Genomic DNA, 56,730 nt, shown 5'->3' with positions numbered 1-56,730 from the left:
TAAGGGGCGGGTGCTCTTAGCATCGCTCCATTATGAACAAAGCCTCCCGCGTTGGGGAGGCTTTGTCAGCAATCTGAAACTGCGCCACATGGGCGCAGTTTTCTTGCTACTAGCTTTGGCTTCGCAGCGGCCAGCGGTGCCGCCTGGCTTGGCCTTACTTGGCAGCCGTGGCGGGCATGACCTTCTCTAAGGCGTCGCGCATCGGCTTCATGGCCGTTTCGTAGGCTGCCACCCAGCTCGGCGCGCTCGCGCCGGCAGCCGGGAACGCGCCACCGGCGCTCGACATCAGGTTCTGGCCGAACGACGCCATGGCTTCCTGGGTCTGCGCGGCGTAGGTGCTCATCTGGCGCTGGGCTTCCTGCGCGAACTCTGCGCCGGTGCTGGCGAAGATCTCGTTCATGTGGCCGGCATAGGCGTTCATCTTCTGGGCAAACCCATTCGCCAGTTCCGGCTTGAGGCCGGACATGCCGGCGCCAACCGGCTGCTGGCTGGATTCGCGGACGTAGTTCGTGGTATCCGCCAGGCTGCTCTTGACGGCCTGCATGTTCAGCTCGTTGATTTTCTCCGCGCCACGGGCCAGGGGACCGACCAAGGCCAGGAACAGGTCCAGGTTAGCTTGCTGGACGCCGAAGAATTGAGCTTGGGTGGGATGTGCCATGAAATAGTCTCCTGGGGATGATCCAACGCTGTCGAAGAAGGTTCCGTGAGCGGCATCATCGTTTTGCTGCAATGCAGCAATTGGACACATCATAAGCTTATTACCCGAGGAGTCAAGCGATTCCCGGAAAGACTTCTCCGGGCATCGCCAGATGCATCCCATGCATCCCATTCCGCCTTGTTCCGCCTTATTCCGCCGCCGCCGGGATGCATACCAGCAGCCTGTGCCTGCCATTGTCCAGCGGCACGCGCACGGCACCGTCGCCGCATGCCACCGCCAGCCCATCGAGGACGGCATGCGCGCCGCCCGCGCCTGGCGCCAGCGTCTGCACCCGGATGTCGTAGTGGCACGCCCCCAGGCACACCGTCGCCTCAAACCCAGGCCAGGCCGCCGGAATGCTCGGCGCCACGATCAGCCAGCCCGCTTCGCGGCGAATCCCCAGGATGCCTTCCACCCCGGCGCGATACATCCAGCCGGCCGCGCCGGTGTACCAGGTCCAACCGCCGCGCCCGATGTGAGGCGCCACCGAATACACATCGGCCGCGATCACGTACGGCTCGACCTTGTAACGCTGCACGCCTGCGGGCGTGCTGGCGTGGTGGATGGGGTTGAGCATCGAGAACAGGTCCACGGCCTTTGCGCCCGCGCCGAGACGGGCAAAGGCAAGCACCGACCACATCGCGGCGTGGCTGTATTGCCCGCCGTTCTCGCGCACGCCCGGGGGATAGCCTTCGATGTAGCCAGGATCGGGCGAGGCGCCATTGAAGGGCGGCGCGAACAGCAGCGCCAGGCCGTCGTTGCGCCGCACCAGGTGCTCGGCCATGGCCGCCATGGCGGTGGCAGCGCGCACGGGATCCCCGGCGCCCGACAGCACGGCCCACGACTGGGCAATGGCGTCGATCCGGCAGGCCGGGCTGGTCTTTGAACCCAGCCAGCTGCCGTCATCGAAAGTGGCACGGCGATACCATTCGCCGTCCCAGCCGTCGCGCTCCAATGCCGCGCCCAGCATTGCCCCGTGGGCACGCCAGTGCGCTGCGCGCCCGGCATCGCGCACCTCGGCAAGCGGCGCGAAGAGTGCGATCGTGCGCATCAGCAGCCAGCCAAGCCACACGCTCTCGCCCTTGCCGCCGGCCCCGACCCGGTTCATGCCGTCGTTCCAGTCACCGCCGCCGATCAGCGGCAGGCCATGCTCGCCGGTCAAGGCAAGGCATCGCTCGATGCCGCGCGCGCAATGCTCGAACAGCGAGGCCGACGCCTCCCCGGTCATCGGCTGGAAGAAGACGTCATGCGCATCCGCGCCGAGCACCGGCCCGTCGAGGAAGGACACCGCCTCATCCAGCACCGCCGCATCGCCAGAGCCGGCAATGTAGGTCGCCGTGGCGAAGGCCAGCCAGACGCAATCGTCGGAGATGCGCGTGCGCACGCCCTGCCCGGTGTGCGGCAGCCACCAATGCTGGACGTCGCCTTCGGCAAATTGCCTGGCCGCGGCACGCAGCAGGTGCTGGCGCGTGGCCGCCGGCTTGGCGAAGGTAAGCGCCATGGTGTCTTGCAACTGATCGCGAAAGCCATAGGCACCGCTCGCCTGGTAGAAGGCCGAGCGGGCCCAGATGCGGCAGGCCAGGGTCTGGTACAGCAGCCAGCCGTTGAGCATGATGTCCATTGCCCGGTCCGGCGTGCTGACCTGCACGGCGCCAAGCACGCTATCCCAGTGCCCGGTCACGGCATCGAGCACGGCGTCGAGATCGGCAGCGCGATAGCGGGCGATCAGCGCCCTCGCCGCCCCGGCCGAGCCGCACTCGCCGAGAAACGCGACGATATCGAGCGTCTCGCCCGCGGCAAGCTCCACGACACACTGCACCGCGGCGCACGGATCCAGCCCCGCGCCCACCGCGCCGGACAACGGCGTGGTGCCAAGCAGGGCCGCCGGCGCCTCGGCGCCGCCGTTGTAGCCGAGGAATTCCGTGCGGTCGGCGGTCCAGGCCGTTTGCCTGCCGCCGAGATCGGCAAAGGCGACCCGGCCCGGGAAGGCGGAGCTCCAGGGATTGCGCGCCAGCATCGCGCCGGTGGCCTCGTCGCGCTCGGTCACGATGAACGGTGCCGATGCGCCGCGCGACGTGCCGAGTACCCACTCCACGTAGGCGGTGACAGACAGCCGGCGGCGCCCGGCGGTCAGGTTGCTCAGTGTCAGCCGTGAAATCTTGACCGGGTCTTCCAGCGGGACGAACTGCAGCAGCTCAGCCGCGATGCCGTTCGCGTGGTGCGCAAAGCGGCTGTAGCCATGGCCGTGGCGGGCCGTGTAGGTGCCTGCGTCGCGGATGGGCTGCGCGGTCGGGCTCCAGACTTCAAGGCTGTCTTCGTCGCGGATGTAGAACGCTTCGCCGGCCGGATCCAGCACCGGGTCGTTGGACCAGGGCGTGAGCTGGTTCTCGCGGCTGCTCTCGGCCCAGGTATAGCCGCTGCCCTGTGCCGAGGCATGGAAACCAAAGCTGGGGTTGGCGATCACGTTGATCCAAGGCGCGGGTGTGGTGGCGGCGCCGTCAAGCACGATCACATACTCCCGCCCGTCCTTGTCGAAGCCGCCGAGGCCGTTGAAGAACTCGAGCGCCGACGTGGCTGGCGCTGGCGCTGGCATTGGCGCCGGCCGTGGTGGCGTGCGGCGGCGTATGGGCGCGGCGCGCTGCGGCGCCTGGGGCACCCGGCCAAGTTGTTCGGCAATGGCCCCCCTGCGCGCGGACAGCGCGACGCGGGCCACCGACAAGAGCAGCGCGCGGGCATCGCAGTGCATCAGGTCGGCGCGCAGCGTGTAGACCGAGCCCTGGGCGAGCTCATCGCCAAAGCGTGGCCGCGACCGGCTGCTGCGCACCGCGGTCTCGATGGCGTTCTGCAGGTCCTGCGTATAAGACGACGCGCGCTCGTTGACGATGACCAGGTCCACGCCAAGCCGCTTCATGCGCCAGTACTCGTGCGCGCGCAGCAACTGGCGCACCTGCGCCATATCCTCGATCTCGTCGATGCGCAGCAGCACGATCGGCAGGTCGCCGGAGATGGCGTGCGGCCAAAGCCCGGACTGCGGGCCCGCGCCGCGGGCTATGGCCTCGGAGGAACCCCGAAAGCGGGGATCGGCGTAGAGGATCGGCGCGGCCAGGCGCTGGAAATCGGCCGCTTCGTCTGCCTTGACGTCGAGATGGCGCAACTGGACCTGGGCCTGCGTCCAGGCCAGGGTCTTGGCGCGCTCGAAGGCACTGCGGTCATGGTGCTTGTCGATCAGATCCAGCAGCGCGGCGCGCGAGGGCGCCACCAGCGTCCAGAATGCGATGCGCGCCACGCCGCCTGGCGCGACCCGCACGCGCTGCCTGAGCGAGAAGATGGCGTCGAGCACCGTGCCCGTGGTGTTGGACAGCGCACGGCCATGCCGCACGCCGTGCGCTATCCTGCCCGTTTGCCCCGCTTCCAGGAAGCGCGCCCGGTCGGTCTCGTACTGCGGATCCGCTACCACCTCGCCTTCGACGATGGCGAAATGGGCGGCCCATATCGTCGGCTCCGTCGGCGAGCGCGGGCGGCGCGTGGCAACCAGCGCGCCGAACTCGGGCAGGTATTCGGTTTCCACAAACAGCTTGGAGAAGGCCGGATGCGCGGCGTCGGCCGCCGGCACGGTCAGCACCAGTTCCGCATACGAGGTCAGCTCGATCTCGCGCGCGCGCCGCCCGCTGTTGGCCAGCGAAACCCGCCGCACTTCCCCATCATCCTCGCCGGAGACCAGGATGGAGAGCGTGGTGACCAGGCTGCCATCGCGGCGGATGAACTCCGCGTGGTCTTCGGCGAAGACCACTTCGCTGCCCTGCTCGCCATCGTCCGTATCGCCGCCGGCAAATTGCGCGCCGGCCGGCCAGACGGCACGGCTTTGCGTATCGCGCAGGAAGATAAAGCTGCCAGCGTCGTCGCGGGTGGCATCCTCGCGCCAGCGCGTCACCGCCAGGTCGCGCCAGCGGCTGTAGCCCGCGCCGGCCGCGGTCAGCATCACCGCGTAGCGCCCGTTCGACAGCAGATGCGTGACGGGCGCACCGGGCGCATAGCCCGCAAGCCTGCGCACCGTGGAATCCTCGCTGCCGGACTCCATCGTGGACGCTTTCACCTCTTCGGCGCGCGGATGCGCAATGGCGACGTTGCGCGGCATGCGCTCCTGCAGCAGCAGCTCGGTGGCCTGGATCATCGGCTCGCGGTGAAAGCGCTCCCGCATCTGGCCGCCGTGCAGCGTGTTGGCGATCGCCACGATGGTCATGCCCTGATGGTGGGCCATGTAGCTGCGCACGATGGCGAACGCCTCATCCTCGGGCAGCCGGGAGCGGGTGAAATCGATGGCCTCGTAGAAGCCGAAGCGCCCCTTTGCCCCCATCCGCGCCAGACGCGCGAAGTTCTGCTGCGCGCCTTGCGGATCCACCATGGTGGCCAGCCCGCTCGCATAAGGTGCGATCACCACATTGTCGGAAAGCCCGCGTTTCAGGCCCAGGCCAGGCACGCCGAAGTTGGAGTACTGGTAGGTGAACTCCATGTCGCGCGCGTTGTAGGCGGATTCGGACACGCCCCATGGCACGCCCAGCGCGCGGCCGTAGCCTTGCTGGCGCTCCACCACCAGCCGGTTGGTCTGCTCGAGCAGGCTGCCCGCCGGCGCGCGCATGATCAGCGACGGCATCAGGTACTCGAACATCGACCCGGACCACGAGATCAGCGCCGACCCATTGCCCAGCGGCGTGGCCGTGCGCCCAAGCCGGAACCAGTGGCGTGTCGACACATCGCCCTTGGCGATGGCAAACAGGCTGGCAAGACGGGCCTCCGACGCAAGCAGGTCATAGCAGCTGACATCGAGCCGGTTGTCGTCCTGCGAGTAGCCGATCGAAAGCAGCTTGCGCTCTTCGTCAAACAGGAACGCAAAATCCATCGACAGCGCCATGTCGCGCGCAACGACGGCCAGCGCTTGCAGGCGCGCGCCGAGCAGCTCCGGCGCTTCGATCCGCTCTACCCGGTCTTGCTCGTGCTCGGCCACAGCCTTGCGCAGCGCCTGCACCCAGAAGGCCAGGTCGCCAAGGCTGTCGTCGCCGGTGGCGGGCAGGATGTCGCTGGCGATCGCGGCGGCTTTTTCCGTCAGCCGCTTGAGCGCGGGCATCAGCATGGCCATGGCCTGCGTGCCCTGCGTGCCGTTAAGCTGGGTTTCGACCTGTTCCAGGAGTTCGCCGAGCTTGCCGGCGCGCTCGCCGCCCGCCAGCGCCAGCCCGGCAATGGCCTCGCGCGCCAACGTGACGGTATCCATCATGCCGAGCCGGAAATCCGGCGTCACCTCGGCATGGGTCCATTCCTCACAGGCATTGGCCAGCGCAATCAGGTGGCCAGCCAGGTTGCCGCTGTCGACCGATGAAACATAGGCAGGCGTCAGGGCACGCAGATCCTGCGTGCCATACCAGTTATAGAAGTGGCCATGGCAGCGCTGCAGCTTTTGCATGGCGGCGAAGGCTGCTTCCAGCCGCGCGGCCGTGGCCGCCGTACCGCTCCAGCCGAAGTCGCGCGCGGCGATGGCCGATAGCAGGTACAGGCCGATGTTGGTAGGCGAGGTCCGGTGCGCCAGGACCGGCTTCGGGCGCTCCTGGAAATTGTCGGGCGGCAGCATGTTGTCCGCTGGCGTGACCATGGTCTCGAAAAAGCGCCAGGTGCGGCGCGCGGTCAGGCGCAGCTCGCGCGTGTCAGCATCCGACACTACCAGCCGCCGTGCCACCTTCGGTGCCCGGCTTGCCCACAGCGCCAGCATTGGCGCGGCCAGCCAGAGCCATCCAAGCGGCAGCGCGAGCGGCCAGGACGCGGGCGCGAAGGCCAGCGTGCCCGCCAGCAGCGCCAGCGTCAGCAAGACGCCGCCGGCCATCTGGCGGTAGGAGCCGGCCAGGTCAAGCCGGGGGCTGGTCATGGACTGGGCGGCCGTGGTCCACTCCAGCAGGTGGCGGCGGGTCAAGCGCAGCCGCACCAGCGTGCGCGCGATGGCGTCGCTCATGCGCCAGGCCACGTCGGGCAGGAACGCCAGCGTCAGCAGCACCTGCGCCACGGCGGCGCGCAGGTCGTCCCACAGTATCCTCACGTGGGTGCGCAGCTGGATGCCGGCACGATGGGGAATGACGGAAAACACACCCGGCAACAGGGCGGGAATCGCCATGGCCGCCAGCAACAGCAGCGTGCCGCGCAAAGCCGCGCCCGGCGGCAGCAGCCAGCACGCGCCAAAGCACAGCAGCAGCGACGGTGCTAGCACCGAGCGCCGCAGGTTGTCCAGCATCTTCCAGCGGCCGAGCATCGGCACCGCCTGGCTGCCCTTGCGGCCGCGCACGATCCAGCCAAGGAGTTGCCAGTCGCCACGCGTCCAGCGATGCTGGCGTTTGGCCGCCACGTCATAGCGCGCGGGAAAATCCTCGACGACCTCGATATCCGAGGCCAGCCCGGCACGGGCGAACATGCCCTCGAACAGGTCGTGGCTGAGCACCGCGTTCGCCGGCACGCGGCCGCGCAGCGCGGCCTCGAAGGCATCCACGTCATAGATGCCCTTGCCGGTATAGGAACCCTCACCGAAGATGTCCTGGTACACGTCCGACGCGGCCGCCGCATAGGGATCGATGCCGCCTGGCGCGGAGAATATGCGCTGATAGAACGAGCCCTCGCTCCCCACCGGCAGGGATGGCGTGACGCGTGGCTGCAGGATGGCGTAGCCGCCAATGACACGTTGCAGCGTCTCGTCGAACCTTGGCCGGTTCAGCGGGTGGGCCATCTTGCCGATCAGCCGGAGCGCCGCGTCGCGCGGCAAGCGCGTGTCGGCATCGAGCGTGATCACGTAACGCACGTCGGGCGGAACCTGGGGCGGCGCGCCATCGACAGCAACAAAGCTGGTGTCCGTGGCGCCGCGCAGCAGGCGGTTGAGTTCATGGAGCTTGCCGCGCTTGCGCTCCCAGCCCATCCACTTGCCTTCTCCGGCGTTGAACATGCGGTGCCGGTGCAGCAGCAGGAAGCGGTTGCCGGCGGGGCCCGGCCCGTAGCGGCGATTCAGCGCGCCGATGGCTTCGGCCGCCACCGCCAGCAAGGCCGCGTCGCCGGGCATGACGGCCTGGTCGGCGTCGGTGCCGTCGGTGAGCAGCGCAAAGGTCAGGTCACCACCGGCGCCGGCGAGATGGTGCACCTCCAGGCGCTCGATCTGCTCGCGCAGGCTGGCTTCGCCCGATAGCAGCGTAGGCACCGCCACCAGCGTGCGCAGCGCTGGCGGCACGCCCGCCGTGAGCTCAAGCCCCGGCAGGATGGATGCGCCAAAGAGCCAGGCGATGCCGCGGTTGACCACCGCCGTTGCCACCTCGCTGGCCGGGACAAAGCCCAGGCAGCCGATCAGCGCAAGCCAGCCGCCGGAGAGCGCCGGCATGGCCGCCGCCGCAAGCAACCAGAGCGATCCACCGAGCAGCGCAAGGGTGACCAGCAGGATGGCGCCCACATAGCCACCAATGCCCAGCGCGATATTGAGGCGGGAAAACCGCAGCCGCGCCGGGGGACGAAAGCCGATTGCGCGCTCGAAGGCACGCCGGCCCTCCGCGATCAGGTGATATCCCGGGTCCCCGATGCGCTGCGCCTGCGCCGCATCGGCGGTGCCTGCCGCCGCGGCGCGGGCCGTGGCCAGCGCTAGATCGGCAATCTCCAGCTCCGAGGCAGGCGAGCCGCGCGCGAGCTGCTCGATGGCGCTGCGGTAAAGATTGCGCGTGGGGAAGTCCATGTCGGCGTAGCCGCTGCCATCGCGCAAACGCGCGTCGACCAGGCTCACGCTCTCGAACAGTTCGGCCCAGTCGATATCCGATATCAGCCGCATGCTGGTAATGACATTGCGCACGGTCACGTTGGATGCGCCCTGGCGCTGCTGGGCGTGGCGCACCACGTCCTCGATGGATGCGCCCTGCCGGCCGAGCCGCTCTTCCAGCCAGCCCAGGGTTGGCGTGGTCCGTGGGTCCTGGTCCCGCAGGCGCTTGGCCAGTTGCGCGGCGAACAGCTCCGACAACGGCGCGGCGGCGCGCGAGGCGATATCCGTGTCGAGCGCCGAGCGGGCGCAGCCCGACTTGAGCAGTTGCCTGGACAGATCGTCCGCGTCGGCGCGGGCGATGCGCCCGGCGGTCATCTGCTCGGCCAGGCGGCGCAGGTTCTCGATCAGCACGATGCGCAGCGTGATGGCCACGGCCCACAGCTCGCCGATGGTCAGCGGCTGCACGCGCTGGTAGGCGGCAATGAAGCGCCGCAGGGTGTCCGGGTCGATATGGCTGTCGGTATGCGCGACAAAGGCCCAGGCAAGGCCAAATACGCGGGGATAGCCGGCGAAGGGACCCTCGCTGAGCTTGGGCAGCTGGCGATAGTAGCCAGGCGGCAGGTCATCGCGGATCTCGCGGATCTGCGCTTCCACCAGGTGGTAGTTGTCCAGCAGCCACTCGGCCGCGGGCACCACGGCCCTGCCGCTCTCCAGCTCCGCCGCGCTGGCCCGGTAGGCCGCGAGCAGTACTTCGGCATTGTCGTTGAGGCGGCTGCGCAGCGTGCGCACGCGCGGGGGCTTGGCGGTAACGGGCTGGGCGGCGGCAAGGCTTTGCGCATGCTGCTCCAGCCGCTCGATGCCGAACAGCTCCTCCCGGACTGGCGCCTTGCTGTCCCACGGCGAAGGGATGGATGCGTACTCGAACGTACGGCCTAGCACTGAATACATGGGCGCCTTGGTTGCCAACGGGGATCGGGAGACGGGTTCGCCTCCTTAAAAACGGCTGGCCGGCAAGCCTGAAGCTTGCCGGCCATCACGCGATCGCTTCGCGGACTGTTGCGCCAAGGCGAGCTTTCTCGCCTCTTTCTCGCCTATAGGCGGCCCATCAGCACCAGCACAAGCACCACGATCAGCAGCAGGCCCAGCACGCCGCTGGGCATGTAGCCCCAGGAACGGCTATGCGGCCAGGTCGGCATGGCACCGAGCAAGACAAGCACCAGCACGACCAGTAATACGGTTCCTAGCATGGAACGCTCCTTTCCCGACTCCGCGTAATGGGCCAGGCCGCCGCCGATACCTCGCCAGGGGACCGGAATCTTCGAGCCCGATGCGAATGTAGCCGCGCCGTTTGGCATGGACCTGACCGCTACGGGCACGTTGCCATGGATGGCGTGCGGTGTCGGTACGATGACGGACAATTGGCGCCCGCTACCGGGGCTGAGGCTTGGGGGGTTGGGCCTTGGCGGTTGGACGGCGCAGGAGTGAGAGCGAGCGGAAAACACGACGGGCATGACCGCCGTGTGGTGGCCTTGAGGCCAGCGTGAAGGCAGCATGCTTCGGGAAAGAACTGAACCAGGGGCAAGGCCGCAGGCGGAAAGTCGTGGGTGCGACTGGGGTCAGGTCCAGACAGCCGGCCGCGCGTATTCGCAGCGCCGCTGTGCGCGCATCTTCGCATACTCCAGCCCGGAACCCTTCTTATATTTCCGGCGGCGGCGTTTCTGCGCCCCGCGAGCACGCCAGGCCGCGCTTGCTCGCTCGCCATGTGTCATAAGAGACACATGGACACCCTGACCGCCTATCCCGACGCTGGATTTTCTGCACGCCACCAAACCGTGCGCCGCGCCCCATTCCTGCTCGCCAATCCCGAAACCCTGCTGCCGGTGCCCATTTTTTGCGCATGGCACCATTCCCCCGGCAAGCCGCCGAAGCCGCCCGGCAGCCCGCCATCCACGCCAAGGCAAGCCCGCAATCCCTTGAAAATCAACGCCTTGCATCTCGCACTGCAACATATGCGGCTGCAAATTGAACACGTGGCCTGAACTTTGCGTAATCGGTATAAGTGCCAACTGTCGACAGCTGACCATCGACCTACAGTGACCTAATCGCCAATCCAAGGAAACACAAACATGGGCAACAACGTCTCTTCCCGCCTGGTTCCCGCCATCTCCGAGGCCGAGCAACAGGTGCGTGAGGATCTCGCCGCCGCATACCGCCTGGTCGCCCTGTACGGCATGGACGACAGCATCTACACCCATATCTCGGCCCGGGTGCCGGGCACCGAGGACCGCTTCCTGATCAACCCGTTCGGGATGCTGTTCCGGGATATCACCGCGTCTTCGCTGGTGTGCATCGACCTGGATGGGAACATCATCAGCGGCCCGCCGGGGCAAGACGTGAACCCGGCGGGCTTCACCATCCACAGCGCCGTGCATGCCGCCCGGCATGACGCGGTCTGCGTGCTGCATACGCATACCGTGGCGGGAGTGGCCGTATCGTCACTGGCGTGTGGCCTGCAGCCCTCCAACCAGTGGGCGCTGCAATTCCATGACCGCGTGTCGTACCACGACTTCGAAGGCATTGCGCTGGACCACGAGGAGCGCGTGCGCCTGGTGGCCGATCTCGGCCCGGACAAGCGCGCCCTGATCCTGCGCAATCACGGCCTGGTGACGCTGGGCCGCAGCGTGGCGGAGGCCTTCATCCTGATGCACAACCTGGAGCGCGCCTGCCGCGTGCAGGTGGCGATCCAGTCCAGCGGCCAGCGCGTCAATCCGGTGCCGCCAGCCATTTGCGAGAAGACCGCGCGCCAGTACGAGAGCGGCGACACCAACCGCCTGCCCGGCGCGGCCGATCCGTACGCGCGGGAATGGCGCGCCTTGCGGGAGCGGCTGGAGCCGGCCGCTGCCACGTCGTTCCGCGAGTGACGCCCTGCCTGCCCTGCCCGCCCCGCGCGCTTTCGCCATTTTGTGTTGCCAGTTCCGTCTTGCCAGTTACCCATCCCTAGCCCCCAGGAGAGTTCCGCAATGAATCGTCGCCAACTGATCAAAATGGGTGTTGCCACCACCGGGCTGTCGCTCGCCGGTGTGCCTTTCCACGTCCTCGCGGCCGGCAAGAAAGGCGGCGTGATCAACGCGCTCGTCCAGCCTGAGCCTTCCGGCCTGATGATCGGCATTACCCAGAATGGCCCCACCCAGCTGATCTCCGGCAACATCTATGAGGGCTTGCTGCGCTACGACGAAAAGCTGGAGCCGCAGCCAGCGCTGGCGACCTCCTGGACGGTAAACCCGGCCGGCACCGTGTACACATTCAAGCTCAAGCCCAAGGTCACCTGGCATGACGGCAAGCCGTTTACCGCGGCCGACGTGGTGTTCTCCGCCGACGTGTTCCTGCGCAAGACCCACGCCCGGCTGCGCGCCAACCTGGCTGCGGTGGAGAGCATCCGCGCGGTGGACCCGCTCACGGTGGAGTTCAAGCTGAAGTACCCGTTCAGCCCGTTCCTCGGCATCTTCGAAGTGGGCACCATGCCCATGGTGCCCAAGCATATCTACGAGGGCACGGATTTCCTGACCAACCCGGCCAACGCCAAGCCCATCGGCACTGGCCCGCTGAAGTTCAAGGAATGGGTGCGCGGCTCGTACATCCAGCTGGTGCGCAACGACGCGTATCACCAACCCGACGTGCCGCTGGTCGACAGCGTGTACTTCCACGTGATCCCCGATGCCTCGGCGCGCGCCGCGGCGTTCGAGTCCGGCAAGGTCGACCTGGTGCCCGGCGGCGCGGTGGAGTACTTCGACGTGGCGCGCCTGAGCAAGCTGCCCGGCGTGCAGGTCACCACCAAGGGCTGGGAGTTCTTCGCGCCGCACTCGTGGCTGTGGGTCAACAACCGCAAGGCGCCGATGGACAACATCAAGTTCCGCCAGGCGCTGGCCTTTGCCATCGACCGCGACGCGATCGCCAAGGTGGCATGGCAAGGCTATGCCAAGAGCGCCACCGGCCCCTTCAACAGCCATATCAAGTACGCCAGCACCGACGTGGCCAAGTATCCGCGCGACCTGGCTCGCGCCAAGCAGCTGCTGACCGAATCCGGCTACAAGGGCGAAACCCTGCGTCTGCTGCCCCTGCCCTACGGCGAAACCTGGACCCGCTCCGCCGAGATCGTTCGGCAGAACCTGCAGCAGGCCGGCGTGAAGATCGAGATGACCCCCACCGACGTGGCGGGCTGGGGCGAGCGGCTGAACAAATGGGACTACGACCTGGCCTTCACCTATGTCTACCAGTACGGTGACCCGGCGCTGGGCGTGGCGCGCAACTACACCTCGGACAACATCGCGCAAGGCTCGCCCTTCAACAATGTGGAGGGCTACCGCAACGCCAAGGTCGACGAGTTGTTCCAGGCTGGCGCGCGCGAGATCGACCCCGTCAAGCGCGCAGCGATCTACCACGAAGTGCAGAAGATCCTGGTGGACGAGATGCCGGTGGTGTGGCTGCACGAGCTCAACTTCCCCACGCTGTACCGCAGCCGCATCAACAATCCCATCAGTTCCGGCATCGGCCTGAACGACGGCATCGGCCGCGCCTGGCTGGCGTGATGGCAGTCATCTTTATCTCTGGGGCAAAGCCATGAGTCGTACGCAGCGCATGCTAGGCCGGGTGGTACAGGGCGTGATCGCGATCCTGGTCATCGCGACCGTCAACTTCCTGCTGATCCGGGCCGCGCCGGGAGACCCTGTCTCGGTGATGGCTGGCGAGGCCGGGGCCTCCGACCCGCAGTTCGTGGCGCAGTTGCGCACGCAGTTCGGGCTGGACAAGCCGGTGCCGGAGCAGCTTGCCACTTACCTTGGCCACGTGGTGCACCTGGACCTGGGCTACTCCTACCGCCAGCAGCAGCCGGTGCTGGACCTGATCCTGCAGCGCCTGCCCGCCACGCTGATCCTGACCGGCAGCGCCTTCTTGCTCTCCGTGCTGTTCGGCGTGGTGCTGGGGGCGTGGGCTAGCCGGCGCGCGGGGAGCTGGGTGGACAACGCCATCACCCTGTTCGCCCTGGTGTTCTATGCAACGCCCTTGTACTGGCTGGCGATGATGGCGGTGCTGCTGTTCTCGGTCAAGCTCGACTGGCTGCCCGGCTTTGGCTACTTCACCGTGGGGGCGGACCTGCATGGCCTGGCGCTGGTGTTCGACATTGCCACGCACCTGGTGCTGCCCGCGCTCACGCTGGCGCTGTTCTACATGGCGGTGTATGCGCGCATGACGCGGGCCTCGATGTTGGAGGTGGCGCAGATGGATTTCGTCAAGACCGCGCGCGCCAAGGGTGTGCGGCCCGGGCGCATCCAGCGCGCCCACATCCTGCGCAACGCCCTGCTGCCGGTGGTGACGCTGGCCGGCATCCAGGCCGGCGGCATGATCGGCGGCGCGGTGCTGACCGAGACGGTGTTCGCCTGGCCGGGCATTGGCCGCCTGATGTTCGACGCCCTGCTGCAGCGTGACTACAACCTGCTGCTGGGCTGCTTCCTGGTCACCGCGGCCATGGCCGTGTTGTTCAACCTGTTGACCGACTTTGTCTACACGCTGGTCGACCCGCGGATCGAGATGCAATGAAAAACACTTTCTGGCGGCGGTTCTGCCGCAACAAGGCAGCCGTGCTCGGCATGGTGGTACTGGTGGGCTTTGCCGTGCTCGCGCTGTTCGGGCCGTGGATGGCCGGGCATGATCCCTGGGACATGGTGCAGCAGCCGTTCCTGCAACCGATGCAGGAACCCGGCTTTGCCATGGGCACCGACACCATGGGGCGCGACATCCTGGCGGGCGTGATCCACGGCGCGCGCATCTCGCTGCTGATCGGCGTGGTGTCCACGGTGGTCTCGCTCTTGATCGGCGTGACGCTGGGCGCCATTTCCGGCTACTTCGGCGGGTGGATCGATGCGGCGCTGATGCGCTTCACCGAGCTGTTCCAGGCGGTGCCGAGCTTTGCGCTGGCGCTGGTGCTGGTGGCGATCTTCGAGCCGTCCATCGGCTCCATCGTGGCAGCGATCGCCATCGTGTCCTGGCCGCCGGTGGCGCGCCTGGTGCGCAGCGAGTTCCTCACGCTGCGCCAGCGCGACTTTGTGCAAGCCGCGAAGCTGGCCGGGCAATCGACACCGCGCATCATCCTGTCGCAGATCCTGCCTAATGCCAGCTCGCCCATCGTCGTGATGGCCTCGCTGATGGTGGCGACCGCCATCCTGCTGGAATCCAGCCTGAGCTTCCTGGGTCTCGGCGACCCGAACCACATGAGCTGGGGCTATATGGTGGGCTCGGCGCGCACCGTGCTGCGCCAGGCCTGGTGGATGGCGGTGTTCCCCGGCACGGCCATCCTGCTGACGGTGCTCGCGCTCAATATGGTGGGCGAAGGCCTGAACGACGCGCTCAATGCGCGCCTTGGCGGGAGTGGACGATGAGCACACCGGTACTAGATATCCAGGACCTGAGCATCCGCCTGCCTGCTGGCGGCGACCGCGCGCTGGCGGTGCAGGCAGCCTCGCTGACGCTGGAAGCGGGCCAGACGCTGTGCGTGGTGGGCGAGTCCGGCTCCGGCAAGTCCATGATCGCCAATGCGGTGATGGGCCTGCTGCCGCGGCCCCATGTGGAGCCGGTGGCCGGACGCATCCTGTTCGAGGGCCAGGACCTGCTGCAGCTGGATGACGACGCCATGCGCGAGCTGCGCGGGCAGAAGATCGGCATGGTGTTCCAGGAACCCATGACGGCGCTCAACCCGGTCATGCGCATCGGCGACCAGATCGCCGAAGTGTTCGACGCGCACCAGCGGCTGGGCGCGGCCGAGAAGCGCAAGCGCATCGTGGCGGCGCTGGCCGACGTGGGCCTGCCCGATCCGGAGCTGCTGTATGACAGCTACCCCTTCCGCTTGTCGGGCGGGCAACGCCAGCGCGTGATGATCGCGTGCGCCATGGCGCTGGAGCCGCGCCTGCTGATCGCCGACGAGCCCACCACCGCGCTCGACGTCACCACGCAAGCGCAGATCCTGCAACTGATCCGCGAGCTGCAAAAGCGGCGCGGCATGGCCGTGCTGTTCATCACGCACGATTTCGGCGTGGTGTCGGAGATCGCCGACCAGGTGGTGGTGATGCAGACCGGCACCATCGTCGAGACCGGGCCGGCCGCGCGCGTGCTGACCGATCCGCAGCATTCCTATACCCGCAAGCTGATCAGCGCCATTCCCGGCGGGCACCTGCGCCAGCCGCCCGTGCAGGTGGAGGTCAACCGCGTGCTGCAGGTGCAGGACCTGTGCAAGACCTACCGCACCGGTGGCGGCCTGCTGCGGCGCGGGCGCGAGGTGCAAGCCGCGCGCAACGTGAACTTTGAGCTGCTGCGCGGGCAAACGCTCGGGCTGGTGGGTGAATCGGGCTCCGGCAAATCGACGGTGGGCCGCTGCATCGTGGGCCTGGCGCCGTTCGACAGCGGCCGCATCGTGATCAACGGGCGCAACCTGTCCCAAGGCGGCGGGCTGCTGCAGCGCGCGGGCGGCAAGCTGCAGATGGTGTTCCAGGACCCTTATGCCTCGCTCAATCCCCGGCATCGGATCGGTGCGGCCATCGCTGCCGGCCCCATCGCGCAGGGCGTATCGCGCCAGGAGGCACAGGCGCGCACGCTGGAGCTGCTCGGGCTGGTCGGGCTGGGGCCGGAGGCGGCCGAGCGCTACCCGCATGAGTTTTCCGGCGGGCAGCGCCAGCGCATCGGCATTGCCCGGGCGCTAGCGATGCAGCCGGAATTGCTGGTGGCGGACGAGCCCGTCTCCGCGCTGGATGTGTCGGTGCAGGCGCAGGTGCTGGAGCTGTTCGCCAAAGTGCGCGAGCAGTTCAAGCTGGCTATGGTCTTTATCACCCACGACCTGCGCGTGGCCGCGCAGATGTGCGACAAGATCGCCGTCATGCAGCGCGGCGAGGTGGTCGAGTACGGCGAGACGGCTCGCGTGCTGAGCGCACCCGAGCATGCCTACACGCGCAAGCTGATCGAAGCCATCCCGCGCCTGACCCGGGTGCAGGAGGCAGCGCAGGCACCCGAGACACCAGAAACACCAGAGCCAGCCCGCCTGCAAGCGGTCGGGGGCTACGCATGACCCGCACCGACCTCGACAATCTGGCCGGAACACGCAACAAGATGGACATGACGACAACCAAGCCTCCCTGTGTGGCACTGCTCAGCAGCGTGCTCGACATGCACTACCTGGTACCCGCCTTCCGCGCGGCGGCGCCCGGGCTGGACCTGCGCGTGGGCGCCGACCTGGGCACGCTTGACGACATCGATGCCGCGGTCTGCTGGGCGCCCCCGCCCGGCTTGCTGGCGGCCATGCCCAAGCTGAGCCTGGTGCAGTCGCTGGGCGCGGGCATCGACCACCTGCGCAGCGATCCGGACCTGCCGCCAGGGCCAACCGTCTGCCGCATCGTGGATACCGCCATGGCGGGCACCATGACGGCCTACGTGACGTGGGCCGTGATCCAGCACCAGCGCAGCATGGGCGCCTATCTGGCCAGCGCGGCGGCCGGGCAGTGGCAAGAGCAGCCCATCGTGGCGCCGTCGCGGCACCGGGTGGGCATTGCGGGGCTGGGCACGCTGGGCATTGCCAGCGCCCGCGCGCTGCAGGCGGTGGGCTATGCGGTGCGCGGCTGGAGCCGCAGCCCCAAGGCGGACCTGCCCGAGGGCGTGGAAGCCTTCCACGGCCAGGACGGCCTGGATGCCTTCCTGGCGGGCTGCGACGCGCTGGTTTGCCTGCTGCCGCTCACCGCGCAGACGCAGGGTTTCCTGTGCGCGGACCTGTTCGCCCGCCTGCCGCGCGGCGCGCACTTGATCAACGTAGGCCGGGGCGGCCACCTGGTCGAGGCCGACCTGCTGCGCGCGCTGGACGACGGTACGCTGGGCGCGGCCACGCTGGATGCCTTCCAGCACGAGCCGCTGCCATCCGGGCATCCGTTCTGGCGGCATCCGCGCATCAACGTCACGCCGCATGTGGCGGCCCGCACCGATCCGGCGACGATCGCGCGCCAGACGCTGGATAATCTGGCCCAGCTGCGCCGCGGGCAGCGACCTGCCGTGGCAGTCGACCCGGCACAGGGATATTGATATTGACGCGTTTGACCTTGGCATGCCGCTGCCCCAGCACTCCGACACACCCGATACCAACAACAGGACGTCACTGACATGACCGTCGCCTTGCCCTCCCACGCCGCCCTTGCCGCAGACGATATCGCGGCCCATCTGCATCCCTTTACCAACCTGGCCGCCCACCCCGGCGTCGGCCCGCTCGTCATCACCAAAGGCGACGGCATCTATGTGGAGGACGACCAGGGCAAGCGCTACCTGGAAGGGATGTCCGGCCTGTGGTGCAGCTCGCTCGGGTTCAGCCATGCGCGCGTGATCGAGGCCGGCGTGCAGGCCATGCGCACGCTGCCCTACTATCACACGTTCAACCATCGCTCCAACCCGGCGGCCATCATGCTGGCCGAGAAACTGGTCGCGATGGCGCCGGTGCCGATGTCCAAGGTGTTCTTCGCCAACTCCGGCTCGGAGGCCAACGACACCGCCGTGAAGCTGGTCTGGTATTACCACAACGCCATCGGCAAGCCGGACAAGAAGAAGATCATCGCGCGCACCAGCGCCTATCACGGCGTCACCGTGGCGGCGGCGAGCCTGAGCGGCCTGCAGGCCAATCACCGCGATTTCGACCTGCCCATCGACCGCATCCTGCGCGCCGGCTGCCCGCACCACTACCGCTACGGCGCGCCGGGCGAGAGCGAGGCGGCGTTCGCCAGCCGCCTGGCGCAGGAGCTCGAGGCACTGATCCAGGCGGAAGGCCCGGACACCATCGGCGCCTTTGTCGCCGAGCCGGTAATGGGCGCGGGCGGCGTGATCGTGCCGCCGGCCACCTATTTTGCCGAGGTCCAGGCCGTGCTGCGCCGCCATGACATCCTGCTGATCGCCGACGAGGTGATCTGCGGCTTTGGCCGGACCGGCGCGATGTTCGGCTCCACCACCTACGGCATGCGGCCCGACATCCTCACCTGCGCCAAGGCGCTGTCCTCCGGCTACATGCCGATCTCGGCGGTGATGGTGTCGGAGAAGGTGCACGCGGCCATTGCCGCCAACAGCGGCAAGATCGGCACCTTCGGCCACGGCTTCACCTACTCGGGCCATCCGGTCACCACGGCGGTGGCGCTGGAGACGCTGCGCGTCTATGAGGATGACCACATCCTCGATCACGTGAACGCCATCGCGCCCCGCTTCCAGCAAGCGCTGCGGGCCTATGCCGGGCGAGCGCTGGTGGGCGAGGTGCGCGGGGTCGGCCTGCTGGGCGCGGTCGAACTGGCGGCGGATCCGGCGGCGCGGCGCGCCTTCGACCCGGCCCTGAAGGCTGGCCCGCGCCTGGCTCAGCTGGCGCAGGAGCACGGCCTGATCGTGCGCGCCATGGGCGACACCATTGCGTTCTGCCCGCCGCTGATCATCACCGAGGCGCAGATCGACGAGCTGTTCGCGCGGTTCGAGCGCGCCATGGTGGCGCTGGAGCGTGAGCTCCCGGCCGGCAGCAAGGGAAGCAATAGCGGCCATGGTGGCAACAAGGCTGCAGCCTGATGACCGGCCCGGCCAATCCTTCGCTACGGCTCACCACGGCGAGTGCGCGCCGCGATGGCATCGCGCTGTTCTTCTGCGCGCTGGTGGCGTTTGCCAGCTACGACGCCTTCTGCAAATGGATGCTGCGCGACCACTCGGCGCCCATGATGAACCTCACCCGCTATGTGTCGGTAAGCGTCATCGCGCTGGTGTGGCTGGTGCGCGAAGGCGACCTGAAGCTGTGGCGCACGCCCTGCAAGTGGCTGCTGCTGGCGCGCGGGCTGGCGCTTGGGATCGTGGCGAGCTGCTTCATGGCCGCGCTGGTGCACATGCCTCTGGCAGAGGCCACCGCCATCTACTTCACCGCGCCGCTGATCATGGTGGCGCTGTCGCCGGCGGTGCTGGGCGAACGGGTGGGACGCGCCCAGTGGGCGGCGGTGCTGGCCGGCTTTGGCGGCATGCTGCTGATCGTGCGGCCCGGCGGCGACCTGCCGCTCGTGGGCACGGTGCTGATGATGGTCTCGGCCGTATGCTACGCCGCCTTCCAGCTGCTGACGCGCCGGCTGGCCGGCGTGGTCGCCGGGCCGGTGCTCTATGCCTGGACCGCGCTGATCTGCCTGGTGGTGACCGGCGTGCCGGCGCTGGCGACGCTGCCTGAGGTCATGCCGCCCGCGCCCGACATCTTGCTGATGATGGCCGGTGGCGCCTGCAGCGGCCTGGCCCAGCTGCTGCTGCTGGCCGCCTTCCGGCGCGTTGCCGCCTCCACGCTCGCGCCGCTCAATTACTTTCAACTGCTGCTCGCCGTGCTGATCAGTACCTTTGTCTTCCAGCGCCCGCCCGATGGCATCGCGCTGGCGGGCATCGTGCTGATCATGCTGTCGGGCGGCTACCTCGCATTGCGCGGGCGGCAGGCGCCGCCCGCGCCGCCAGCACCGCTGGTAAAGCCGGTCGTAGCCCGACCCAAGGACTAAGCCCATGTCTGATTCCGCATTCGACGAATCCTCGCCCTTTGCCTCCATCGAAGTCTCCGACCTGGTGGCGGCGGTGGAGGCGCAACTCACCCAGGCCATCGTCGAAGGCCGGCTCCCGCCCGGCAGCCGCATCGTCGAGGCCGACATCGCCCGCCGCATGAATGTCAGCCGCGCGCCGGTGCGCGAGGCGGCCCGGCGGCTGGAGCGCCAGGGCGTGCTGGTCTCGCGCCCGCGCCATGGCTTTGCGGTGCGCACGGTGACGGTGCGCGAGATCGACGACCTGTTCCAGGTACGGCTGAATCTGGAGCTGATGGCCGCATCGCTCGCCTGCAAGCAGGCGCCGGAGGCCGGGCTGAAGCAGCTCGTGGCCATGGTCGACCGCATGGTGCAGGACGCCGAATCGCTGCCGCAGATCGAGCGCGTGGCGCGCGACCTGGCGTTCCACACGGCCATCTGCGAGCTGTCCGGCAACGCTTACCTGCATCGCATGTTCTCCATGATGCAAACGGAGATCCGCATGATCGTGGCGCTGATCGACAGCGTGTACCACGACCCGAAGGCCGTGGCCGAGACCCATCGCCCCATTGCCGAGGCGATTGCGCGGCGCGACGAAGCCGCCGCGCAAGCCGCGGTGCGCTTCCATATCGATGACGCCTGGGTCCATGTCCGGGCGGTGTTCATGCAAAAACAAGGCGCCGCCGAGGCGCCCCCGATGGAGTCCGTCCTATGAAAGTCGTCTACAGCGATCTGCATCTCGACCACGACCCGCACGCGTTCATGGTGCGCGGCAAGATGAAACGCAGCAACGAGCAGCCCGAGCGCGCCCTGCGCCTCTTGGCAGCGGTGCGTGCCGATGGCCACGACGTGATTGCCCCCGCCGATCACGGCCCCGGCCCGCGCGCCGCGATCCACACGCCGGAATACCTGCGCTTCCTGGAAACCGCGTACGACCGCTGGCAACTGCTGCCCGACGCCTCCGAGGAGGTCTTGCCCAACATCCATCCGTTCCCCGGGCAGCCCTGCACCTATCCCGACAGCGTGGTCGGCCAGGCGGGCTTCCACATGGGCGACGCCGCCTGCTCCATCGGGCCCAACACCTGGCGAGCGGCGGTCGGCTCAGCCGACGTGGCCACCCACGCCGCGCAACTGGTCGCCGACGGCGAACGCGCCGCCTATGCGCTGTGCCGCCCGCCGGGCCACCACGCTTATGCGGACCGCGCCAACGGCTTTTGCTACCTGAACAACACCGCCATTGCCGCGCAGCACCTGCGCCGCCACCATGACCGCGTCGCCATCCTCGACATCGACATGCACCACGGCAACGGCACCCAGGGCATCTTCTACCGGCGCAACGATGTGCTGACCGTGTCGCTGCATGGCGACCCGATGCTGTTCACGCCTTTCTTCACCGGACACGCGCACGAGCGCGGCGAGGCGGAGGGCCTCGGCTACAACATCAACCGCCCGCTGGCGCGCGGCACCGGCGACGAGGCCTACCTGGCAGCGCTGCGCGACGTGTGCCAGAGCATCCGCGCCTTCGCGCCCGGCGCGCTGGTGGTGGCGCTGGGGCTGGACGCGCACGAGCGCGACCCGTACCAGGCGCTGGCCGTCACCACGCCCGGCTTCGCCCTCATCACCGCGGAAATCGCGCGGCTGGGCCTGCCGACGGTGCTGGTGCAGGAAGGCGGGTATCTCTCCGACGATCTCGGGCCCAACCTGTCCAGCGCGCTGCGCGGCTTCGCGAGCGCGGCATGAACGGGCCGGCAAGCGCGGCACTTGCTGCCGCCGATGTGCTTAGCGAAGGCTCGCCCGAAGTCCCTGTGACGTGGGCGATGGCGCTGCTCACGCAGCACTACGGGCTGGCGGGCCGGCTCTCCCCGCTGAGCGGCGAGCGCGACCGGAACTTCCTGCTGGAAACGCCCGCGGCAAGCTACATGCTCAAGGTATCCCACCCGGCCGAGCTGCCGCTGGTGGCGGACTTCCAGACCCAGGCGCTGCTGCACATCGCCGCGGCCGACCCCGCCCTGCCCGTGCAGCGCATCGTGCCAACCCTGGCGGGCCAGCCATCGCTGATCGCCCAGCCACCCGGTGGCGAAGCGCGTGTGGTGCGCCTGTTCAGCTACCTGCCTGGCGTGCCGCTGCCCAAGGCGCAGCGCTCGCAAGCGCAGGCACGGGAGCTGGCGCGCACGCTGGCCCGGCTCGACCTGGCGCTGCGCGACTTCCGCCATCCCGCCGGCGAGCTGGAGCTGCCGTGGGACATCCAGCGCGCCGACCGCGTGCGCGGCCTGCTCGACAGCGTCCCGGACGCGGCGCGCCGCACGCTGGCAAACCGCGCGCTGGATCGCTTTGCCGCCAATGTGCAGCCCCGGCTGGCGCACCTGCGGGCCCAGCCGATCCACAACGACTTCAATATCTATAACGTGCTGGTCGATCCGCAAGACCATGCGCGCATCGCGGGCGTGCTGGATTTTGGCGACATGGTCCATGCGCCCCTGATCGACGACCTGGCCGTTGCCGCCGCCTATCAGGTTGACCCCGCCGGCGACACGATGGCCACGCTGGCGGACTTTGCCGCCACCTATCACACGGTACTGCCGCTGCAAGCCGATGAGGTCGACGTGCTGTTCGACCTGGTGCAGGCCCGGCTGGTGATGGTGGTAGCCATCAGTGGCTGGCGCGCCGCGCGGCATCCGGAAAACGCGCCTTACCTGTTGCGCAACAACGCGGTCTCCTGGGACCGGCTGGCAGCCTGCGACGCGATCCCCACCGAACAAGCACGCTCCGTCCTGCGCCGCGCCTGCGGGATGGCGTGACCACGACACCAAGGAATCCGATGACCACGGCAGCAGCCACCCCTAGCGTTGCAGCACTGACCGAGCGGCGCGCCCGCGTGCTCGGCCCGGCGTACCGCCTGTTCTACGAGGAGCCGCTGCACATCGTGCGCGGCGATGGCGTCTGGCTTTACGACGCCAACGGCGAGCGCTACCTCGATGCATATAACAATGTGGCATCGGTCGGCCATTGCCATCCACAGGTGGTGCAAGCCATCGCCCGCCAGGCGGCGCAGCTCAACACGCACACACGCTACCTGCACGAGGGCATCCTGGATTACGCGGAGCGCCTGCTGGCCACCATGCCGGACGCGCTGGGCCATGCCATGCTCACCTGCACCGGCAGCGAGGCCAACGACCTGGCGATGCGCATCGCGCGCGCCCACACCGGCGCGCAAGGGCTGATCATCACGCGCTTTGCCTACCATGGCGTGACCGCGTCCATTGCCGAAGCATCGCCCTCGCTCGGGCGCTACGTGAAGCTTGGCGACAACGTGCGTACCGTGCCGGCACCGGACAGCTACCGCGTTGCGCCGGCGCAGCTCGGTGTTGTCTTTGCCGACGGTGTGCGCCAAGCCATCGAGGACCTGCGCGCGCATGGCATCCGCCCCGCCGCGCTGCTGGTCGATACCGTGTTCTCCAGCGACGGCATCTTCTGCGATCCGCCCGGCTTCCTGAACGATGCGGTCGCCGCCATCCGCGCGGCCGGCGGCGTGTTCATCGCCGACGAGGTGCAGCCCGGCCTGGGGCGCACGGGCGAGGCGTTCTGGGGATTCCAGCGGCATGGCGTGGTGCCGGACATCGTCACCATGGGCAAGCCAATGGGCAACGGGCATCCGCTGGCCGGGCTGGCCGTGCGCCCCGAAGTGCTGGCGGCGTTTGGGCGCGAGTGCCGTTACTTCAATACCTTCGGCGGCAACCCGGTGTCTGTCGCCGCCGGCATGGCGGTGCTTGACGTCATCGAGCAGACGCATCTCATGACGCAGGTGCGGCGCGTGGGCAAGTACCTGCGCGAGCGGCTGGCAGGCGTGGCGCAGCGGCATCCACTGATCGGCGATATCCGCGGGGCCGGGCTGTTCGTCGCGGTGGAGTTTGTCGAAGACGGCGATGCCGCGCGGCCCGCGACCGCGCGCACGGCGCGCATCGTCAACGGTCTGCGGCGGCGCCACGTGCTGGTTGGTGCCACCGGCGAAGCGGCCAACATCCTGAAGATCCGCCCGCCGATGGTGTTCACCGAAGCGCACGCCGACCTGCTGGCCGACACCCTGGACGCAGTGCTGGCCGAGGTGGAGAACGAGCGAGTGGCCTGAACCTGAACCCGCCCGCCAGCCATCCGGCCGCGGCCAGCAGCCCGGCTAACGCGCCGCGAGCCTGGCGGCTATGCCGGCCACGTGCCGGCCCTGATACTTTGCGATCGCCAGTTCGTTCTCGCTGGGCTGGCGCGAGCCGTCGGCGGCCGTGAGGGTGGAAGCGCCATAGGGTGTGCCCCCCGTGATCTGGCTCATGTCCAGCAGCCGCGCTTCGGCGTAGGGCACGCCGACAATCACCATGCCCTGGTGCAGCAGCGTGGTGTGGAAGCTGGTGATCGTGGTCTCCTGGCCGCCGTGCTGGGTGGCGGTGCTGGTAAAGACACTGCCGACCTTGCCCACCAGCCCGCCGCTCATCCACAGCCCGCCGGTCTGGTCGAGAAAATTGCGCATCTGCGCGCACATATTGCCAAACCGTGTGGGGGTGCCGAACAGGATGGCATCGGCGTCGGCCAGTTTGTCCGGCTCCGCCACCGGCACATGGGCGAAAGCCGCCCGGGCGGCCTTGGCGCCACTCTTTTCCAGCACGGCGTCGGGCACCAGTTCCGGCACCTGGAGCAACGTCACCTCGGCGCCATCGACTTCGCGCGCGCCCGCCGCCACGGCCTCCGCCATTTTGTAGACGTGCCCGTACATGCTGTAGAAGACCACCTGGATCTTGCAGGTCATGACATCCTCCTGAGTGCAATGCCAAATTCGAAATGAAAAATGACGAAATACGAAATCGGGACTTCAGGCCGCAACAGGCCATTCGTTGAGTCTAGGCGAAGCAAGCGCGCCGCGCGGTGACTGCCGCGCTTCCCTTCGCATCTTCGCCGCCTACAATAAAAGACCCTGGCTCATCCGCGCGCGGCACGGGCCCGCCCTGCCGGGGCCAACGTTGGAGTACCGCAATGACAACGGCGTGTGCGCACCTTGCATTGAGCCATCCCGTCACACCCAGCGCAGAAGGCTGCGAGGAATGCCTGCGCAGCGGCGACGAATGGGTGCACCTGCGCTTGTGCCTGTGCTGCGGCCATGTCGGCTGCTGCGACGACTCGCCCAACCAGCACGCCACCCGGCATTTCCTGGCCACGGAGCATCCGGTGATCCAGTCGTTAGAGCCGGGCGAAACCTGGCGCTGGTGCTATATCGACAAGCTGTTCATTCCTTGAGGGGTGCCCGGCGCCCGGCACACGCTCAGGCCAACCCCCATGCGCCAATCCTGCAAGGAGAATGTCATGCTGTCGACACCCGTTGAAAAGACCGACCATGTACTGGGGCCTGCCTCGGCCCACGTCACCGTGGTCGAGTACGGCGACTTCGAATGCCAGTATTGCCGCCTGGCCTACGGCGGCGTGAAGATCCTGCTTGCCCGCTACCACGACCGCGTGCGCTTTGTGTACCGCCATTTCCCGCTGACGGCCTGGCACCCGCTGGCGCTAGCCGCCGCGGAGGCTGCCGAGGCCGCGGCGGCCCAGCACAAGTTCTGGCCGATGCACCAGCAGATCTTCGAGCAACATCATGGCATCAAGCCGGCGATGCTGCGGGAGTACGCCGCTACGCTGGAACTGGACCTGGAGCGTTATGACTACGACATGAAGGCCCACACCTACCTGCAGCGCGTGCGCGAGCACCAGCAAGGCGGCATTGCCAGCCATGTGCGCAGCACGCCGGCATTCTTCGTCAATGGGGCAATACAGGACGTGACCTTCGGCATCGAACACCTGGACCATGCCATTGCCGTGGCGCTGCGTCACTGAGGGGCTGGGGGCCAGGGGCCTAGGCTTGCGGGCCAGCAGGCGTTGCCGCCTCCGCCGCGCTGTACACATGGCGCGTGGCGAGCAGCGACGCAAGGTCGGCGTCGCCGGCAATCACCGCCCGCAGGATCTGCGCGTGCTCGTCCCAGTTCTGCTGCGCGCGCTGCCGGTGCGCGGGCGCAAACACCAGTCCGGTGCGTTCGCGCAAGGAGCGCATCATCTCCTGCAGCACGCTGTTGGCGGCGATATTGCCCAGCACTTCGTGAAAGCGGAAATTGAGCGTGAGCAGGCGCGCATCCTCGCCGCCGCATGCCGCCGCGCTGCCCTGGCGCAAGACCTCCTGCAACTCGGCGACCAGCCGGGGATCGCGCCGTTGCGCGGCCAGCTTGGCGTTCAGGCCTTCGAGCGTGGCGCGCACCTCCACCATCTCCCGGGCCACCTGCTCCGACAGGCACGCCACCGACGCGCCCCGGCGCGGCTCGATGCGAACCAGCCCCTCGGCCGCCAGCGCGCGCAGCGCCTCACGCACCGGCACGCGCGACACGCCCAGTTCGGCCGACAGCGTGTGCTCCACCAGGCGGTCGCCCTGGCGGTACACGCCACCGACAATGCGCTGGCGCAAGGTATCGGTCACCTGCGAAAACAGCGGCGAATGGCGCGAGCCGAGGCTGGCGCCGGGACGGTCCGCCGGGTAGGCGGGTGGAACACTGCCGTGGTCGTCGGACATGTTCGTCTTGTGGGCGCGCGGGCCGGCCTTGGCCAGCCCGCGCGCGCTGGTTCAGCTGCGCTGGAATGTAAAGCTGTCGGCGTAGATATGCGCGCCGCTGGCGCCGAGCCCGAGAAAGGTCTCGCGGGCGTCGCGGATCATGTCGGGCGAGCCGCACAGGTAGATGGCATGCTCGGACAGGTCCGGCAGGTCGGCGGCAACGGCGTGCTGCACGTGGCCGCGCCGGCCGCTCCATGCGCCGTCGGCACGCGAGAGCACCGGCACGTACTGGAAATCGTAGAGCCGCGCGCCCCACGCCTGGATCTGTTCGTGCAGGTACAGGTCCGCCTGGGTGCGCATGCCCCAGTACAGCGAGACCGGCGGGCAATCGGGATCGTCCATCAGCGATTCGAGGATGCTCTTGATCGGCGCCAGCCCGGTGCCCGTGGCCACCATCACCAGCGGGCGATAGTCGTCCTTGCGGAAATAGAAGCCGCCCAGCGGCAGCTCCACGTCGAGCTGATCATCGGAGCGCAGTCCCGCCAGCAAGCGCTCGGTGAAGTAGCCGCCAGGAATACGGCGCACGTGCAGGTCCACCGTGCGGTCCTTGGGAACCGACGCCATCGAGAAACTGCGCGCGATGCCGTCACCGGTAAAGATCTTGAGGTACTGGCCGGGACGGTAGTCAAGCGCCTGCGCCTGCGGCAGCTCCAGCGTCAGGTGCACCACGTCAGCGCTGAGCGGCGCGATCTTGCGGATCACCGCGGTGTGGCGCGCGGGCTCGGCACATGGCTCGCCTGGCCGCGCGGTGCTGATCACCAGGTCGCTGGTGGGCCGCGCCTGGCACGCCAGCGCAAAGCCTTCGGCCTCTTCTTCCGGGGTCAGGCCCATGGGGTACTCGTCATAGGCCACCGCGCCTTCGACCAGCCTGACGCGGCACGTGGCGCAGCCGCCGAAGCGGCAGTCGTGCGCCATCTGCACATTGGCGCGCAGGGCGCCGTCCAGTACCGTTTCGCCGGCGCTGGTTTCGAACGATTGCTGGGATTCGAGGAGATGGATGCGGTAGGACATGGTGGACTCGGAATGCGTGGGGGGATGGGCTTCTAGATCTAAAACCTAAAACCCAAAGCCTAAAGTCAAAGGCCGTTTCACCACCCCTGCGGGGCGGCGACCTACTTTCTTGTCTTGCCAAGAAAGTAGGCAAAGAAGGCGCCCCATACGGCCTGGTACACCTACGCCGCTCGCTTCGCATCGCTGCTCTTGCGCGGTTTTCGGGGCTGTTGCTGGGTCTGGATTTACTTCTTGATATCGGCCTCTGCCAGCACCTTCAGGTCGTCGCCGGCCAGCAGTTCCTGCAGGGCCTGCAGCGCTGCCACGCCTGCGGCGGTGTCCTGCTCGCCGTTGCCGCCGCTCAGGCCGATGCCGCCGATGACTTCGCCGTTGACCACGATCGGGAAGCCGCCTACGAACACGGCGAACTTGCCTTCGAAGCTCCACTGGATGCCGAAGGCTTCATTACCCGGCAGCGCGGGGCCGTTCGGCGCCTGGTTGAACAGGTGGGTCGAGCGCTTGTGGCCGGCGGCGGTGAAAGCCTTGTTCCAGGCGATCTGCGGGCCGGTGATGCGCGCGCCGTCCATGCGCTCCAGCACCAGCGGGTAGCCGCCGTCGTCGACCACGCAGATCGATTCCAGCACGCCGATTTCCTCGGACTTGCGGATGGCTGCCGCCACCATGTGACGGGCTTCCTTCAGTTCCAGCTTGATGGCTTTTCTCATGTCCTGCTCCTGCTCGATACGTGAATGCTGCGTGAATGCCCGTTGGTTTGCGGGCGCGCTGGTTCAGCAGCCGCGGTAGACGGTCTTGATCTGCGTGTAGAACTCCAGCCCTGCCCGGCCCGACTCGCGGAAGGTGGAAGTGCTGGATTGCTTGAGGCCGCCGAACGGCGCGTTGATCAGGTTGCCCGTGGTGGTGCGGTTGATCTTGACCGTGCCCGACTGGATGTCATGCGCGAAATCATGCGCATAGCGTGGGTTGCTGGTCACGATGGCGGCCGACAAGCCGTACTCGGTGTCATTGGCCTTGGCGATGGCGTCGGCGTAGCTGCTGACCTCGATGATGGCGATCACCGGCCCGAAGATTTCCTCGCGAGCAATGCGCATCTGCTGGGTAACGCCGGTGAAGACGGCCGGCGAGACATAGAAGCCCTTGTCGTATGCCTCGCCGCCCAGGCGGTCGCCACCGCACAGGTGCGTGGCTTCGGCCTTGCCCGCTTCCACATAGCCGAGCACCGTTTCGAGCTGCTTGCGGGTGGCGAGCGGGCCCACGTCCATGCCGGGCGTCATGCCGCTGCCGATCTTCAGGGTCTTGACCTTGGCCAGCAATTTCTCCGTGTAGGCGGCCTTGACCGAAGCCATCACCAGCACGCGGCTGGTGCCGGTGCAGGCCTGGCCGCTGAGCGACAAGCCACCCTTGATGGTGAGGTCCACCGCGCGATCCAGGTCGGCGTCTTCCATCACGATCAGCGGGTTCTTGCCGCCGAGCTCCATCTGCGTGCGCGTGCTCAGCGACACCGAGCGATGGATATGCTGGCCAGCCGCCGTGGAGCCGGTAAAGGAGATCGCACGCACCGCTGGGGCTTCGGTAATGGCCGCACCCACGTCGCCGGCACGGCCGGTGATGAAATTGAGCACGCCCTTGGGGATGCCGGCTTCGACAAACGCCTGCGCCAGCCGGTAGCCGCTCAGCGGCGCGTCCGACGAAGGCTTGAACACCACGGTGTTGCCCGCGATCAGCGCCGGGGCAATCTTGCGCGCCGGGATCGACACCGGAAAATTCCACGGCGAGATCACGGTCACCACGCCCAGTGGCTCGCGCTGGCTGTAGACGATCATGTCGGGATCGTCCTGGGGATAGGTCTCGCCGGAGAAAGACTGTCCTTCCACAGCATAGAAGCGGATGGTCTGCGCCGAGCGCAGCACTTCATCCTTGCTCAGGTTGAGTGCCTTGCCTTCTTCGCGGGTCAGTTCCTCGGCGATCTGTTCGGCGTTGGCTTCCAGGTAATCGGCGGCGCCGTTGAGGATCTTGGCGCGTTTCGAGATGGGGGTTTTCTTCCAGGCGTCGAACGCGGCAGCGGCTGCGGCCACGGCGGCCTGCGCGTCATCCGCGGTCGAGGCCTGGAAACGGCCGACGATATCGCCGGTATCGGCCGGGTTGACGTTGTCGAAGGTGCGCCCGCTGGCGCTCTTCGACCATTCGCCGTTGATGTAGTTGTTGAATTCGTCTGTCTTTGCCACTGCCATGATGTCCAAGCCTTTCATCCGGTCAGGCCCCGGGCGGGGCCGTCAATACCAATGCAATGCCGCGATTCCGCCCAGGGGCAGGCTCAGGCAGCCATGTCCAGTTCAGGCAGGGGGATTTCCTGCGCGACATAGTCGTGATAGAGGGCGGTGGTGTAGAGCAGGCGCATCTGGGCACCGATCTCGCAGATCTTGAGGCAGCGCTGCTGCAGCTCCGGGGTGTTGGCGTGTTCCAGCACGATCTGGTAGCCGCGTTCGCCGTGGATTTCATCCGAGACGATGTGCAGGTCGAAGAACTCGACTTCTTCGTCGGTGAAGTTGTACTTGTCGCGCAGGGTGGGGGTCTGCTTGCGGTAGATCGACGGCACCTGGGATTCCAGGCCAACGACCAGTCCGGCGACGGCCACGACGGGGTCTTCGCGCATGGCCACGGCGTAGCACCAGCTTTGCAGGCCACGGGTGGTGGGTGACATGTTGTCGGGGTCGACCACGCGCTCGCGGGTGGTGCCGCAGGCTTCGGCAAAGCGGATCAGGAGGTCGGTGTGGCGGTCGCCGCCGATTTCTTCCTCATACATATTGGCCAGCAGGAAGTCCTTGGCTTCGGTGAAGCGGTCGGGGGTGCGGGCGTAGATGTAGGCGAGGTAGTCGGCGAAGGGGCCGACGTAGTGATAGTGGTTCTCGGCCCAGCGGGCGAGGTGGTCGCGGGAGAGCTTGCCGCTGGCCCAGGCCACGCTGAAGGGGGCTTTGTTGGCGCTCTTGCCCTTGATGGCATTTTCAAGGGCGGCGCGGAAATCATCACGGTTCATCAGTTCGGCCATCGGGGGCTCCTGGGGGAACGAGTTCAAGGTTGTGGGGACTGCGTAGCGTGGTCCGGGTGGCTTTAGCCGTGCCATCCGATACCTTTATGTAGATTGTATACTATCTACTGTTTTTGTGAAGAGAGTATTCGCGCTTCAGGAATAAAAAAGCGAGGCACGGATGGCCTCGCTTCTTGCCGCTCAGTGCGACAGGTTCAGCGCCAGAGGAACATGGCGCAAACGGTGGATACGCACAGCCCGATCAGCACCGGCAACAGCAAGGCGCGCACCGCATCGAGCACCGGCACCCGGGCAAATCCGGCCACCGCAATCAGGGAGGACCATGCGATCAGCGTGCCGCCGCCCGTCCACACCGCGCCCATCTGCCCGATTGCCGCCAGCGTGGCGGAATCGAATCCCACCACCGGGCCCAGCGCGCCGGCCAGCGTGCCGGTCAGCGGCAAGCCGGCAAAACCCGAGCCGTCGATGCCAGTGATCATGCCCACCAGCAGCACGCCGAACGCCACCAGCACATGGTTATCCGGAATCATGTGCTGGTAAGCCTGGATCAGCTCGAACAGCAGGCTGGGGGCTTTGTCGGCGCTGACGCCCAGGATCTGCGCCGCGGTCTCGCCGGCGCCGACAAAGAAAAAGCCGGCGATTGGCAGCACCGAGCCCATGGCCTTGAAGGCGAAGACAAAGCCATCGGTGATGTGCTCGGGGCACACATCGAGCATCTTGCGCGGGCCTTCCGCCGCCAGCGTGGCCAGCATCATCAGCAGCGCCGCAACGCCGCCAACCAGCGCGGCCGCATCGCCGCCCTTCAACTCCGGCAGGCCCGAACCCATCTTCGGCAGCACCATCACGGCCACCACCGCCAGGAAGGCCAGCGGCGTCACCACCGCGAAGCACTTCGACCACTTGACGCGGCGCAGCGCCACCATGGCCAGGCTGCGCTCAATATTGGCATCGGTGACGAGTGGCTCGTCGTGCTCGGTGCCGCGCGCGATCTCGGCCTTGTCGAAGGTGCCTGCGTGCTCGGCCTTTTCCACGGCGCCGCCCGCGCGCGCTTGCCAATGGGTCAGCAAGGCGCCGCTGGCAGGCACGATGTGCTTGCGCATCGACAGATAGGCCAGGGTCAGCGCGATGGCGCCGGTAATGATCGACAGTACCAGCGCGCGATCAGCGACCACCACCGCGCTGACCGCGGCGCCGGCTGCCTTGGCGCTGATCCCCGGCGCCACGCCAATCACATAGTCGGACGACAACGCCATGCCCTGCCCCGCAATCGCGATGGCCATGGCGCCCGCCAGCGGCGGCAGGCCGGCCGCGATCGCTGCCGGCAGCAGGATGGCCGAGACCAGCGGCACCGCCGGCGTGGGCCAGAAGAACAGCGAAATCACGTAGGTAATGCCGGCCAGGATGAAGAACGCGGAATGGCCGTTTTTCATCACCACCCGGAACGGCTCCACCATGCGGATATCCGAGCGCAGCGTCTTCAGCGAGTTGAGCAGCGCCGTCATGAAAGCGATGACCAGGAAGATGTTGAACAACTCCTTGGCCGCCACCAGGCTTGCCGAAAAAATGCCTCCCAGCGCCGAGACCGGGCTACCGGTCAGCGCGAACACCACCAGAAACGTACCCAGAATCGACGGCACGACCACATTGGCTCGCAGGATCATGGTCAGGACGATCACCGCCACGCCCGCCAGGTAGATCCAGTGTGCTGCGCCAATCACCGCTTCGTGTTGCATGTATTCCCCTTGGATCTTTATCTGTAGAGACCATCGTTTTGTCTTGCGGGGCTATGGCTGCCCCATGAACGTATACTATATTCTTGATCTGCATCAAAACAAGCGAAATCTACCGGGACTAGGGAATCCACCCAATCTGGTGCAAACCCTTATTTTTCGCGCTAAAACGGGGATGTCAGGCACCTTTTGCGAGCCAGCGGCGTCCATTCTGCCTATTCAAGATGTCTTCCACTTGAATTTTATGTAGACTGTATACCAAATCATCGCACCATCAAGATGCCATCGCCGATGGCGCAGCGTGCGATCCCTGACTTCAATCCAAGCCGCCATGACACTTTCCACCCTTCTTCCCGCCGGCACCACCGCCTGGCAATTCGGCCTGATGGGTGCGCTGATCCTGTGCGGCGCCTGCCTGCAAGGCGTGGGCGGGATCGGCTTCTCGATGGTGTCGGCGCCGGTGGCCGTGCTGTTTTTCCCGCAACTGGCCCCGGGCCCCTTGCTGGCCATGGGCGGGCTGGTCTCGTTGCTGGGTGCGATACGCGAGTTCCGTGCCATTGCCTGGCGCACGGCGGGCAATGCGCTGGCTGGCCGTGCGGCGGGCACGGTGGTGGCGGTGGCGGCGATGACGCAACTGCCGGCCGAAGTGCTGGCGCTGGTGTTCGCGCTGTCGATCCTGGCTGCAGTGGCGCTGAGCCTGCTGGGCTGGCGGGTGCAGGCATCCGGCCTGAACATGGCGGTGGCGGGTGCCGCCTCCGGCTTCATGGGCACGGTCACCTCGGCGGGCGCGCCGCCCTTTGCCATCGTCATGCAGCACCTGCCGCCGCCGCAATTGCGCGCCACCATCGGCTGCATCCTGTGCGCCGGTGCGGCGTTTTCGCTAGCCATGCTGGCTGCCGCCGGCCGTTTCGGGCTGGTGGACCTGTGGCTCAGCCTGAGCCTGTCGCCCATGCTGCTGATCGGCTTTGCGGTGTCCAATCACCTCAAGAACCGCTTTTCGGCCAAGGCCGTGCGCAAGCTGCTGCTGGCGCTGTGCACGGCCGGCGCCATTGGCGTACTGGTCAAGCTCGCCCTGCCCGCCTGACGCCACACCTCGCCTCACCTTAGACCCTACGCTCCCCTCCATTCCCGCTACGCCAGGAAACAGACCATGCTGCATATCACCGATGAGATGATCGACCGCCACGTCAGCCCCGCTGACGCCCAGCAAGTGATGCTGGACGCTTTCCGCAGCTTCGGCCAAGGCAAGGCCGCCATGCAGGAGCGTATCCGTACCGAGGCCGGCGGCGTCAAGCTGTCCACGCTGGGCGCGGTGATTCCCGAGCAGCAGGTGGCCGGCGCCAAGGTCTACACCACCATCAAGGGACAGTTTTCCTTTGTCATCCTGATCTTCTCCACCGAGGACGGCCGGCCGCTGGCATCGTTCGATGCGGGCGCGATCACCCGGCTGCGCACCGCTGCCTGCTCGGTGCTGGCCGCCCGGCACCTGGCGCGGCCGGGAGCCGAAGTGCTGGCGCTGTTCGGCGCCGGCACGCAAGGCGTGCAGCATGCCCGGCAGCTCGCCGCCGCCCTGCCGCTCAAGCGCATCCTGCTGTCCGACCCGTATGCCGATGCCGCCATGCCCGAGCGCCTGGCGCGGCACTGCGGCATCCCGGTCGACCTTGCCGAGCCGGACCAGGCCGTGGCCCAGGCCGATATCGTGGTCACCGCCTCGCGCTCTACCACGCCGTTGTTCTCTGGCCATTCCCTCAAGCCCGGCGCCTTCGTCGCGGCCATCGGGTCGAGCCTGCCGCACACCCGCGAGCTGGACGACGTGGCGCTCTCCCGCGCGGCCCGGCTGGTAGTGGAGTGGCGCCCCCAATCCATGCGCGAGGCCGGGGACATCGTGCTGGCGGATCCCGCCGTGCTGCCGGCCGACAAGGTCGTCGAGCTAGCCGATGTGGTGACCGGCAGCGTGAAGCCGCGCGGCAATGACACGGACATCCTGATCTACAAGTCCGTGGGCGTGGGACTGGAAGACGTGGCGCTGGCGGGCTTCGCCTACCGGCAGATCGAGGCCGCGGGTGAAGCCAGAGCCGCTTGATTCACGTTACGTGGGCCTGCCGGCATGCGGCCTGCATATTGTCACCATCGACCACTACCCCTTTCTTCTAATTGTAGATAGTATACAATTATCAAAACGATGACCGGTCAAGCAGATCGCTTCCGGACGATGCTACGCAGTCCCCCACAACCCTGAACTCGTTCCCCCAGGAGCCCCCGATGGCCGAACTGATGAACCGTGATGATTTCCGTGCCGCCCTTGAAAATGCCATCAAGGGCAAGAGCGCCAACAAAGCCCCCTTCAGCGTGGCCTGGGCCAGCGGCAAGCTCTCCCGCGACCACCTCGCCCGCTGGGCCGAGAACCACTATCACTACGTCGGCCCCTTCGCCGACTACCTCGCCTACATCTACGCCCGCACCCCCGACCGCTTCACCGAAGCCAAGGACTTCCTGCTGGCCAATATGTATGAGGAAGAAATCGGCGGCGACCGCCACACCGACCTCCTGATCCGCTTTGCCGAAGCCTGCGGCACCACCCGCGAGCGCGTGGTCGACCCCGACAACATGTCGCCCACCACCCGTGGCCTGCAAAGCTGGTGCTACGCCGTGGCCATGCGCGAAGACCCCGTCGTGGCCGTCGCCGGACTGGTCGTTGGCCTGGAATCCCAGGTGCCGTCGATCTACCGCAAGCAGACCCCCACCCTGCGCGACAAGTACAACTTCACCGACGAAGAAGTCGAGTTCTTCGACCTGCACATCGTCTCGGATGAAATCCACGGCGAACGCGGCTACCAGATCGTGCTGGAACACGCCAACACCCCGGAGTTGCAGCAGCGCTGCCTCAAGATCTGCGAGATCGGTGCCCAGATGCGCCTGCTCTACACCACCGCCCTCTATCACGACTATGTCGCGCAGGAAATCCCCCTGCCTGAACTGGATATGGCTGCCTGAAGCAGCCGCCAGATCGTGCGATGACGCGCGGCCGGTGCGCATCCGCCCGGCCGCCCCTGACAGACCAGACCGCTTGCGGAAACGTTGTATGCCTAAAGTTGTATTTCACAAGAACGGCCAGACCTTCGAGGATGAGGTCAAGCCCAGCACCAACCTGGTGGTGCGCGCCGGGATCAAGCAGTTTCCGTATCCGAACCTGCGCTACGAGTGCGGCATGGGCAAGTGCTCCAAATGCGCGTGCCGCGTGATCGCCGGCGCCGAGCACCTGCCGCCGCCGAACTGGAAGGAAAAGAAGCAGCTCGGAGAACGGCTGGAGCAAGGCTATCGCCTGACCTGCCAGATCTGGCTGGAGCATGACATCGAGCTGATCCAGGACGAACTGCCAGTGCAAAGCGCAGCCACCGCCAGCGGCGGGGCCAATGTCCTGCAAGCCAGCGTCCCGGGCAACGCGCAGTAATCCATCAGCACCCACCAGGCAGCGCAGTCATGTACGTAATACTCAGCAGCAAGCCGGGGCAGTTTCGCACCGAACTGGTAGAGGGCCTGGTGGCCGTCGAGGCTTACGACTATCTCTTCTACGGCCGCAGGACGGCGCACTTCGTCATCGCCGAAATGGCGCACCCGGTAAAGGTGAAGGTTGTGGAGGAGTTCGGCGAAGACGTCGATGCCGCGAGCCGCCCGGCCCCCACCATCAACTACGTGCCCTCCAAGTTTCTCGAGCAGTTCGACACGCTGCAGGGCGCACGCGACGAGCTCACGCGCCTGGCCACCTTCGGCAGCATGGACATCACGCTGGTCAAGCGTGATGTCCATGCGCGTGACTGGCGAGCGACCGACTGAATCCACCGAGTATGACCGGCACAGCGCCGGGCAGCCCCCTCATGCCATCGGACCGTTTCCATGATTGAAATCACCTTTGTCAGCAACGACGGCAAGGTCGTCAGCGCCCCCGAGAACAGCAACCTGCTGCGCGTTTCCCTGCGCGAGAAAGGCGGCATCCCCTTCAAGTGCGGCGGCGGCCTGTGCGGCACCTGCAAGTGCAAGATCGAGCGCGGGCTCGAGTTCACCGACGCCATCAAGCCAAAAGAGCGCAAGCACCTGTCGGAGGCGCAATTTGGCGAGGGCTACCGCATGGCCTGCCAGACCTTCGTCACCGGCGACATCGCCGTGTCCTGGGAAGCCCAGGCGAGCCCGGCCAAGGCTGCCGTTCCGGTCACCGGGACGGTGGCCGGAGCTGCGGCCGAATAGGTCCGCGGCGCCAGGCCTGCTACGGCGCTGCTTCGGCGCGGACCGGCAGGCCTGGCGGCATCGACGGCGTGCGCGGTGGCCTTGAGGCGCTGCGTTGCCGCTCACGCACGCCATTTTGTCAAATCCGATTGATCTGATCCTCCTGGAGCGCCACGCATGACAACCACAGCTTGCGCCAGCCGTGCCAACACCACCGAGGGCGTGCGCGCGCCGCACTGCATGGTCGCCACCGGCCACCCGCTCGCTGCCGAGGCCGCGCTGCAGGTGCTGCGTGAAGGTGGCAGCGCCATTGACGCGGCGCTCGCGGCCGATGCCATCCTGGGCGTGGTGGAGCCGATGGCAACGGGCATCGGCGGCGACATGCTGGCGATGATCGTCGAGCCCGACGGCCACGCGGTCAGCTACAACGGCACCGGGCGCGCGCCGGCCGCGTTCCCCATGCATGCGCTGGCGGCCCTGCCCGGCCAGCGCATTCCCGAGCGCCACGCCCTATCGCTGACCACGCCCGGCGCGGTGCGTGGCTGGGAGGACCTGCACCGCCGCTACGGCCGGCTGGAATGGAAACGGCTGTTCGCGCCCGCCATTGCGCTAGCGCGCGACGGCTTTGCGCTCGCGCCGGTAGCCGCGCGGGAATGGGCGCTGTTCGACCGCGTGCTGCACCATGACCCGGTCTGCGCCGCGCTCTATCGCGCCGGCCGCCCACCTGCGTCCGGCGAGACCTTCAGCAATCCGGAGCTGGCCGCCACACTGGCCGCCATCGCCGCCGAGGGTGCCGATGCGTACTACCTCGGCCAGCCCGCCCAGGCCGCCGAAATGGCGAGCCGCATCGCCGGCGGCGCGCTGGCTGCCGCCGACTTCGCCGCCCACCGGGGCGATTTCTGCACGCCCGTATCCACGGATTTCCGCGGACTGACGGTGCTGGAATGCCCGCCCAATACGCACGGCGTGGCCATCCTGCACGCGCTGGACGAACTCGGCGAACTCGATCCTGCCATGCTGGCCGAGGACGATCCCGCAGCCGTGCTGCGCACGGTGCGGGCCATGGGCCGCGCCATGCAGTACGCCAAGGAAACCGTGGCAGACCCGGCCGGCAACACCGTATGCACCGTGGTGGTGGACCGCGACGGCCTGGCGGTCACGCTGATGACCAGCATCTTCAAGCGCTTCGGCTCGGGCATCGCCGTGCCCGGCTGCGGCTTCGTGCTGCAGAACCGCGGCTTCGGCTTTGCCGGGCCGGGCCATATCAACAGCCCTGCTCCGGCCAAGCGCCCGTATCACACAGTAGTGCCCGGCGCGGCCCTGCGCGGCGGGCGCTTCCACGCGGGCTTCGGCGTGGTGGGCGGGCTGATGCAGCCGCAAGGCCAGTTGCAGTTGCTGGTAAGGCTGGCGGCCTGGCAGCAACCCCTGCAAGCCGCGCTGGATGCCCCTCGCTGGCGGCTGGAATCCGACACCGCCCTGGCCATCGAAGCCGGCATGCCGCCGGCCATCGTGCAAGCCCTGCGCGATGCAGGCTACAGCGATCCCGCCGGCCTTGGCGAACTGGGCGGGCGCAGCGACTTCGGCGGCGCCCAGATCGTCATGCGCAGTGCATGCGGCGACCTGCTCGGCGCATCGGACAAACGCAAGGATGGCATTGCGCTGGGGGAGTAAGCCCTGCCGGCGTTGCCCAAGCCCTACAGCGGAAACCTCTGCATGTAATACGCCTGCCACTCATGCAGGTGCTCCTGCATGGCGCGGCTGGCGGCGTCGCCATCGCGCGCGGCCAGTGCGTCGAGGATCTTGCGGTGCTCGGCCAGCGCCTGTGGAATCAGCTCGGCACGCATGCGCAGCTGGTTGAGGCCGTGGTGCAGCAGGCGGTAGCGCAGGATGTCCTCGCGCAGGCGCTTGCTGCCGCAAGCGTCTGCGATAGCCAGGTGGAAGTTGTCGTCGAAATCGGCCCAGCGCACCAGTGCCTCGGCATCGTCCACGCTGGTGGCGGCGCCGGCATCCATGGCGTCGGCCGCGTCGGACAGCGCCTTGAGCGTGACGCGGTCCAGCTGCGCGGCGGCGATGCGAGCCGCCTCGCTCTCCAGCAGCTTGCGCATATCGAACACCTCGCGGATATCTTCGCGCGAGAAGCGCGCCACCACCGGGCGCCGGTTCGCCTCCTGGGTGATGAGCCCATCCTTGACCAGTTCGCGAATCGCCGTGTGTACCGGCGTGCGGCTGACGCCGAGCTCCTGCGCGAGCCGGATTTCGTTGACCACCTCCCCCGGCTTTAGCTGCCCGCTGATGATGGCCGACAACATGGCCTGGTAGACCCGTTGCGAAAGCGGCTGGTCGTCCTGGTCCGGCGGGAGCGCGGGCAATTCCTGTGACATCTCTGCGATCGACATTTCTGGTGGGAAGAAGGCCCGGCATCGCTGCCCTTTGCGGGCGGTTGGACCGGACTGGCGAAAGCATTATGCAGCAAAGGCCAATGGCTGCGCATTTTTCGCCAATTGAATGCCAAACCAAATAATTGCATGCATTTTTTTGATTTAGCGTGTAATATCGACTGAATGCTGAGGCTTGCCGCACGGAAACAGCACGACAGAGTGCTCAAAAAACCATATTTCACCGGGATACGGCAAACCAGCAAGTGAGACAGGCAGGGGCGCAGGAGACACCATCCCCATGCCTTCCCCCTTGATTCATCAAGCTCAGACCCATGCCAACAGCCGTGCCCCCACCAAGGTTCGCCGCCGTGCGCATCGTTGCCGACGATCTTTCCGGCGCGTGCGACAGCGTGGCGGCGTTCGCCGGCAATGGCAGCGGCGAAGTGCGGATGCGCGCGCAAGGTGCGGCGGCCGGTGCGGCTTGCGCGGCATGGGACGGGCGGATCCAGGCGCTCGATGCCCACTCGCGGGCACGCCCCGCCGCCGAGGCCGCGCAGGTGTTCGCCCAGGCCTTTGCCGATGGCTTCGGCCCGCTCAGGCCGGATAGCGCAGCGGCCATGGACTGCCTGCATTTCCACAAGCTCGATTCCACGCTGCGCGGCCATATCGGCGCCGAGCTGGTAGCGGCGCGCAACGCCGTTGGGGCCGCTGGCCCGATCTGGGTCTGTCCGGCGTTTCCGGCGCAGGGCCGCACGCTGCGCGAAGGCCGGGCCTACCTGGATGGCAGGCCGCTGTCGGGCACCAGGCTGTGGTCCACGCTGGGCCTTGCCAGCGATCACCTGCCGACGCTGCTCCGCACGGCCGGCCTGCGGGTCAGCGTGCTGACGCTGCCGGCTTTGCGGGCACTAGGCAACGCCGGTGCCGCACCGCTTGGCCTGGATCACGCATGCGACGCACTCGTGTGCGATGCGCAAACCGACGACGATCTCGCGTTGCTGGCCACGCTGATCGCGTCCCGGCCCGGGCCCGTGCTGGCCGCTGGCTCCGCCGGGCTCGCGCGGCAACTGGCCGCGCATGTGGCGATGCCGCCCGCGGAAACAAACCCCGACAGCACACGCGTGGCCGGCGCGACGGCGCCGGCAACCACTGGCCGGCTCGCTGTCATCGGCAGCATGTCGGCGCTTGCCGCCGAACAGGTCCAGGCGCTGTGCGCCACCTGCCTGCCGGTGCCCTGCTCGCCGCGCCTGCTGGTTGACGGCGCGGCATCCACCGCCTGGCTCGCGCAGCGCCAGCAAGCCGCTAACGCGCTGGCGCTGGGCCGCGATGTGGTGATCCACGTCGAAGGCCCGGCCGACCCGGCATTGGACGGCAGCACCTTGTGCGCCGCGCTGGCCCGCTTTGCCGCCCCGCTGGCGCAGGTGGCGACGGGGCTGGTGCTGTCTGGCGGGGAAAGCGCGCGCGCCGTGCTGGAGATGCTGGGCGTGAGCCAGCTCACCAACGTGCGCGCACTGGTGCCCGGCGTGACCAGCGCCCGCGCGCAGCTGCGCGACGCAACGGGCACGGCAGGCGCGGCAGGCCTCGATCACGACAACAACACGGTGCCGGTCTGCATCAAGGCCGGCGCCTTTGGCCAGCGCGACACGCTGCTGGCCTGCATGGCGCACCTGCGCCAGACCACCGCGCCGGCGTCTCCTGCCGATGCCATGCGCGCCAGCCCCACGCATCCGGAGCAGGCCGGCCCTGCCAACACCCGCCTCAGCGAGCCCTCCATGTATCGACCGAGAATTGCCATCACCATGGGTGACGCCGCCGGCGTTGGCCCCGAGATCATCGTCAAGTGCCTGGCCGACGGCACGCTCTATGCGCAATGCCGGCCTTTCGTGGTGGGCGACGCCGCGCGCCTGGAAGACGCCTGCCGCCGCACCGGCACCGAGCTGCGCATCGCGCGGGTGACGGACCCCGACGAAGCCACGTTCGAGCCCGGCACCCTCGCCTGCATCGACCTGGCGCTGATCCCCGCCGACACGCCTTACGGCAAGGTCTCGGCCATCTGCGGCGATGCCGCCTACCGCTATATCGCGCGCGCCGTCGAGTTCGTGCAGGCCGGCATGGTCGATGCGATCTGCACCGCGCCGCTCAACAAGGAGGCCCTGCACCTGGGCGGCCACCGCTACCCCGGCCACACGGAGATGCTGGCCGCGCTCACGGGCACCGAAGAGGTCTCGATGATGCTGCTGGCGCCGAACCTGCGGGTGATCCATGTCACCACGCACATCGGCATCCTGGATGCGGTGGAGAAGATCAACGCTGGCCTGGTCGAGCGCACCATCGCGCGCGGCGTGCAGGCCTTGCAAAAGAGCGGCATCGCCCAGCCGCGCGTGGCGGTGTGCGGCATCAACCCGCACGCCGGCGAGAACGGCTTGTTCGGGCGCGGCGAGGAAGCCGGGAAAATCGCCCCTGCCGTGGCAGCCTGCCGTGCACGCGGCTGGCTGGTGGATGGCCCGCTGCCGGCCGACACGCTCTTCTACCGCGCCACCCGCGGCGACTTCGACCTGGTCGTGGCGATGTATCACGACCAGGGCCACGGGCCGGTCAAGGTGCTGGGGCTGGAAGCCGGCGTCAACGTCACTATCGGCCTGCCGGCGGTGCGCACCTCGGTGGACCACGGCACCGCGTTCGACATTGCCGGCAAGGGCGTGGCCGATCCGCGCAGCATGACCGAAGCCATGCTGCAGGCGATCGCGATGGCGCCAAAGCCGCAGCAAACAGCCTGAAAAAAACCAAAAGAACAAAGGAGACAACCATGCTGCGCAAATGGATCACCCTGCTGGCGGCCGCATCGCTCACCGCGCTGGCGCTGCCGGCCAGCGCCGATGGCCCCGCGCCCTGGCCGCAGCGCCCGGTGCGCGTGGTGGTGCCCTATGCGCCGGGCGGTGCCTCCGACGTGCTGGCCCGCCTGCTCGGCAGCAAGCTGCAGGAGACCTGGAAACAGCCCGTGGTGGTGGAGAACCGCACCGGCGCCGGCGGCAATATCGGCACGGACAACGTCGCCAAAAGCGCGCCCGATGGCTACACCCTGCTGCTGGGCGACCTGTCCAACTTCGTGATCGCGCCGGTGGCCTGCAAGAACCTGCCGTACGACGTGATCAAGGATTTCAGCGCGGTGGTCACGCTGACCTACTCGCCCTACATGCTGCTGGTCTCGCCGCAGACCAAGGCGAGCTCGCTCAAGGAGCTCGTGGACTACGCCCGCGCGCATCCGGGCAAGCTCAACTGGGCCACCACCGGCATCGGCAGCGGCCCGCACCTGGCCGGCCTGCAGTTCGCCCGCAAGCTCGGCATCGACTGGCTCTACCTGCCCAACAAGGGCGGCGCGCAGGCCAATCTGGACGTGATGGGCGGGCAGGCCGACCTGATGTTCAACAGCATGGTGGCCAGCGCGTCCTACGTGCGCGGCGGCAAGCTGCGCGTGCTGGCCTTCACCAGCCGCGAGCGTAATCCCGAATGGCCTAACGTGCCGACCGTGGCGGAGGCCGTGCCGGGCTTTACCGCCGGCGGCTGGCAGGGCATGCTCGCGCCCGCTGGCACCCCGCCGGAGGTGATCCGCAAGATCAACGCCGATGTGGTGCGCATCCTGCAGCAGCCCGAGATCCGCCAGCGCCTGGCGCAGCTCGGCGCGGAGCCGGTCGGCAATACGCCCGAAGCCACGCAGGCGTTTGTCCGCGAAGAGAAAACACGCTGGGCCGACCTGATCCGCGAGAGCGGCCTGAAGCTGGACATGTAGGCGCGCACGCCAGCACGCCAGCACGCCAGTACATGGCCGCACCTTCAACAACCGACCCCCCGGAGACTTTCCATGCAACTTCCCGTCAACGCCTTCAAGCAAGCCATTCTCGCCGACCAGCCGCAGATTGGCCTGTGGTGCTCGCTGTCTTCCTACCAGGTGGTGGAACTGGTGGCGCGCTCGCAATTCGACTGGCTGCTGCTCGACATGGAGCATGCTCCCAATGACATCTCCACCCTGCACACGCAATTGATGGCCACCGAAGGGACCAAGAGCCATCCCGTGGTGCGCCCGCCCTGGAACGACATGCTGTGGATCAAGCGCTGCCTGGATATCGGCGCGCAATCGCTGCTGCTGCCCTATGTGCAAAACGCCGAGGAAGCCGCCAATGCCGTGGCGTGGAGCCGCTTTCCCAAGGGCGGCATGCGCGGTGTGGCCAGCGGCACGCGCGCCGGCGGCTTTGGCCGCATCAAGGATTTCCTGCATAACGTGCAGGAGCAGACCTGCGTGCTGGTGCAGCTCGAATCGATGGAAGCCATCCGCAACGTCGACGCGATCTGCGCGCTGGACGGCGTGGACGGCGTGTTCATCGGCCCGAGCGATCTCTCCGCCGACATGAACCACCTCGGCGACATCCAGCACCCCGAGGTGCAGGAAACCATCGCCGCCGCGATCCGCCGCATCCGCGCCAACGGCAAGGCCGCTGGCATTCTCACCACCGAAGCGCAGGGCCAGCAGTACATCGACATGGGCGCGCGCTTTGTCGCGGTGGGGACCGACATGACCCTGCTGCGCCTGGCCACCGACGCGCTGGCGGCGCGCTTCAAGCAGGCGCAATAAGCCGGATAAGCCAGAACCGGCCACAACAGGCCCGCACCGCATTTATTTCTCTCCTGGAAGATTCGAGATGTCTGACTTCAAGATGCAATACCGGCGCCTGGGCGCCAGCAACCTGCAGGTGTCCGCCCTGTGCCTGGGCACCATGATGTTTGGCGACCAGACCGACGAGGCCGAGGCCGGCCGCATCGTCGACAGCGCCCGCGCGCATGGCGTCAATTTCATCGATACCGCCGACATGTACAGCCTGGGCGGGTCGGAAACGATGGTGGGCAAGCTGCTGGCGGGCGATCGCCAGGACTGGGTCCTGGCCAGCAAGCTGGGCAACCCGATGCAGGCCGCCCCCAACCACTCGCACTACTCGCGCGTCTGGATCATGCGCGCCGTGGAAGACAGCCTGCGCCGCCTGGCCACGGACTATCTCGACATCCTCTACCTGCACCGCGACTACGCCGGCGAGAACCTCGAAGAAGCCGTGCGCGCCATGGGCGACCTGATCCGCGCCGGCAAGATCCGCTACTGGGCCGTGTCGAACTTCCGCGGCTGGCGCATCGCTGAGATCGCGCGCCTGTGCGACATGCTCAACGTGCCCCGCCCTGCGGTCTGCCAGCCTTACTACAACCTGCTCAACCGCATGCCCGAAGTGGAGATCCTGCCGGCCTGCGAGCATTTCGGGCTGGGCGTGGTGTCCTACAGCCCGATCGCGCGTGGCGTGCTGACGGGCAAGTACCTGCCCGGCCAGCAACCGCCGCGGGACTCGCGCGCCGGCCGGGCGGACCGCCGCATGATGGAGACCGAGTTCCGCGAGGAGTCGCTGGTGATTGCGCAGACGCTGAAGCAGCATGCGCAGGCGCGCGACCTCAAGCTGGGCCAGTTCGCCACCGCCTGGGTGCTCGCCAACCCCATCATCAGCTCGGTGATCGCCGGGCCGCGCACGCTGGCCCAGTTCGAGGACTACTTCGGCGCCGTGGGCGTGGCGATCTCACCGCAAGAGGAAGCCATGGTCGACGCCCTGGTGCGCCCCGGCCATGCGTCCACGCCGGGCTACAGCGACCCCAGCTATCCGCTCACGGGGCGGCCGGTGGCGGTATCGGAAGGCTGATCCCCTTGGGCACTGGCTAAAGCAAAAAGTGCAAAAAGCGCAAAAAGCGTAAAAAGACAGACCTGACCCACCCTGGCAACGGGGGAGGAGACAAGATGACTGCAAGACGATTTCCCGCATTGGCGGCAGCGGCGCTGGCCACGGCCGTCACCGCCCTCGCTTTGGTGCCGGCCGCCGCCCGCGCCGATGACTACCCCAACCGCCCGATCAAGCTGATCGTGCCCTTCCCGCCCGGCGGCGGCAACGACAATGTGGCGCGCCCGATCGCCCAGAAACTGTCCGACGCGCTCGGCCAGCAGGTGATCATCGACAACCGCCCCGGCGCCGGCACCATGATCGGCGCGGAAGCCGCGGCCCATGCCGCGCCGGACGGCTACACGCTGTTCCTCGGCTCGATTGCATCGCACGCCATCAGCCCCAACCTGTATGCGCGGGTGCCCTACGATCCGATCAAGGATTTCGAGCCGGTATCGCTGCTGGCGTCGGCGCCGACGCTGCTGGTGGTCAACACGCATACGCCCTACAAGACCTTGAAGGATGTGCTGGTGGCCGCCAAGGCCAGCCCCGGCAAGCTGACTTACGGCTCCGCCGGCAGCGGCACGCCGCCGCACCTGTCCGGCGAGATCTTTCGCGGCCAGGCCGGGATCGACCTGCTGCATGTGCCCTACAAGGGAGGATCGGGGCTGCTGCCTGATGTGATCGCGGGCCGGGTCGACATGATCTTCGATACCGCGGCATCCGCCATGCCCCACGTGCGCAGCGGCAACCTGCGCGCCATCGCCATTGCCCGCGCCACGCGCCAGCCGGACCTGCCGGATGTGCCCACCTTCGCCGAACAAGGGTTTCCCAAGTTCCAGACCTCAGGCTGGTACGGCATCCTGGCGCCCGCGAAGACGCCCAAGCCGGTGATCGACAAGCTCTACGCCGCGTTGCAGAAAGCCATGGTGCAGCCGGAGGTGACAAGCCGGCTGAAGACGCTCGGGGTGGATCCCATCGTCAGTACCCCGCAGGAGTTCGGCACCTTTATCCGCGCGGAGCTGGACAAGTACAAGCAGGTGATCCGCCAGGCGGATATCAAGGAATGACGGCGTAATCGCACACAAGCACGATCACAAGCCAGCGAAGGCTGCCTAAGCGGCAGCCTTTTGCACTTCCTTACTTTCTTCCCTTCTCTCTTCCCTGCTCTCCTCCTTGCGCGCTTCCTTGCGCCCCTCCTTGCGCCGCCCATACCAGCCACCAATCACCAGCAACAGCGCCACGGCCACGATATCGCCACCCAGCGCGATCGGCCGCGACGGCCGGCCGCCGGCAATGCCATAGGTAAAGCCCTCGATCACCACCGACACCACCGCGCCAAAGACAAAGCAGAACAAGCTGTGGCGGCCAATCTGCACCACCGGCCCCATCACCGACGCCAGCCGCGCTACCCAGCCCGCGCGGACAGCCAGATAGCACAGCCAGGCCAGCCCGAGGAAACTCACGATGCGCAGCGCCGCCAGGCTCTTCTTGGGCAGCGGGAAAACCATGGCCGGCAGCCACGTGGGCAACCATGGCTCGTACACATGCGGACGCATCCACAGGTAAGCCAGCAGCACGCCGGCCAGCGTCACCGCCACGGCGAGCACCGTCACCACCCAGCGCACCAGCGCCTGGCGCGGCAGGATCACATCGGGGCGCAGGCGCGCCATCAGGCCCAGCCCAAACAGCAGTTGCCACGCGAAGGGGTTGAAGCTCCAGCCGTTGCCATCGCTGCTAGGCAGCAGCGGCGTGAGCATCGGCGCCATCAGCCACAGCAACCCGCTGGCGCCGACAAACGTCAGTGGCACCGCGCGCGCCATGCGGATCGCCAGCGGCGCAAACAGGATGAAGACTGCGTACATCGGCAGCACGTCCGACACAAAAGGCTGCCGCGCCACGCTGAACACCTCAATCAGCGTGCTGAACGGATGCGCCATGAAGATCGGCGCCTCCGTGGACCGGATCGCGGGCGCCGGCACCTTGGCCAGCGCCAGCAACAGGCCGAACACCAGCATCAGCACGCCGGTCAGTACGAACGCCTTGTAGATCTCCCAGCTACGGCGGATCAGGCGGTTCTGCGCGGCGGAGGCACCGTGCCGCGCCTCCATGGCGACGTAGGCCGCCCCTGCCGAATAGCCGGCCAGGAAGACAAAGATCTCCGCCGCATCGAAGAACGCGAAATTGCGGATGGTGTAATCGGCCAGCACGCTGCCGTTCACATGGTCAACCACGATGAAAATCAGCGCGATGCCGCGAATCAGGTCAACCTCAGTTCTACGCTGGGTTTCGTTCATGGACAAAAGCAACTCCTGCAATACCTGGCAATCCGGGCGCCCCGACAAAGCGTCCGGATGTCTCCGAGGCCACTTATCAGTGGCCTCTGTTTATTCAATGTGAGCAAAACCGCACCCAGGGGAGGCGATCTGGCGCCCGGCAGGCTGCCGGCGCACCTTGGCTTTGTCCCGGATTTCCTGAAAAAGTGCGATGGGGCACGCTCGCAGCCCAAAGACGGCAAAACGCCCGGCAGCGCGACGCCCGGGCGTGATGATACGGTATATTGGGGATTACCCTAGGAAGAGGTCGCCAGGGATTGGAAAGGAAAAAGCAAGCGGGCCTTGTTGCGGCCCCGGTCAGCGAATTCCTGGCTCCCGTTCGATGATGGGCGCCAGCGCGCCAGCACCCTGCCGCGGCGCTCGCGCGCGGCAGGATGGCATTGCCAATGCCTATTGCGCCGTGGCACCCGAAGACACAGCGGCGCTTGTGGCCGTTGTCATCTGCTCCATAAACAACGCCGCGCGCAGTTTCGAGGTTGCAGCCCGCGTGCTCGCGTCCACCGACTTCATCAGGTTGCTATATTCCGGCGCGTCATCCCATTCGCCGGTCACGGGCGTGTTGACTGTCACCGGCTCGTACCATTGCAGCCGATTGGTATGCAGATCGATCAACTGCCCCACCAGCGATACATAGCCCTCCGGCGCTCCCAGCGGCATGAAACCATAGTAGCTGCGCGAAGTGCCCAGCCAGCGCGACGCCACCAGCAGCAACCGATCCGCGCCATACTGCTTAGCCAAAGGCCGGTAGTCCATCTCCGCAATACCGTCACCGGAACCTTCCGTGAACTTCTTCAACTGCTCCGTATCCACGGGAGCCGCCACCAGCACGACCTTGACCTGGCGGGACTCCAGCCCCTTCGCCAGTTCCTGCGGCAGCCCCTTTACCAGCGAGAAGTCTTGCCGCTGCAAACGCTCCACGATTGCCTGTGCATTGGCCTTGTTGATGGCGTAGTCAAGGATCCCCTGCGCCCCGATCATGTTCTGGTTAGGTTCTGGCAGCTTTTGCACTGCCACCGCGACCGTGCTCGTCCGATCATCAAAGAGCTTCGCGGAAGCAGGAATTGGCTTCTGCACGACCGCACAACCAGCCAACGAACACAACGCCAGGAACAGCCCGGCAAGACGGATACGACCCATGATTCTCCTGTTTTATCTAAGCCACAACTTACGGGGGCGATAAGCACGCCGCTGCCCCGCTTGGATAACGGCGGGAAACCAACTGCCCAATACCCCACCGAAGTCTGGCTTGACGGCTACCGCGCTCACTCGATGGCCCTTGCGGCTAGCTTGGGGAGCGCTGCGCTGGTTTTCCCCGGCATTCGCAAAACAGAAATTAATTCAATTACCAATAAATAATAATTTAATTATATTAAATTATTATTTTTGAAAATTCATTTAATAAATAGACACCCAGACCTACAACGCCAAATGTCTCGGTCGTTTACGAATGACTGTCGTTGCTTAGTTTTCCCCTACGGCCGCCCTCACCCAATCACCTCCCCCGCCAACTCCGTCTCCAGCCAGGCCCGGAACCGCTCCACCCCGGGCCGCACCACGCTGGACGTCACGATCTGATAGGTCGGCCCGTCAGCCACATGCTTTGGCAGCACCACCTGCAACTGCCCGCTCTTGAGCATCGGCAACACCATCGGCGTACGCCCTATCGCAATGCCCGCCTGTTGCGCGGCGGCATTCAGCACGTGCGCGTACTGCGAGAAGTACAGGCATGCCTGCTTGGACGAGCGCATCAGCCCGAGGCGCTGATACCACTGCGTCCATGACATCCAGTCAAAGCGGGCGCCGGGGTCATGGAACACCAGCAGCGGCGTATCGAGTATCTGCCGGGCGTCGGCAATGCGCGCGGCCACGGCAGGCGCGGCGACCAGCATCAGGCGCTCCTGCAGCAGCGGGCGCGGACCGTCGGGGTCCAGGGGCTGTGTGTTGAGACGGATGGCGAGGTCGATGCCCTCGCGCTCCAGGTTGAGCATGGGCTCGGAAGCATCGATGCGCACGTCGATGCCGGGCTCGGCGGCCTGGAAGCGGGCGAGCTTGGGCACCAGCCAGAGCGACGCGAAGGACGGCGTGGTGGTGACGGCGATGGATATGCGGTCAACGGCGAGCAGGCGGTCGATGGCCGCGCCGAGCTGGCCGATGGACAGGCGCGCCGCCTCGTAAAGCTGGCGGCCTTCCGGGGTCAGGCTCAGGCCTTTGCCGCCGCGCAGGAAGAGCGCGGTGCCGAGCACGTCTTCGAGGCTCTTGACCTGTTTGCTGACGGCGGACTGGGTGATGAAGAGTTCTTCGGCGGCGGCGGTGAAGCTGAGGTGGCGTGCGGCGGATTCGAAGCCGCGCAGGGCTTCAAGCGACATGGCGCGCAGCGCATTAGTGGAGGCTCGGCTCAGGATTGACATGACAGCCAGGCATACCCTTCATGAAAAGGCTTCCGGGCAGCGTTGGCTGTTCCCCGCAAGAATGCAAGCACCGTTGCAGAAATTGGCGGGCTAGCCAGGAGGCGATCGTGAGCACAAGACAAGGCAATTGGATCCTCGGCCCGGATGCGCTGCGGATCCCGCTCGGGTTGGGATCTTACCTGATCTGCGTGGAGGGCATCGTGTGGCTCACGCAGCAGTCGGCCATGCTGGAGGCGGCTTGCCGCGACACGGTACTGGTGAGCGGCGAGCGCTTTTGCGCCAGGCAGAAGGCCATTGTCTTTGTCTCCGGCTTTCGCGGCCACCCGGCGCGCATCGCCGTTCGGACAATCGACTAACCGCACCGGCAAGCCTTGCAAACAATCAGGACAACAAAACAACAAGACAACCAGGACCTACCGAAGATGAACAGCCTATCCGACATGACCAACGCAAACGACTTGGTGTGCTATGAACGATCCGGCCAGCATGCACTGCTGGTGCTGAACCGCCCCGACAAGCTCAATGCCCTGAGCTACGCGCTGATCGACGCGCTGATGGTCCGGCTCGATGCGATTGAGGCAGATCCCGCGGTGCGCTGCGTGATCCTGACCGGCCGCGGCTCGCGGGCCTTCAGCGCGGGGGCCGACATTGCCGGCTTCGCGCCTGACATCGCGGCCTCCCCCGAGCAGGCGCAGCGCCGCTTCCTGCTGCGGGGACAAGCCATGACGCGGCGCATCGAAATGTTTCCGAAGCCGGTCATCGCTGCGGTCAATGGCCTGGCCTTCGGCGGTGGCTGCGAGATCGTGGAGGCTTGCAGCCTGGCCATCGCGGCCGGGCATGCCACCTTTGCCAAGCCTGAGATCAAGCTGGGCTTCCCGCCCACGTTTGGCGGCACACAGCGCCTGCCGCGTCACGTGGGCCGCAAGCGGGCAAACGAAATGATCCTTGCCGGCGAGGCAATCGATGCCGACAGCGCATTGCGGTTCGGCCTGCTCAACGACGTTGTGAGCGCCGCCGACCTGCTGCCCGCCTGCCTGCGGCTGGCCGAACGGATCGCTCGGCATTCCGCGATTGCGGTCACCGCGTCGCTGCGCGCGGTCACGCGCGGCATCAACCTGCCCATCGATGAGGGGCTGGCGGTGGAGGCGATGCAGTTCATGATCGCCGCGGCGTCGCAAGACGCGCGGGAAGGCACCAGCGCTTTCGTGGAGAAGCGCCCGGCCATGTTTCGCGGCGCCTGAGTATCGGGCGAGGCGCCGGGGGGTGCCTGGCGGCTCGCGCCTCACACATGCGGGACTGGCGCTGGCGGCTTGCAAGGCATATATTGACCAGCACAAGCGCGCCCGCACAGGCTAGCCGACCTTTCGCGAAAGGCGGCGGATAGCCGGGACGTCGTGGCGAAGGAGACTGGCGATGCAAGCGGAAATGGCAGGCGCGGCAGTGCCTGGATCCTCAAAGCTGGGCGCGGTCCTGCGGGTTACCAGCGGTAACTTCCTCGAACAGTTCGACTTCTTCCTGTTCGGTTTCTACGCCACCTACATCGCTCACACCTTCTTTCCGGCAAACAGCGAGTTCGCCTCGCTGATGCTGACTTTCGCCGTGTTTGGCGCAGGCTTCCTGATGCGCCCGCTCGGCGCCATCCTGCTGGGTGCCTATATCGACAAGGTGGGACGCCGCAGGGGCCTGATCGTGACGCTGTCGCTCATGGCCTGCGGGACCATCCTGATCGCGCTCGTGCCGGGCTATGCCAGCATCGGCGTGCTGGCGCCGCTGCTGGTGCTGATCGGGCGACTGCTGCAGGGCTTCTCGGCGGGCGCCGAGCTGGGCGGGGTATCGGTCTACCTGGCCGAAATGGCCACACCCGGCCATAAGGGCTTTTATACCGCCTGGCAGTCGGCCAGCCAGCAGATCGCCATCGTGGTCGCGGCCGGGCTTGGCTTTGGGCTGAACCACTGGCTGACGACCGATGAACTGGGCGCATGGGGCTGGCGTATTCCGTTCTTTATCGGCTGCCTGATCGTGCCGTTCCTCTTCGTGTTGCGCCGCTCGCTGCAGGAGACCGAAGAGTTCCGTACGCGCCGGCACCATCCGAGCACGCGCGAAGTATTCGACTCCATGCTGCGCAACTGGCGCACGGTGCTGGCCGGCATGCTGCTGGTGGCAATGACCACGACCACCTTCTACCTGATCACTGTCTATACGCCCACGTTCGGCAAGACGGTGCTCAAGCTCAGCACGGCCGACAGCCTGGCCGTCACGCTCTGCGTAGGCATTTCCAACTTTATCTGGCTGCCCATCGGCGGTGCCCTGTCCGACCGCATTGGCCGCCGCCCTATCCTGCTGACCATTTCGGCCATCGCGCTGGTCACCGCCTATCCCGCGTTGTCGTGGCTGGCGGGCGCGCCGAGCTTCGAGCGCATGCTGATCGTGCTGCTGTGGCTGTCCTTCCTCTTTGGCATGTACAACGGCGCCATGGTGGTGGCCCTGACCGAGGTGATGCCGGTGGAGGTGCGCGTGGCCGGCTTCTCGCTGGCTTACAGCCTTGCCACGGCGGTGTTTGGCGGCTTTACGCCGGCGGTCTCGACCTACCTGATCGAGGTGACCGGCGACAAGGCCGCGCCGGGCTACTGGATGAGCTTTGCCGCGGCATGCGGGCTGCTGGCCACCCTCATCCTTTATCGCAAGGCGCGTCCCGTGGCATCGGCTTTTTGAGCCCCATCATCAACTTATTGCTGTATTTGGCGCCGCCAGCATCACAAAATTACCTGCATTGCCCTACAGATCCGCTTCACGAGTTCGTTAATTCCGGGTACCCAGGTGTGCCGTGCGCGGCCGCCTCCCGTGCGTTCGCGCACTACCTGAAGGAACAAATCCGATGAGCACGATCGATCCGGCGTCCTCCACCGGCGGCCAGTTTGCGGCCGCCACGGCCCTGGCCGGCGCAGCCAGCCTTGCCACCGCCAGCCAGGCAACGCCCGCCAGCCAATCGGGCGGCGGCAAGCCGTCCGATGGCATCCATGTCGATCTTTCATCGGCTGGCCGCACGCTGGCGTCAGGCAAGCCGGCCGGCTCCAGCGGCCGCAACAGTGATATCGACAACAGCAACCTGCCGGATACGGCCAAGGACCTGCTCAAGCGAATCCGTGAATTGCGCGACGAGCTGGCGCGCAAGCAGCAGGAACTGCAAGCCGTGGCCTCGGCCCAGAACCTCTCTGCCGACCAGAAGCAGGTCCGTCTTGCAGCGCTGAACCAGGCCATGAGTTCGCTTACCGGTGCCATATCCAGCGCCAGTGGCGCGCTGGCCAAGTCCATGGAAAAGACCTCGCCCGAGCAGCAGATGAGCGCGGCGGCCTTGGCCATGGGCTGATTCCGCCATAGGGTGGCTCCATCGAGGGCCACCCCGCACGTTGGTTTTCACTCCGTCTCCCCGCGCAGCGCCCCTCCCCTAGCTTGTCCCCTAGCTTGTCCCCTAGCTTGTCCCCTGGCTTGCCCCTTCCGCGCCATTTTGTGCGCCGCAACAACGATTCCCGGCAAGCCCCTCTTCCAAAAAGCCAAATTGTCGAACCCGGCACAAGGCGCGACACTCTTTCACAGCCGCGGCAGGCCGGCCATGAATGAGACACCCAAGCACACCCCAAGAGCCCAACGGCAGCCCTATGTCACCGACAAGCACTGACTTCACCCCTCTCGCCGCCCTCGTCGACGCCCAAGCCGCGCTGCGGCCGCGGCATCCGGCCGTGGTGCTGGATGAACGCAGCGTGGATTTCGCCAGCCTCAACCGGCTTGCCGACCGCGTTGCCGCCGCGCTGCAGCGAGACGGTGTGCCGGCGCAAGGCGCCGTCGCCATCTGCGCCGCGACGTCGATCGAATACGTTGCCGCCTTCCTCGGCTGCCTGCGGGCAGGCGTAGCGGTGGCACCACTGTCGCCCTCGCTCAACCCGCAGACGCTGCGCGGCATGGTGCAGGACTCGGGGGCGCGCCGGCTGTTGATCGATGCCAGCACGCGCCAGGCCCTGCACGGGCTGGAGGCCGAGCTCGGCATTCCCTGCATCGCACTGGACGACAGCCACGCGGGCCTTGCCTTTGGCCAGTGGCTGGCCCCCGAAGATGCCCGGCCGGCTCCGGTCAACGTGCAGCCCGACTGGGCTTTCAACCTGATCTATTCATCCGGCACCACCGGCGTGCCCAAGGGCATCATCCAGCCGTTCGGCATGCGCTCGTCGCATGTGCAGCGCGCCACCCAGGGCGGCTATGGCCCGGACACCGTGGCGCTGCTGTCCACGCCGCTGTACTCCAACACCACACTGGTCAGCCTGTTCCCCACCTTGTCGCTGGGTGGCACCGTGGTGCTGATGCGCAAGTTCGATGCCGGCCAGTACCTGGCGCTGGCCGCACAGTACCGCGTCACCCATACCATGCTGGTGCCGGTGCAATACCAGCGCATCCTGGCCCACCCCGACTTCGCCAGCACCGATCTGTCATCGTTCCGCTATAAGTTCTGCACCAGCGCGCCCTTTGCCGCCGCGCTCAAGGCGCAGGTGCTGGCACGCTGGCCCGGCGCGCTGATCGAGTACTACGGCATGACCGAGGGCGGCGGGCGCTGCGAGCTGCGCGCGCATGAGCACCCGGACAAGCTGCATACGGTCGGGCGCCCCTCGCCGGACACCGATATGCGGCTGCTGGACGATCAAGGCCGCGAGCTCCCCGCCGATGCGCCGCGCGACACCCCAGGCGAGATCGTCGGGCATTCCCCCGCGATGATGTCCGGCTACCACAATCATCCAGCGAAGACCGCCGAGGCCGAGTGGTTCGACGCCACCGGCAAGCGCTTCATCCGCACCGGCGACGTTGGCTACTTCGATGCCGACGGCTTCCTCATCCTGATGGACCGCAAGAAGGACATGGTCATCTCGGGCGGCTTCAACATCTACCCGAGCGACATCGAAGCGGTGCTGCTCGGGCATCCCGACATCGCGGACGCGGCGGTGGTCGGCGTGCCCTCGGAACGCTGGGGCGAGACGCCCGTCGCCTTCGTGGTGCTGCGGCCCGGCGCCATCGCCCAAGCCGCCGCGCTGCTGGACTGGGTGAATGGCCGGCTGGAGAAAATGCAGCGCCTGGCCGCGCTGGAGCTGTCGCAGGAACTACCGCGCAACGCCATCGGCAAGGTGCTCAAGCGCGATCTGCGCGAGCAATACGGACGCGCACCTTGACACTCGCGGCACCAAACAAGAACACAGGACTTCGGTTATAGCCATAGTTCATAGGCCATAGTCCATAGTCCATAGTCATCACCGCACACCAACTTACCCGGGACAACAACTAGGGAGACCCATGAGCATCAACGGCAAGGCTTATATCGTCGGGGCCTACGAGCACCCGACCCGCAAGGCACCGGACAAATCCGTCGCGCAACTGCACGCCGAATCCGCCAAGGGCGCGCTGGAGGACGCCGGCCTCACCCTGCAGGACGTGGACGGCTACTTTTGCGCGGGTGACGCGCCTGGCCTTGGCGCGCTCAATATGGTCGATTACCTCGGCCTGAAGGTGCGCCACGTCGACTCCACCGATACCGGCGGCTCGGCGTATATCGTCCACGTCTCGCACGCCGCGCAGGCCATCGCCGCCGGCAAGTGCAATGTGGCGCTGATCACGCTGGCAGGCCGCCCACGCTCGGAAGGCTCGAGCGGCACGCAGGCGCGCAACTGGGGCGCGAACCTGCCCGACCAGCCGTTCGAGGCGCCGTTCAGCCCGGTGACCGTGAACCTGTACGCGATGGTGGCGATGCGCCATATGTTCCAGTACGGCACCACCGCCGAACAGCTTGCCTGGATCAAGGTAGCGGCCTCGCACCACGCGCAGCACAATCCCCACGCCATGCTGCGCGATGTGGTGACGGTGGAGGACGTATTGAATTCGCCGATGATCTCGGATCCGCTGCGCAAGCTCGACTGCTGCGTGGTGTCCGATGGCGGCGGCGCGCTGATCGTCGCCCGCCCGGAAATCGCGGCCAAGCTCAAGCGCCCCATGGTGAAGATCCGCGGCGCCGGCGAAGCCGTCAAAGGCCAGCTCGGCGGCATGGTCGACCTGAGCTGGTCGGGCGCCGCCATCTCCGGCCCGATCGCGTTTGAAGAGGCCGGCATCCGCCCGTCCGACATCAAGTACGCCTCGATCTACGACAGCTTCACCATCACCGTGCTGATGCAGCTGGAAGACCTGGGCTTCTGCAAGAAGGGCGAAGGCGGCAAGTTCGTGGCCGACGGCAACCTGATCTCCGGCGTGGGCAAGCTGCCCTTCAACACCGACGGCGGTGGCCTGTGCAACAACCACCCGGCCAACCGCGGCGGCATCACCAAGGTGATCGAAGCGGTGCGCCAGCTGCGCGGCGAAGCCCATCCCGCCGTGCAGGTCAAGAACTGCGACCTGGCCCTGGCCCAAGGCACCGGCGGCTACCTCGGCTCGCGCCACGGCAGCGCCACCGTCATCCTGGAACGGGAGTAATAAGATGAGCACACCTTACACCGCCACTCCCCTCAAAGCACCGCAGGTCGCCCCGGACAACACCGAGTTCTGGGAAGCCGCCCGCGCGGGCCGCCTGCTGGTCAAGCACTGCAAATCCTGCGGCAAGCCCCACTGGTACCCGCGCACGCTGTGCCCGTTCTGCATGGGCGAGACCGAATGGAAGCAGGCCTCGGGACGCGGCACCATCTACTCGTTCAGCGTCACCCGCCGTGCCGGCCCCACGCCCTTCTGCATTGCCTATGTGACGCTGGAAGAAGGCGTGACCATGATGACCAACATCGTGGATTGCGACCTGGATACCGTGCGCATCGGGCAGGAAGTGAAGCTGACGTTCACGCCGACGGACGACGGGCCGCCGGTGCCAACGTTCACGCCGGTTAGCGCCGCCTGAAGCCAACAGGAACGCGAGGGACATCGGCGAGCACCCGCCCTCTCCCACAAGTGGGAGAGGGGAGCCAACCAGCGGCAAGATCAACCGTTCAACTGATCAGCCGATCAACCCATTGTGGTAGCCGTGTGAAGCGCCCGAAGGGCGGGCCACACCCCAACGCGATGCGAAGCGAGCCGTCAAGGTTCACCTAGGCCGTATGGGGCGCCTCGGGCTTCGACGAAAAGAGCGGAAAAGAGGGACCCATGTCTGAGTATCGCCTTAAGGCGATGCGAGTTTGGGTCCCGGCCGC

The 56,730-nt window shown here is 66.9% G+C and carries 48 protein-coding genes; 34 read left to right on the top strand and 14 right to left on the bottom strand.

Going from position 1 to position 56,730, the window contains the following annotated elements; translation table 11 throughout:
• Window positions 1-154: 154 nt before the first annotated feature.
• The 3 genes from AC07XB_RS32740 to AC07XB_RS32730 all read right to left on the bottom strand — a co-directional run bounded on the left by AC07XB_RS32740 (window position 155) and on the right by AC07XB_RS32730 (window position 9,706).
• Entirely contained in the window at window positions 155-658 is a 504-nt protein-coding gene (locus AC07XB_RS32740; RefSeq protein ID WP_492372092.1) for a phasin family protein, read from the bottom strand.
• 187 nt (window positions 659-845) lie between these two features.
• Window positions 846-9,407 (bottom strand): GH36-type glycosyl hydrolase domain-containing protein, encoded by an 8,562-nt coding sequence (locus AC07XB_RS32735; RefSeq protein ID WP_492831536.1) that lies wholly within the window; start codon window positions 9,405-9,407, stop codon window positions 846-848.
• A 143-nt stretch (window positions 9,408-9,550) separates the two neighbouring features.
• Complete coding sequence (locus AC07XB_RS32730) at window positions 9,551-9,706, bottom strand: DUF3309 family protein (RefSeq protein WP_183032690.1); 156 nt, start codon at window positions 9,704-9,706, stop codon at window positions 9,551-9,553.
• Window positions 9,707-10,237: 531 nt separating this feature from the next.
• Here AC07XB_RS32730 and AC07XB_RS32725 point away from each other — a divergent pair.
• From AC07XB_RS32725 to AC07XB_RS32665, 13 genes are all read left to right on the top strand, one after another.
• Window positions 10,238-10,498, top strand: coding sequence for a hypothetical protein (locus tag AC07XB_RS32725; protein WP_492831535.1), 261 nt, complete (start codon window positions 10,238-10,240; stop codon window positions 10,496-10,498).
• 87 nt (window positions 10,499-10,585) lie between these two features.
• Window positions 10,586-11,380: a class II aldolase/adducin family protein gene (locus tag AC07XB_RS32720; protein WP_492807017.1), complete on the top strand. Its 795-nt coding sequence runs from the start codon at window positions 10,586-10,588 to the stop codon at window positions 11,378-11,380.
• Window positions 11,381-11,479: 99 nt separating this feature from the next.
• Window positions 11,480-13,045, top strand: a complete 1,566-nt coding sequence (locus AC07XB_RS32715) for an ABC transporter substrate-binding protein (protein ID WP_492807016.1) — start codon at window positions 11,480-11,482, stop codon at window positions 13,043-13,045.
• Window positions 13,046-13,076: 31 nt separating this feature from the next.
• The gene (locus tag AC07XB_RS32710) at window positions 13,077-14,051 is read left to right on the top strand and encodes an ABC transporter permease (protein ID WP_043354633.1); all 975 of its coding nucleotides are present in this window, start codon (window positions 13,077-13,079) and stop codon (window positions 14,049-14,051) included.
• Window positions 14,048-14,890, top strand: coding sequence for an ABC transporter permease (locus tag AC07XB_RS32705; RefSeq protein ID WP_174428021.1), 843 nt, complete (start codon window positions 14,048-14,050; stop codon window positions 14,888-14,890). The genes AC07XB_RS32710 and AC07XB_RS32705 overlap by 4 nt, the downstream gene beginning before the upstream one ends.
• The gene (locus tag AC07XB_RS32700) at window positions 14,887-16,566 is read left to right on the top strand and encodes a dipeptide ABC transporter ATP-binding protein (protein WP_492372088.1); all 1,680 of its coding nucleotides are present in this window, start codon (window positions 14,887-14,889) and stop codon (window positions 16,564-16,566) included. The genes AC07XB_RS32705 and AC07XB_RS32700 overlap by 4 nt, the downstream gene beginning before the upstream one ends.
• Window positions 16,563-17,567, top strand: a complete 1,005-nt coding sequence (locus tag AC07XB_RS32695; protein WP_492372087.1) for a 2-hydroxyacid dehydrogenase — start codon at window positions 16,563-16,565, stop codon at window positions 17,565-17,567. The genes AC07XB_RS32700 and AC07XB_RS32695 overlap by 4 nt, the downstream gene beginning before the upstream one ends.
• Before the next feature lie 78 nt (window positions 17,568-17,645).
• Window positions 17,646-19,073, top strand: a complete 1,428-nt coding sequence (locus tag AC07XB_RS32690) for an aspartate aminotransferase family protein (protein WP_492831534.1) — start codon at window positions 17,646-17,648, stop codon at window positions 19,071-19,073.
• On the top strand, window positions 19,073-20,023 hold the full coding sequence (locus AC07XB_RS32685) for a DMT family transporter (RefSeq protein WP_492831533.1): 951 nt from the start codon (window positions 19,073-19,075) through the stop codon (window positions 20,021-20,023). The genes AC07XB_RS32690 and AC07XB_RS32685 overlap by 1 nt, the downstream gene beginning before the upstream one ends.
• A 4-nt stretch (window positions 20,024-20,027) precedes the next feature.
• Window positions 20,028-20,753, top strand: coding sequence for a GntR family transcriptional regulator (locus AC07XB_RS32680; protein WP_492372084.1), 726 nt, complete (start codon window positions 20,028-20,030; stop codon window positions 20,751-20,753).
• Window positions 20,750-21,778, top strand: coding sequence for a histone deacetylase family protein (locus AC07XB_RS32675; RefSeq protein ID WP_183032683.1), 1,029 nt, complete (start codon window positions 20,750-20,752; stop codon window positions 21,776-21,778). Before AC07XB_RS32680 ends, AC07XB_RS32675 begins: the two co-directional genes overlap by 4 nt.
• Entirely contained in the window at window positions 21,775-22,836 is a 1,062-nt protein-coding gene (locus AC07XB_RS32670) for a phosphotransferase (protein ID WP_492831532.1), read from the top strand. Before AC07XB_RS32675 ends, AC07XB_RS32670 begins: the two co-directional genes overlap by 4 nt.
• Before the next feature lie 20 nt (window positions 22,837-22,856).
• Entirely contained in the window at window positions 22,857-24,164 is a 1,308-nt protein-coding gene (locus tag AC07XB_RS32665; protein WP_492831531.1) for an aspartate aminotransferase family protein, read from the top strand.
• A 45-nt stretch (window positions 24,165-24,209) separates the two neighbouring features.
• Here AC07XB_RS32665 and wrbA read toward each other — a convergent pair whose 3' ends face one another.
• Complete coding sequence (gene wrbA / locus AC07XB_RS32660) at window positions 24,210-24,830, bottom strand: NAD(P)H:quinone oxidoreductase (RefSeq protein WP_174428029.1); 621 nt, start codon at window positions 24,828-24,830, stop codon at window positions 24,210-24,212.
• A gap of 224 nt (window positions 24,831-25,054) precedes the next feature.
• Between wrbA and AC07XB_RS32655 the strand changes: the two genes are divergently transcribed.
• Both AC07XB_RS32655 and AC07XB_RS32650 read left to right on the top strand, forming a co-directional pair.
• Complete coding sequence (locus tag AC07XB_RS32655; protein ID WP_492831530.1) at window positions 25,055-25,315, top strand: UBP-type zinc finger domain-containing protein; 261 nt, start codon at window positions 25,055-25,057, stop codon at window positions 25,313-25,315.
• Window positions 25,316-25,381: 66 nt separating this feature from the next.
• A complete protein-coding gene (locus tag AC07XB_RS32650; RefSeq protein ID WP_492831529.1) occupies window positions 25,382-25,903 on the top strand; it encodes a DsbA family protein in 522 nt (173 codons plus the stop codon).
• Between the two features lie 19 nt (window positions 25,904-25,922).
• On the opposite strand, the gene AC07XB_RS32645 is transcribed toward AC07XB_RS32650, so the two are convergent.
• The 6 genes from AC07XB_RS32645 to AC07XB_RS32620 form a co-directional block, all read right to left on the bottom strand.
• Window positions 25,923-26,627 carry a GntR family transcriptional regulator gene (locus AC07XB_RS32645; RefSeq protein WP_492376784.1) on the bottom strand — a complete coding sequence of 235 codons (705 nt, stop codon included), beginning with the start codon at window positions 26,625-26,627 and terminating at the stop codon, window positions 25,923-25,925.
• 51 nt (window positions 26,628-26,678) lie between these two features.
• A complete protein-coding gene (locus AC07XB_RS32640) occupies window positions 26,679-27,677 on the bottom strand; it encodes a 2Fe-2S iron-sulfur cluster-binding protein (RefSeq protein ID WP_492807003.1) in 999 nt (332 codons plus the stop codon).
• Window positions 27,678-27,901: 224 nt separating this feature from the next.
• Entirely contained in the window at window positions 27,902-28,381 is a 480-nt protein-coding gene (locus AC07XB_RS32635; protein ID WP_035867076.1) for a GlcG/HbpS family heme-binding protein, read from the bottom strand.
• A 63-nt stretch (window positions 28,382-28,444) separates the two neighbouring features.
• Entirely contained in the window at window positions 28,445-29,905 is a 1,461-nt protein-coding gene (locus AC07XB_RS32630; protein WP_492807001.1) for an aldehyde dehydrogenase family protein, read from the bottom strand.
• Between the two features lie 83 nt (window positions 29,906-29,988).
• Window positions 29,989-30,720 (bottom strand): iron-containing redox enzyme family protein, encoded by a 732-nt coding sequence (locus tag AC07XB_RS32625; RefSeq protein ID WP_416052223.1) that lies wholly within the window; start codon window positions 30,718-30,720, stop codon window positions 29,989-29,991.
• Between the two features lie 194 nt (window positions 30,721-30,914).
• Complete coding sequence (locus tag AC07XB_RS32620; protein ID WP_492374650.1) at window positions 30,915-32,453, bottom strand: hypothetical protein; 1,539 nt, start codon at window positions 32,451-32,453, stop codon at window positions 30,915-30,917.
• 328 nt (window positions 32,454-32,781) lie between these two features.
• Here AC07XB_RS32620 and AC07XB_RS32615 point away from each other — a divergent pair, with 328 nt between their 5' ends.
• The 7 genes from AC07XB_RS32615 to AC07XB_RS32585 all read left to right on the top strand — a co-directional run bounded on the left by AC07XB_RS32615 (window position 32,782) and on the right by AC07XB_RS32585 (window position 38,342).
• Window positions 32,782-33,534 carry a sulfite exporter TauE/SafE family protein gene (locus AC07XB_RS32615; RefSeq protein ID WP_416052225.1) on the top strand — a complete coding sequence of 251 codons (753 nt, stop codon included), beginning with the start codon at window positions 32,782-32,784 and terminating at the stop codon, window positions 33,532-33,534.
• Between the two features lie 66 nt (window positions 33,535-33,600).
• Entirely contained in the window at window positions 33,601-34,533 is a 933-nt protein-coding gene (locus tag AC07XB_RS32610; protein WP_492831528.1) for an ornithine cyclodeaminase family protein, read from the top strand.
• Between the two features lie 179 nt (window positions 34,534-34,712).
• Entirely contained in the window at window positions 34,713-35,444 is a 732-nt protein-coding gene (locus AC07XB_RS32605; protein ID WP_416052223.1) for an iron-containing redox enzyme family protein, read from the top strand.
• Between the two features lie 88 nt (window positions 35,445-35,532).
• Complete coding sequence (locus tag AC07XB_RS32600) at window positions 35,533-35,901, top strand: 2Fe-2S iron-sulfur cluster-binding protein (protein WP_492374649.1); 369 nt, start codon at window positions 35,533-35,535, stop codon at window positions 35,899-35,901.
• A gap of 29 nt (window positions 35,902-35,930) precedes the next feature.
• Window positions 35,931-36,284, top strand: a complete 354-nt coding sequence (locus AC07XB_RS32595; RefSeq protein ID WP_492831527.1) for a ferredoxin — start codon at window positions 35,931-35,933, stop codon at window positions 36,282-36,284.
• A 60-nt stretch (window positions 36,285-36,344) separates the two neighbouring features.
• Entirely contained in the window at window positions 36,345-36,692 is a 348-nt protein-coding gene (locus tag AC07XB_RS32590) for a 2Fe-2S iron-sulfur cluster-binding protein (protein ID WP_492374647.1), read from the top strand.
• Between the two features lie 156 nt (window positions 36,693-36,848).
• Window positions 36,849-38,342, top strand: coding sequence for a gamma-glutamyltransferase family protein (locus AC07XB_RS32585; RefSeq protein ID WP_492815051.1), 1,494 nt, complete (start codon window positions 36,849-36,851; stop codon window positions 38,340-38,342).
• 23 nt (window positions 38,343-38,365) lie between these two features.
• Here AC07XB_RS32585 and AC07XB_RS32580 read toward each other — a convergent pair whose 3' ends face one another.
• On the bottom strand, window positions 38,366-39,052 hold the full coding sequence (locus tag AC07XB_RS32580) for a GntR family transcriptional regulator (RefSeq protein ID WP_492374645.1): 687 nt from the start codon (window positions 39,050-39,052) through the stop codon (window positions 38,366-38,368).
• Window positions 39,053-39,393: 341 nt separating this feature from the next.
• Here AC07XB_RS32580 and pdxA point away from each other — a divergent pair, with 341 nt between their 5' ends.
• The 5 genes from pdxA (at window position 39,394) to AC07XB_RS32555 (ending at window position 45,857) form a co-directional block, all read left to right on the top strand.
• A complete protein-coding gene (gene pdxA / locus AC07XB_RS32575; protein WP_492831526.1) occupies window positions 39,394-41,823 on the top strand; it encodes a 4-hydroxythreonine-4-phosphate dehydrogenase PdxA in 2,430 nt (809 codons plus the stop codon).
• Window positions 41,824-41,852: 29 nt separating this feature from the next.
• The gene (locus AC07XB_RS32570; protein ID WP_492831525.1) at window positions 41,853-42,833 is read left to right on the top strand and encodes a Bug family tripartite tricarboxylate transporter substrate binding protein; all 981 of its coding nucleotides are present in this window, start codon (window positions 41,853-41,855) and stop codon (window positions 42,831-42,833) included.
• A 72-nt stretch (window positions 42,834-42,905) separates the two neighbouring features.
• Window positions 42,906-43,673: an HpcH/HpaI aldolase family protein gene (locus tag AC07XB_RS32565; protein WP_174428449.1), complete on the top strand. Its 768-nt coding sequence runs from the start codon at window positions 42,906-42,908 to the stop codon at window positions 43,671-43,673.
• Between the two features lie 67 nt (window positions 43,674-43,740).
• Window positions 43,741-44,772 (top strand): aldo/keto reductase, encoded by a 1,032-nt coding sequence (locus AC07XB_RS32560; RefSeq protein ID WP_492374641.1) that lies wholly within the window; start codon window positions 43,741-43,743, stop codon window positions 44,770-44,772.
• A gap of 95 nt (window positions 44,773-44,867) precedes the next feature.
• The gene (locus AC07XB_RS32555) at window positions 44,868-45,857 is read left to right on the top strand and encodes a Bug family tripartite tricarboxylate transporter substrate binding protein (protein WP_492374640.1); all 990 of its coding nucleotides are present in this window, start codon (window positions 44,868-44,870) and stop codon (window positions 45,855-45,857) included.
• A 45-nt stretch (window positions 45,858-45,902) separates the two neighbouring features.
• Here AC07XB_RS32555 and AC07XB_RS32550 read toward each other — a convergent pair whose 3' ends face one another.
• The 3 genes from AC07XB_RS32550 to AC07XB_RS32540 all read right to left on the bottom strand — a co-directional run bounded on the left by AC07XB_RS32550 (window position 45,903) and on the right by AC07XB_RS32540 (window position 49,531).
• Window positions 45,903-47,084 carry an OpgC domain-containing protein gene (locus tag AC07XB_RS32550; protein ID WP_492374639.1) on the bottom strand — a complete coding sequence of 394 codons (1,182 nt, stop codon included), beginning with the start codon at window positions 47,082-47,084 and terminating at the stop codon, window positions 45,903-45,905.
• 429 nt (window positions 47,085-47,513) lie between these two features.
• Window positions 47,514-48,260, bottom strand: a complete 747-nt coding sequence (locus tag AC07XB_RS32545; protein ID WP_492374638.1) for a hypothetical protein — start codon at window positions 48,258-48,260, stop codon at window positions 47,514-47,516.
• A gap of 347 nt (window positions 48,261-48,607) precedes the next feature.
• Window positions 48,608-49,531, bottom strand: a complete 924-nt coding sequence (locus tag AC07XB_RS32540) for a LysR substrate-binding domain-containing protein (RefSeq protein WP_492374637.1) — start codon at window positions 49,529-49,531, stop codon at window positions 48,608-48,610.
• Between the two features lie 107 nt (window positions 49,532-49,638).
• Here AC07XB_RS32540 and AC07XB_RS32535 point away from each other — a divergent pair, with 107 nt between their 5' ends.
• The 7 genes from AC07XB_RS32535 to AC07XB_RS32505 all read left to right on the top strand — a co-directional run bounded on the left by AC07XB_RS32535 (window position 49,639) and on the right by AC07XB_RS32505 (window position 56,441).
• The gene (locus tag AC07XB_RS32535; protein ID WP_492815064.1) at window positions 49,639-49,887 is read left to right on the top strand and encodes a hypothetical protein; all 249 of its coding nucleotides are present in this window, start codon (window positions 49,639-49,641) and stop codon (window positions 49,885-49,887) included.
• Between the two features lie 66 nt (window positions 49,888-49,953).
• Window positions 49,954-50,772, top strand: a complete 819-nt coding sequence (locus AC07XB_RS32530) for a crotonase/enoyl-CoA hydratase family protein (RefSeq protein WP_492374635.1) — start codon at window positions 49,954-49,956, stop codon at window positions 50,770-50,772.
• 172 nt (window positions 50,773-50,944) lie between these two features.
• Window positions 50,945-52,243 carry an MFS transporter gene (locus AC07XB_RS32525; RefSeq protein ID WP_492374634.1) on the top strand — a complete coding sequence of 433 codons (1,299 nt, stop codon included), beginning with the start codon at window positions 50,945-50,947 and terminating at the stop codon, window positions 52,241-52,243.
• A gap of 163 nt (window positions 52,244-52,406) precedes the next feature.
• The gene (locus AC07XB_RS32520) at window positions 52,407-52,898 is read left to right on the top strand and encodes a hypothetical protein (protein ID WP_492815068.1); all 492 of its coding nucleotides are present in this window, start codon (window positions 52,407-52,409) and stop codon (window positions 52,896-52,898) included.
• A 289-nt stretch (window positions 52,899-53,187) separates the two neighbouring features.
• Entirely contained in the window at window positions 53,188-54,741 is a 1,554-nt protein-coding gene (locus AC07XB_RS32515; protein WP_492374632.1) for a class I adenylate-forming enzyme family protein, read from the top strand.
• A gap of 121 nt (window positions 54,742-54,862) precedes the next feature.
• Window positions 54,863-56,029: a thiolase family protein gene (locus tag AC07XB_RS32510; protein ID WP_150988223.1), complete on the top strand. Its 1,167-nt coding sequence runs from the start codon at window positions 54,863-54,865 to the stop codon at window positions 56,027-56,029.
• Window positions 56,030-56,033: 4 nt separating this feature from the next.
• On the top strand, window positions 56,034-56,441 hold the full coding sequence (locus tag AC07XB_RS32505) for a Zn-ribbon domain-containing OB-fold protein (protein ID WP_492815071.1): 408 nt from the start codon (window positions 56,034-56,036) through the stop codon (window positions 56,439-56,441).
• Window positions 56,442-56,730 lie beyond the last annotated feature (289 nt).

This window comes from Cupriavidus sp. GW821-FHT02F09, from assembly GCF_059421605.1.
Note: the sequence above shows the minus strand (reverse complement) of the source record. Positions and strands in the feature narration are given on the sequence as shown.

Bases quoted from the DNA above. Each gene is read 5' to 3' on its own strand.
- AC07XB_RS32675 (WP_183032683.1), top strand. From the start codon at position 20,750: ATGAAAGTCGTCTACAGCGATCTGCATCTCGACCACGACCCGCACGCG.
- wrbA (WP_174428029.1), bottom strand. From the start codon at position 24,830: ATGACCTGCAAGATCCAGGTGGTCTTCTACAGCATGTACGGGCACGTC.
- AC07XB_RS32525 (WP_492374634.1), top strand. From the start codon at position 50,945: ATGCAAGCGGAAATGGCAGGCGCGGCAGTGCCTGGATCCTCAAAGCTG.
- AC07XB_RS32565 (WP_174428449.1), top strand. From the start codon at position 42,906: ATGCAACTTCCCGTCAACGCCTTCAAGCAAGCCATTCTCGCCGACCAG.
- AC07XB_RS32515 (WP_492374632.1), top strand. From the start codon at position 53,188: ATGTCACCGACAAGCACTGACTTCACCCCTCTCGCCGCCCTCGTCGAC.
- AC07XB_RS32715 (WP_492807016.1), top strand. From the start codon at position 11,480: ATGAATCGTCGCCAACTGATCAAAATGGGTGTTGCCACCACCGGGCTG.
- AC07XB_RS32710 (WP_043354633.1), top strand. From the start codon at position 13,077: ATGAGTCGTACGCAGCGCATGCTAGGCCGGGTGGTACAGGGCGTGATC.
- AC07XB_RS32520 (WP_492815068.1), top strand. From the start codon at position 52,407: ATGAGCACGATCGATCCGGCGTCCTCCACCGGCGGCCAGTTTGCGGCC.
- AC07XB_RS32655 (WP_492831530.1), top strand. From the start codon at position 25,055: ATGACAACGGCGTGTGCGCACCTTGCATTGAGCCATCCCGTCACACCC.
- AC07XB_RS32530 (WP_492374635.1), top strand. From the start codon at position 49,954: ATGAACAGCCTATCCGACATGACCAACGCAAACGACTTGGTGTGCTAT.
- AC07XB_RS32590 (WP_492374647.1), top strand. From the start codon at position 36,345: ATGATTGAAATCACCTTTGTCAGCAACGACGGCAAGGTCGTCAGCGCC.
- AC07XB_RS32510 (WP_150988223.1), top strand. From the start codon at position 54,863: ATGAGCATCAACGGCAAGGCTTATATCGTCGGGGCCTACGAGCACCCG.
- AC07XB_RS32645 (WP_492376784.1), bottom strand. From the start codon at position 26,627: ATGTCCGACGACCACGGCAGTGTTCCACCCGCCTACCCGGCGGACCGT.
- AC07XB_RS32665 (WP_492831531.1), top strand. From the start codon at position 22,857: ATGACCACGGCAGCAGCCACCCCTAGCGTTGCAGCACTGACCGAGCGG.
- AC07XB_RS32610 (WP_492831528.1), top strand. From the start codon at position 33,601: ATGCTGCATATCACCGATGAGATGATCGACCGCCACGTCAGCCCCGCT.
- AC07XB_RS32560 (WP_492374641.1), top strand. From the start codon at position 43,741: ATGTCTGACTTCAAGATGCAATACCGGCGCCTGGGCGCCAGCAACCTG.
- AC07XB_RS32625 (WP_416052223.1), bottom strand. From the start codon at position 30,720: ATGGCCGAACTGATGAACCGTGATGATTTCCGCGCCGCCCTTGAAAAT.
- AC07XB_RS32735 (WP_492831536.1), bottom strand. From the start codon at position 9,407: ATGTATTCAGTGCTAGGCCGTACGTTCGAGTACGCATCCATCCCTTCG.
- AC07XB_RS32585 (WP_492815051.1), top strand. From the start codon at position 36,849: ATGACAACCACAGCTTGCGCCAGCCGTGCCAACACCACCGAGGGCGTG.
- AC07XB_RS32615 (WP_416052225.1), top strand. From the start codon at position 32,782: ATGACACTTTCCACCCTTCTTCCCGCCGGCACCACCGCCTGGCAATTC.
- AC07XB_RS32630 (WP_492807001.1), bottom strand. From the start codon at position 29,905: ATGGCAGTGGCAAAGACAGACGAATTCAACAACTACATCAACGGCGAA.
- AC07XB_RS32600 (WP_492374649.1), top strand. From the start codon at position 35,533: ATGCCTAAAGTTGTATTTCACAAGAACGGCCAGACCTTCGAGGATGAG.
- AC07XB_RS32570 (WP_492831525.1), top strand. From the start codon at position 41,853: ATGCTGCGCAAATGGATCACCCTGCTGGCGGCCGCATCGCTCACCGCG.
- AC07XB_RS32725 (WP_492831535.1), top strand. From the start codon at position 10,238: ATGGACACCCTGACCGCCTATCCCGACGCTGGATTTTCTGCACGCCAC.
- AC07XB_RS32580 (WP_492374645.1), bottom strand. From the start codon at position 39,052: ATGTCACAGGAATTGCCCGCGCTCCCGCCGGACCAGGACGACCAGCCG.
- AC07XB_RS32740 (WP_492372092.1), bottom strand. From the start codon at position 658: ATGGCACATCCCACCCAAGCTCAATTCTTCGGCGTCCAGCAAGCTAAC.
- AC07XB_RS32550 (WP_492374639.1), bottom strand. From the start codon at position 47,084: ATGAACGAAACCCAGCGTAGAACTGAGGTTGACCTGATTCGCGGCATC.
- AC07XB_RS32705 (WP_174428021.1), top strand. From the start codon at position 14,048: ATGAAAAACACTTTCTGGCGGCGGTTCTGCCGCAACAAGGCAGCCGTG.
- AC07XB_RS32540 (WP_492374637.1), bottom strand. From the start codon at position 49,531: ATGTCAATCCTGAGCCGAGCCTCCACTAATGCGCTGCGCGCCATGTCG.
- AC07XB_RS32720 (WP_492807017.1), top strand. From the start codon at position 10,586: ATGGGCAACAACGTCTCTTCCCGCCTGGTTCCCGCCATCTCCGAGGCC.
- AC07XB_RS32505 (WP_492815071.1), top strand. From the start codon at position 56,034: ATGAGCACACCTTACACCGCCACTCCCCTCAAAGCACCGCAGGTCGCC.
- AC07XB_RS32670 (WP_492831532.1), top strand. From the start codon at position 21,775: ATGAACGGGCCGGCAAGCGCGGCACTTGCTGCCGCCGATGTGCTTAGC.
- AC07XB_RS32650 (WP_492831529.1), top strand. From the start codon at position 25,382: ATGCTGTCGACACCCGTTGAAAAGACCGACCATGTACTGGGGCCTGCC.
- AC07XB_RS32640 (WP_492807003.1), bottom strand. From the start codon at position 27,677: ATGTCCTACCGCATCCATCTCCTCGAATCCCAGCAATCGTTCGAAACC.
- AC07XB_RS32690 (WP_492831534.1), top strand. From the start codon at position 17,646: ATGACCGTCGCCTTGCCCTCCCACGCCGCCCTTGCCGCAGACGATATC.
- AC07XB_RS32700 (WP_492372088.1), top strand. From the start codon at position 14,887: ATGAGCACACCGGTACTAGATATCCAGGACCTGAGCATCCGCCTGCCT.
- AC07XB_RS32555 (WP_492374640.1), top strand. From the start codon at position 44,868: ATGACTGCAAGACGATTTCCCGCATTGGCGGCAGCGGCGCTGGCCACG.
- AC07XB_RS32695 (WP_492372087.1), top strand. From the start codon at position 16,563: ATGACCCGCACCGACCTCGACAATCTGGCCGGAACACGCAACAAGATG.
- AC07XB_RS32605 (WP_416052223.1), top strand. From the start codon at position 34,713: ATGGCCGAACTGATGAACCGTGATGATTTCCGTGCCGCCCTTGAAAAT.
- AC07XB_RS32730 (WP_183032690.1), bottom strand. From the start codon at position 9,706: ATGCTAGGAACCGTATTACTGGTCGTGCTGGTGCTTGTCTTGCTCGGT.
- AC07XB_RS32620 (WP_492374650.1), bottom strand. From the start codon at position 32,453: ATGCAACACGAAGCGGTGATTGGCGCAGCACACTGGATCTACCTGGCG.
- AC07XB_RS32685 (WP_492831533.1), top strand. From the start codon at position 19,073: ATGACCGGCCCGGCCAATCCTTCGCTACGGCTCACCACGGCGAGTGCG.
- AC07XB_RS32545 (WP_492374638.1), bottom strand. From the start codon at position 48,260: ATGGGTCGTATCCGTCTTGCCGGGCTGTTCCTGGCGTTGTGTTCGTTG.
- AC07XB_RS32680 (WP_492372084.1), top strand. From the start codon at position 20,028: ATGTCTGATTCCGCATTCGACGAATCCTCGCCCTTTGCCTCCATCGAA.
- AC07XB_RS32635 (WP_035867076.1), bottom strand. From the start codon at position 28,381: ATGAGAAAAGCCATCAAGCTGGAACTGAAGGAAGCCCGTCACATGGTG.
- AC07XB_RS32595 (WP_492831527.1), top strand. From the start codon at position 35,931: ATGTACGTAATACTCAGCAGCAAGCCGGGGCAGTTTCGCACCGAACTG.